Source organism: Nocardioides psychrotolerans (assembly GCF_900113685.1).
Classification (GTDB): domain Bacteria; phylum Actinomycetota; class Actinomycetes; order Propionibacteriales; family Nocardioidaceae; genus Nocardioides; species Nocardioides psychrotolerans.
This window is the reverse complement of record NZ_FOQG01000004.1, coordinates 224,401-279,782: the sequence shown is the minus strand read 5'-3', so window position 1 is coordinate 279,782 and position 55,382 is coordinate 224,401. Positions and strand designations below refer to the sequence as shown.

56 protein-coding genes and 1 tRNA gene (1 of these 57 running past the window's edge) are annotated in these 55,382 nt (G+C 71.0%); 18 read left to right on the top strand and 39 right to left on the bottom strand.

All coding sequences use genetic code 11. The features are described 5' to 3' along the window. Window positions 1–10: 10 nt before the first annotated feature. The 4 genes from BM204_RS07350 to BM204_RS07335 are packed head-to-tail and all read right to left on the bottom strand — an operon-like array spanning window position 11 to window position 3,195. Window positions 11–352, bottom strand: coding sequence for a cytidine deaminase-like protein (locus BM204_RS07350; protein WP_091111655.1), 342 nt, complete (start codon window positions 350–352; stop codon window positions 11–13). Further along, a complete protein-coding gene (locus tag BM204_RS07345; protein ID WP_091111653.1) occupies window positions 345–1,664 on the bottom strand; it encodes a hemolysin family protein in 1,320 nt (439 codons plus the stop codon). The genes BM204_RS07350 and BM204_RS07345 overlap by 8 nt, the downstream gene beginning before the upstream one ends. Further along, window positions 1,661–2,158: an rRNA maturation RNase YbeY gene (gene ybeY, locus BM204_RS07340; protein ID WP_091111652.1), complete on the bottom strand. Its 498-nt coding sequence runs from the start codon at window positions 2,156–2,158 to the stop codon at window positions 1,661–1,663. Before ybeY ends, BM204_RS07345 begins: the two co-directional genes overlap by 4 nt. Before the next feature lie 5 nt (window positions 2,159–2,163). Next, window positions 2,164–3,195: a PhoH family protein gene (locus BM204_RS07335; RefSeq protein ID WP_091111650.1), complete on the bottom strand. Its 1,032-nt coding sequence runs from the start codon at window positions 3,193–3,195 to the stop codon at window positions 2,164–2,166. 114 nt (window positions 3,196–3,309) lie between these two features. Here BM204_RS07335 and BM204_RS07330 point away from each other — a divergent pair, with 114 nt between their 5' ends. Next, window positions 3,310–3,588 (top strand): hypothetical protein, encoded by a 279-nt coding sequence (locus BM204_RS07330; protein ID WP_091111649.1) that lies wholly within the window; start codon window positions 3,310–3,312, stop codon window positions 3,586–3,588. Window positions 3,589–3,591: 3 nt separating this feature from the next. On the opposite strand, the gene BM204_RS07325 is transcribed toward BM204_RS07330, so the two are convergent. After that, complete coding sequence (locus BM204_RS07325; protein WP_091111647.1) at window positions 3,592–4,827, bottom strand: hypothetical protein; 1,236 nt, start codon at window positions 4,825–4,827, stop codon at window positions 3,592–3,594. Next, complete coding sequence (locus tag BM204_RS07320) at window positions 4,824–5,162, bottom strand: HIT domain-containing protein (protein WP_091111646.1); 339 nt, start codon at window positions 5,160–5,162, stop codon at window positions 4,824–4,826. Before BM204_RS07320 ends, BM204_RS07325 begins: the two co-directional genes overlap by 4 nt. 132 nt (window positions 5,163–5,294) lie before the next feature. Here BM204_RS07320 and BM204_RS07315 point away from each other — a divergent pair, with 132 nt between their 5' ends. The 3 genes from BM204_RS07315 to BM204_RS07305 are packed head-to-tail and all read left to right on the top strand — an operon-like array spanning window position 5,295 to window position 7,852. Then, entirely contained in the window at window positions 5,295–5,822 is a 528-nt protein-coding gene (locus BM204_RS07315; RefSeq protein WP_246166176.1) for a SigE family RNA polymerase sigma factor, read from the top strand. Continuing rightward, window positions 5,822–6,901 (top strand): Gmad2 immunoglobulin-like domain-containing protein, encoded by a 1,080-nt coding sequence (locus tag BM204_RS07310; RefSeq protein WP_091111643.1) that lies wholly within the window; start codon window positions 5,822–5,824, stop codon window positions 6,899–6,901. Before BM204_RS07315 ends, BM204_RS07310 begins: the two co-directional genes overlap by 1 nt. A gap of 27 nt (window positions 6,902–6,928) precedes the next feature. After that, window positions 6,929–7,852 (top strand): Gmad2 immunoglobulin-like domain-containing protein, encoded by a 924-nt coding sequence (locus BM204_RS07305; RefSeq protein WP_170259119.1) that lies wholly within the window; start codon window positions 6,929–6,931, stop codon window positions 7,850–7,852. A 145-nt stretch (window positions 7,853–7,997) separates the two neighbouring features. Here BM204_RS07305 and BM204_RS07300 read toward each other — a convergent pair whose 3' ends face one another. The 3 genes from BM204_RS07300 to hrcA all read right to left on the bottom strand — a co-directional run bounded on the left by BM204_RS07300 (window position 7,998) and on the right by hrcA (window position 11,036). Next, a complete protein-coding gene (locus BM204_RS07300; protein WP_091111640.1) occupies window positions 7,998–8,741 on the bottom strand; it encodes a 16S rRNA (uracil(1498)-N(3))-methyltransferase in 744 nt (247 codons plus the stop codon). Next, window positions 8,738–9,922, bottom strand: a complete 1,185-nt coding sequence (gene dnaJ / locus BM204_RS07295) for a molecular chaperone DnaJ (RefSeq protein WP_091111638.1) — start codon at window positions 9,920–9,922, stop codon at window positions 8,738–8,740. The genes BM204_RS07300 and dnaJ overlap by 4 nt, the downstream gene beginning before the upstream one ends. 88 nt (window positions 9,923–10,010) lie before the next feature. Beyond that, on the bottom strand, window positions 10,011–11,036 hold the full coding sequence (gene hrcA / locus BM204_RS07290) for a heat-inducible transcriptional repressor HrcA (protein ID WP_091111637.1): 1,026 nt from the start codon (window positions 11,034–11,036) through the stop codon (window positions 10,011–10,013). 146 nt (window positions 11,037–11,182) lie between these two features. Here hrcA and BM204_RS07285 point away from each other — a divergent pair, with 146 nt between their 5' ends. From BM204_RS07285 to BM204_RS07270, 4 genes are all read left to right on the top strand, one after another. After that, on the top strand, window positions 11,183–11,911 hold the full coding sequence (locus tag BM204_RS07285) for a hypothetical protein (RefSeq protein WP_091111635.1): 729 nt from the start codon (window positions 11,183–11,185) through the stop codon (window positions 11,909–11,911). 48 nt (window positions 11,912–11,959) lie between these two features. Then, window positions 11,960–12,820 carry an MBL fold metallo-hydrolase gene (locus tag BM204_RS07280; protein ID WP_091111634.1) on the top strand — a complete coding sequence of 287 codons (861 nt, stop codon included), beginning with the start codon at window positions 11,960–11,962 and terminating at the stop codon, window positions 12,818–12,820. A 68-nt stretch (window positions 12,821–12,888) separates the two neighbouring features. After that, window positions 12,889–13,110 (top strand): hypothetical protein, encoded by a 222-nt coding sequence (locus tag BM204_RS07275; RefSeq protein WP_091111632.1) that lies wholly within the window; start codon window positions 12,889–12,891, stop codon window positions 13,108–13,110. A gap of 51 nt (window positions 13,111–13,161) precedes the next feature. Beyond that, window positions 13,162–14,010 carry a DUF3097 domain-containing protein gene (locus tag BM204_RS07270; protein WP_091111631.1) on the top strand — a complete coding sequence of 283 codons (849 nt, stop codon included), beginning with the start codon at window positions 13,162–13,164 and terminating at the stop codon, window positions 14,008–14,010. 309 nt (window positions 14,011–14,319) lie between these two features. Here the strand turns inward: BM204_RS07270 and BM204_RS23420 are convergent, their stop codons facing one another. The 5 genes from BM204_RS23420 to BM204_RS07245 all read right to left on the bottom strand — a co-directional run bounded on the left by BM204_RS23420 (window position 14,320) and on the right by BM204_RS07245 (window position 20,146). Next, complete coding sequence (locus BM204_RS23420; protein WP_091111629.1) at window positions 14,320–14,865, bottom strand: TM2 domain-containing protein; 546 nt, start codon at window positions 14,863–14,865, stop codon at window positions 14,320–14,322. Between the two features lie 43 nt (window positions 14,866–14,908). Next, window positions 14,909–16,120, bottom strand: coding sequence for a radical SAM family heme chaperone HemW (gene hemW / locus BM204_RS07260; protein WP_091111627.1), 1,212 nt, complete (start codon window positions 16,118–16,120; stop codon window positions 14,909–14,911). Window positions 16,121–16,382: 262 nt separating this feature from the next. Continuing rightward, window positions 16,383–18,203, bottom strand: coding sequence for an AMP-dependent synthetase/ligase (locus BM204_RS07255; protein ID WP_091111626.1), 1,821 nt, complete (start codon window positions 18,201–18,203; stop codon window positions 16,383–16,385). Window positions 18,204–18,254: 51 nt separating this feature from the next. Further along, window positions 18,255–19,496, bottom strand: a complete 1,242-nt coding sequence (locus BM204_RS07250) for an MFS transporter (RefSeq protein WP_091111624.1) — start codon at window positions 19,494–19,496, stop codon at window positions 18,255–18,257. Further along, window positions 19,493–20,146 (bottom strand): MOSC domain-containing protein, encoded by a 654-nt coding sequence (locus tag BM204_RS07245; RefSeq protein WP_091111623.1) that lies wholly within the window; start codon window positions 20,144–20,146, stop codon window positions 19,493–19,495. The genes BM204_RS07250 and BM204_RS07245 overlap by 4 nt, the downstream gene beginning before the upstream one ends. A gap of 112 nt (window positions 20,147–20,258) precedes the next feature. Between BM204_RS07245 and BM204_RS07240 the strand changes: the two genes are divergently transcribed. Next, on the top strand, window positions 20,259–20,648 hold the full coding sequence (locus BM204_RS07240; protein ID WP_246166178.1) for a VOC family protein: 390 nt from the start codon (window positions 20,259–20,261) through the stop codon (window positions 20,646–20,648). 7 nt (window positions 20,649–20,655) lie between these two features. On the opposite strand, the gene BM204_RS07235 is transcribed toward BM204_RS07240, so the two are convergent. Together BM204_RS07235 and BM204_RS07230 are read right to left on the bottom strand one after the other, a co-directional pair. Continuing rightward, window positions 20,656–21,216, bottom strand: coding sequence for a ribonuclease FAU-1 family protein (locus BM204_RS07235; protein ID WP_091111620.1), 561 nt, complete (start codon window positions 21,214–21,216; stop codon window positions 20,656–20,658). 210 nt (window positions 21,217–21,426) lie between these two features. Further along, the gene (locus BM204_RS07230) at window positions 21,427–22,332 is read right to left on the bottom strand and encodes an aminoglycoside phosphotransferase family protein (protein ID WP_246166180.1); all 906 of its coding nucleotides are present in this window, start codon (window positions 22,330–22,332) and stop codon (window positions 21,427–21,429) included. 148 nt (window positions 22,333–22,480) lie between these two features. Here BM204_RS07230 and BM204_RS07225 point away from each other — a divergent pair, with 148 nt between their 5' ends. Next, entirely contained in the window at window positions 22,481–22,882 is a 402-nt protein-coding gene (locus tag BM204_RS07225; RefSeq protein ID WP_091111616.1) for a hypothetical protein, read from the top strand. 15 nt (window positions 22,883–22,897) lie between these two features. Here the strand turns inward: BM204_RS07225 and lepA are convergent, their stop codons facing one another. After that, window positions 22,898–24,805, bottom strand: a complete 1,908-nt coding sequence (gene lepA / locus BM204_RS07220) for a translation elongation factor 4 (RefSeq protein ID WP_091111615.1) — start codon at window positions 24,803–24,805, stop codon at window positions 22,898–22,900. Window positions 24,806–24,895: 90 nt separating this feature from the next. Between lepA and BM204_RS07215 the strand changes: the two genes are divergently transcribed. After that, entirely contained in the window at window positions 24,896–25,837 is a 942-nt protein-coding gene (locus BM204_RS07215) for a phosphotransferase family protein (RefSeq protein WP_246166181.1), read from the top strand. Window positions 25,838–25,978: 141 nt separating this feature from the next. After that, window positions 25,979–26,236 (top strand): 30S ribosomal protein S20, encoded by a 258-nt coding sequence (gene rpsT / locus BM204_RS07210; RefSeq protein WP_091111612.1) that lies wholly within the window; start codon window positions 25,979–25,981, stop codon window positions 26,234–26,236. 69 nt (window positions 26,237–26,305) lie between these two features. Here rpsT and holA read toward each other — a convergent pair whose 3' ends face one another. From holA to BM204_RS07180, 6 genes are all read right to left on the bottom strand, one after another. Further along, window positions 26,306–27,280, bottom strand: a complete 975-nt coding sequence (gene holA, locus BM204_RS07205) for a DNA polymerase III subunit delta (protein WP_091111610.1) — start codon at window positions 27,278–27,280, stop codon at window positions 26,306–26,308. Window positions 27,281–27,323: 43 nt separating this feature from the next. After that, complete coding sequence (locus BM204_RS07200) at window positions 27,324–29,642, bottom strand: ComEC/Rec2 family competence protein (protein ID WP_246166184.1); 2,319 nt, start codon at window positions 29,640–29,642, stop codon at window positions 27,324–27,326. Window positions 29,643–29,658: 16 nt separating this feature from the next. Further along, window positions 29,659–30,648: a ComEA family DNA-binding protein gene (locus tag BM204_RS22950; protein ID WP_218031181.1), complete on the bottom strand. Its 990-nt coding sequence runs from the start codon at window positions 30,646–30,648 to the stop codon at window positions 29,659–29,661. A gap of 261 nt (window positions 30,649–30,909) precedes the next feature. Further along, complete coding sequence (locus BM204_RS07190; RefSeq protein ID WP_091111607.1) at window positions 30,910–31,764, bottom strand: DegV family protein; 855 nt, start codon at window positions 31,762–31,764, stop codon at window positions 30,910–30,912. A gap of 38 nt (window positions 31,765–31,802) precedes the next feature. Continuing rightward, window positions 31,803–34,295, bottom strand: a complete 2,493-nt coding sequence (gene leuS, locus BM204_RS07185; RefSeq protein ID WP_091111605.1) for a leucine--tRNA ligase — start codon at window positions 34,293–34,295, stop codon at window positions 31,803–31,805. A 143-nt stretch (window positions 34,296–34,438) separates the two neighbouring features. Then, entirely contained in the window at window positions 34,439–35,065 is a 627-nt protein-coding gene (locus BM204_RS07180) for a TetR/AcrR family transcriptional regulator (protein WP_174813003.1), read from the bottom strand. 238 nt (window positions 35,066–35,303) lie between these two features. Here BM204_RS07180 and BM204_RS07175 point away from each other — a divergent pair, with 238 nt between their 5' ends. Continuing rightward, complete coding sequence (locus BM204_RS07175; RefSeq protein WP_091111604.1) at window positions 35,304–36,065, top strand: SDR family NAD(P)-dependent oxidoreductase; 762 nt, start codon at window positions 35,304–35,306, stop codon at window positions 36,063–36,065. Window positions 36,066–36,177: 112 nt separating this feature from the next. Here the strand turns inward: BM204_RS07175 and BM204_RS07170 are convergent, their stop codons facing one another. After that, the gene (locus tag BM204_RS07170) at window positions 36,178–38,247 is read right to left on the bottom strand and encodes a PhoX family protein (protein WP_091111602.1); all 2,070 of its coding nucleotides are present in this window, start codon (window positions 38,245–38,247) and stop codon (window positions 36,178–36,180) included. Window positions 38,248–38,316: 69 nt separating this feature from the next. Beyond that, on the bottom strand, window positions 38,317–39,297 hold the full coding sequence (locus BM204_RS07165; RefSeq protein ID WP_091111600.1) for a helix-turn-helix domain-containing protein: 981 nt from the start codon (window positions 39,295–39,297) through the stop codon (window positions 38,317–38,319). Between the two features lie 71 nt (window positions 39,298–39,368). Between BM204_RS07165 and BM204_RS07160 the strand changes: the two genes are divergently transcribed. Further along, window positions 39,369–40,826 (top strand): flavin-containing monooxygenase, encoded by a 1,458-nt coding sequence (locus BM204_RS07160; RefSeq protein WP_091111598.1) that lies wholly within the window; start codon window positions 39,369–39,371, stop codon window positions 40,824–40,826. Further along, window positions 40,823–41,422 (top strand): acetoacetate decarboxylase family protein, encoded by a 600-nt coding sequence (locus tag BM204_RS07155; protein WP_091111597.1) that lies wholly within the window; start codon window positions 40,823–40,825, stop codon window positions 41,420–41,422. Before BM204_RS07160 ends, BM204_RS07155 begins: the two co-directional genes overlap by 4 nt. Before the next feature lie 18 nt (window positions 41,423–41,440). On the opposite strand, the gene BM204_RS07150 is transcribed toward BM204_RS07155, so the two are convergent. Next, the gene (locus tag BM204_RS07150) at window positions 41,441–43,081 is read right to left on the bottom strand and encodes an acyl-CoA synthetase (RefSeq protein WP_091111595.1); all 1,641 of its coding nucleotides are present in this window, start codon (window positions 43,079–43,081) and stop codon (window positions 41,441–41,443) included. Window positions 43,082–43,183: 102 nt separating this feature from the next. Next, a complete protein-coding gene (locus BM204_RS07145; RefSeq protein WP_143099683.1) occupies window positions 43,184–43,549 on the bottom strand; it encodes a hypothetical protein in 366 nt (121 codons plus the stop codon). Between the two features lie 85 nt (window positions 43,550–43,634). Between BM204_RS07145 and BM204_RS07140 the strand changes: the two genes are divergently transcribed. Continuing rightward, window positions 43,635–44,480, top strand: a complete 846-nt coding sequence (locus BM204_RS07140; protein WP_246166186.1) for an acyl-CoA thioesterase domain-containing protein — start codon at window positions 43,635–43,637, stop codon at window positions 44,478–44,480. 53 nt (window positions 44,481–44,533) lie between these two features. Here BM204_RS07140 and BM204_RS07135 read toward each other — a convergent pair. The 8 genes from BM204_RS07135 to BM204_RS07105 form a co-directional block, all read right to left on the bottom strand. Continuing rightward, window positions 44,534–44,609, bottom strand: a tRNA-Ala gene (locus BM204_RS07135). A 44-nt stretch (window positions 44,610–44,653) separates the two neighbouring features. Beyond that, window positions 44,654–45,313 carry a histidine phosphatase family protein gene (locus BM204_RS07130; protein ID WP_170259120.1) on the bottom strand — a complete coding sequence of 220 codons (660 nt, stop codon included), beginning with the start codon at window positions 45,311–45,313 and terminating at the stop codon, window positions 44,654–44,656. Continuing rightward, window positions 45,306–45,689, bottom strand: coding sequence for a ribosome silencing factor (gene rsfS / locus BM204_RS07125; protein ID WP_091111588.1), 384 nt, complete (start codon window positions 45,687–45,689; stop codon window positions 45,306–45,308). The genes BM204_RS07130 and rsfS overlap by 8 nt, the downstream gene beginning before the upstream one ends. Continuing rightward, window positions 45,686–46,345 (bottom strand): nicotinate-nucleotide adenylyltransferase, encoded by a 660-nt coding sequence (gene nadD / locus BM204_RS07120; RefSeq protein ID WP_091111586.1) that lies wholly within the window; start codon window positions 46,343–46,345, stop codon window positions 45,686–45,688. Before nadD ends, rsfS begins: the two co-directional genes overlap by 4 nt. 10 nt (window positions 46,346–46,355) lie before the next feature. Further along, on the bottom strand, window positions 46,356–46,514 hold the full coding sequence (locus BM204_RS22575; protein WP_170259117.1) for a hypothetical protein: 159 nt from the start codon (window positions 46,512–46,514) through the stop codon (window positions 46,356–46,358). Window positions 46,515–46,541: 27 nt separating this feature from the next. Then, window positions 46,542–47,003, bottom strand: a complete 462-nt coding sequence (locus BM204_RS07115; protein WP_091111585.1) for a YqaA family protein — start codon at window positions 47,001–47,003, stop codon at window positions 46,542–46,544. Continuing rightward, window positions 47,000–47,623 carry a CDP-alcohol phosphatidyltransferase family protein gene (locus BM204_RS07110; protein WP_091111583.1) on the bottom strand — a complete coding sequence of 208 codons (624 nt, stop codon included), beginning with the start codon at window positions 47,621–47,623 and terminating at the stop codon, window positions 47,000–47,002. The genes BM204_RS07115 and BM204_RS07110 overlap by 4 nt, the downstream gene beginning before the upstream one ends. A 30-nt stretch (window positions 47,624–47,653) precedes the next feature. After that, entirely contained in the window at window positions 47,654–48,925 is a 1,272-nt protein-coding gene (locus BM204_RS07105) for a glutamate-5-semialdehyde dehydrogenase (RefSeq protein WP_091111582.1), read from the bottom strand. 132 nt (window positions 48,926–49,057) lie between these two features. On the opposite strand from BM204_RS07105, the gene BM204_RS07100 reads away from it, so the two are divergent. Further along, on the top strand, window positions 49,058–50,563 hold the full coding sequence (locus tag BM204_RS07100) for a lysyl oxidase family protein (RefSeq protein WP_091111580.1): 1,506 nt from the start codon (window positions 49,058–49,060) through the stop codon (window positions 50,561–50,563). A gap of 100 nt (window positions 50,564–50,663) precedes the next feature. On the opposite strand, the gene BM204_RS07095 is transcribed toward BM204_RS07100, so the two are convergent. From BM204_RS07095 to BM204_RS07080, 4 genes are all read right to left on the bottom strand, one after another. Further along, a complete protein-coding gene (locus BM204_RS07095; protein ID WP_091111579.1) occupies window positions 50,664–51,626 on the bottom strand; it encodes an electron transfer flavoprotein subunit alpha/FixB family protein in 963 nt (320 codons plus the stop codon). A 12-nt stretch (window positions 51,627–51,638) separates the two neighbouring features. Further along, window positions 51,639–52,427 carry an electron transfer flavoprotein subunit beta/FixA family protein gene (locus BM204_RS07090; RefSeq protein ID WP_246166188.1) on the bottom strand — a complete coding sequence of 263 codons (789 nt, stop codon included), beginning with the start codon at window positions 52,425–52,427 and terminating at the stop codon, window positions 51,639–51,641. Between the two features lie 188 nt (window positions 52,428–52,615). Continuing rightward, window positions 52,616–52,933: a hypothetical protein gene (locus BM204_RS07085; RefSeq protein ID WP_143099682.1), complete on the bottom strand. Its 318-nt coding sequence runs from the start codon at window positions 52,931–52,933 to the stop codon at window positions 52,616–52,618. A 5-nt stretch (window positions 52,934–52,938) separates the two neighbouring features. Continuing rightward, complete coding sequence (locus BM204_RS07080) at window positions 52,939–53,718, bottom strand: enoyl-CoA hydratase/isomerase family protein (protein ID WP_091111574.1); 780 nt, start codon at window positions 53,716–53,718, stop codon at window positions 52,939–52,941. 111 nt (window positions 53,719–53,829) lie between these two features. On the opposite strand from BM204_RS07080, the gene glgX reads away from it, so the two are divergent. Beyond that, window positions 53,830–55,382, top strand: the 5' portion of a protein-coding gene (glgX, locus tag BM204_RS07075; protein ID WP_091111715.1) for a glycogen debranching protein GlgX. It continues 604 nt past the right edge of the window; only the first 1,553 of its 2,157 coding nucleotides appear in the window; its start codon is at window positions 53,830–53,832; its stop codon lies beyond the right edge, outside the window.

Sequence of the window (55,382 nt, the reverse complement as noted above, 5' to 3'; positions counted from 1 at the left end):
ACTCTAGTGGTCAGGTCGTGGTGGTGTCGGCGACGGTGCCGCGGGCGTCGCCACGGTGGACGACGACGCCGGCTCCACCGAGGTCCCGCAACGCCGCAAGATCGGCGTCGGCGACCTCGTCGGCCTCGCCGAGGACGACGGCGGCCTCGAGCCCGCGGGAGCCTGAGGCGACCGCCATGGCGACGCAGACGTGCAGCGCCGACAGCGTCAGGGACGGCAGGGCCACGGACGCGGCGGCATAGGTGCGGCCGTCGGCGTCGCGGATCGCGGCACCCTCCGCGGCCCCCGTGCGGGCACGGGTGGCCCGCGCAAGGGTGACCAGCTTGGCGTCCTCGGTGCTCAGGTCACTCATGGGCGGGCTCCATCTCGACAGTGACGAGGGCGGGCTGGACGGTCGGGTCGAACTGCGTGATGAGCACGGTGCCGACCTTGTTGCGACGCCCTGAGGCGTCCTCGGCGAGGAAGCGCAGGCCGTGCGCCTCGACGGCGGATCCGGGGATCGGGACCCGACCGAGGTGCTTGGCCATGAGGCCGCCGACGCTGTCGACGTCCTCCTCCTCGACATCGAAGCCGAAGAGCTCGTCGAGGTCGTCGACCGGGTAGCGCGAGGAGACGCGCACGACGCCGTCGCTGACGATCTCGATCTCGATCTCGTCCTCGTCGTACTCGTCGGTGATCTCACCGACGATCTCCTCGAGCAGGTCCTCGATGGTGATCAGGCCGGCGGTGCCGCCATATTCATCGACGACGACGGCGATGTGCTGGCGTCGGGCCTGCATCTCACGCAGCAGGTCGTCGACAGGCTTGGACTCGGGCACCCAGTGCACGGGGCGCATGACCTCCTCGATGCGCTCGGTGAACTCCACGTCGGGAGCCTCGAAGTCGCGGCGGACGATGTCCTTGAGGTAGGCGAAACCGCGGATGTCGTCGAGGTTCTCGCCGATGACCGGGACGCGGGAGTAGCCGCTGCGCAGGAACAGTGACATCGTCTGGCGCAGGTTCTTGAAGTGCTCGATGTAGACCACGTCGTTGCGCGGGACCATCACCTCGCGCACGGAGGTGTCGCCGAGCTCGAAGACCGAGTGGATCATCTTGCGCTCGCCGGCCTCGATCAGCGCCGAGGCCTCGGCCATGTCGACCATCTCGCGCAGCTCGGTCTCGCTGGAGAACGGTCCCTCGCGGAACCCTCGCCCCGGGGTGATCGCGTTGCCGACCAGGATCAACACCCTCGGCAGTGGGCCGAGCACGGTCGTGAAGAGCGCCAACGGGCCGGCCGAGAGCAGCGCGACCGTCTCGGAGTGCTGGCGACCCAGCGTGCGCGGGGCGACCCCGATCACCACGAACGACACGACCAGCATCGACCCGATCGCCACCAGCACGGCGAGGATCCACGAGCCGTCGACGAGCTCGTCGATCTGGAGGGTGACCAGGACGATCGCGGAGATCTCGCACAACAGCCGCAGCAGCAGCGCGGTGTTGAGGTAGCGCGGGGCGTCCTCGAGCAGCGCCACGAGGCGCTGGGACCCGGCCCGCTCCTCGGCGACGAGCTCGAGGGCGCGCGCCTTGGAGAACGACGCGAGGGCAGCATCGGCGGCCGTGAACAGGCCGGCCAGGAAGACCAGTGCGGCTGCTGTGACCAGCAGCCCAATATCGCCGGAGGTCATGACTCGGGCGCCGGCGCGGGCTCGGCCTCGGGCGCGGACTCAGGCGCCGGCTCGCGCCAGGCAGCGAGCAGCTGGTCCTGGAGCCCGAACATCTCGGCGTGCTCCTCCGGCTCGGCGTGGTCGTAGCCGAGGAGGTGGAGGATGCCGTGCACCGTGAGGAGCTCGATCTCGGCGCCGGTGCCGTGACCGGCCTCGGCCCCCTGGCGCTCCGCGATCGCGGGACACAGCATCAGGTCACCCAGGACGCCCTCCTCGGGCTCCTCGTTGACCAGCCCGGGGCGGAGCTCGTCCATGGGGAAGGCCAGCACGTCGGTCGGGCCCTCCTTCTCCATCCACTGCTCGTTGAGCTGGGCGATGGTGTCCTCGTCGACGGCCTTGATGCACAGCTCGGCGAGGGGGTGGACGCGCATCTGGTCCATCACGAAGCGCGAGAGCTTGGCCAGGCCCGTCACGTCGAGCTCGTGACCGGACTCGTTGAGCACCTCGATGCTCATCTCACTCACTGCCGATCGCCGCGAGGCGCGGCCTGCAGGCCGCCACGGGCGTCGAACTCGTCGTAGGCCTGGACGATCTTGCCGACCAGGCGGTGACGGACCACGTCGCTCGAGGTGAGCCGGTTGAAGGAGATGTCCTCGACCCCGTCGAGGATGCCCTCGATCACGCGCAGCCCCGACCTGGTGCCGCTGGGCAGGTCGACCTGCGTCACGTCGCCGGTGACGACGATCCTGGAACCGAAGCCCAGGCGGGTGAGGAACATCTTCATCTGCTCGGGCGAGGTGTTCTGCGCCTCGTCGAGGATGATGAAGGCGTCGTTGAGAGAGCGGCCGCGCATGTAGGCGAGCGGCGCGACCTCGATGGTGCCCGAGGCGAGGAGCTTGGGGATCGTCTCGGGGTCGATCATGTCGTGCAGCGCGTCGTAGAGCGGGCGCAGGTAGGGGTCGATCTTCTCGCTGAGCGTGCCGGGCAGGAAGCCGAGGCGCTCCCCCGCCTCGACGGCCGGTCGGGTCAGGATGATCCGGTTGACGTTCTTGGACTGCAGCGCCTGCACGGCCTTGGCCATCGCGAGGTAGGTCTTGCCGGTGCCGGCCGGGCCGATCCCGAAGGTGATCGTGTTCTTGTCGATCGCGTCGACGTAGCGCTTCTGGTTGAGCGTCTTGGGGCGGATCGAGCGTCCGCGGTTGTTGAGGATGTTGAGGCTCAGCACATCGGCGGGACGCTCGGTGGTCTCGGCACGCAGCATCGTGTGCACCCGCTCGACGGTCTCGGACGTGATGCCTTGACCGGTGCGGATGATCGCCACGAGCTCCTCGAGGAGCCGCTCGGCGAGGGCGACCTCGCCGGGCTCGCCGCGCATGGCGATGCGGTTCCCGCGGACGTGGATCTCGGCGTCGAAGGCGCCCTCGATGATCCCGAGGTGCTCATCACCGGGCCCGAGCAGGCTGACCATGTTGATGTTGTTGGGCACTACGACGGTGTGCTTGGTCGTGTGCTTCTCCCGCGGCGGGGTGCGGTCGGTGGTGCTGTCAGTCATGGGTGCCCTGGCGGGCGGCCTTTCGGTCGGCGATGATGCGCGCTCTTCATGCTACGGGAGCGCCGCACGAGCGCCCAGCAGGTTTGGCCGTGGTCCAGGCCGTACCGTAGGGCCATGCAGGAGCGGGACGAGTACGACGAGGACTGGGACCCGGCCGACGGTGACGTCGACGATGCCCCTCCCTTCTGGTTCAACGGACAGCACCTGCCCCCGCACGCCCGCTCGATGGGGCTGACCCACCACGTGCCCGACGGGGCGCTGCTCGACTTCGCCGGCTCCCTGGACAGCAGCAAGCGCGGGCACAAGATCACCGCCTGGGCCATGCTCGTCGTGTTCGGGCTGCCCGTGGTCTTCGCGATCATGCGGCTCGTGTCCGTGATCGTCCCGGGCTGAGGCCTACTGCTCGTCGTCGAACGCGACCGAGAGCATGCCGAGGCACATCTCGTCGGTGGTGCCCTCGCCCCAGACGACGTACTTGTCCTCGCGCTGGGTCTCGAACGCCGGCAGCTTGTCGCGGAGCCACTGCGCGTGCTCGCAGGTGACCTTGATCGTGTCGAACGGGTCGAGGTGGACCGGCTCGACGGGCCGCGAGCCCTGGTCGTCGAAGTTCCAGGGCTTGATGTCCAGGACCGTGCGCGCCTGGGGGGTGCCGGGGTTGGTCTCGATCGTGATCCGGCGGCCGAGCAGGTGCATGTGGCCCGCGACCCCGTAGACGGTCATGGCGCGGCCCAGCGTGCGCACGCAGGAGCTCGTGTCGGACGGCTTCGGCTCGGTGCCGCAGAGCAGGTGGAGGACGTTGGCGGTGCTGCCCCCCGACGGCCCGATGCGGGCCCGCTCGTCGGCGATCGCCGCGTCGCGGTCGCACAGCGCGCCGTCGCTGCGCCCGGGACGGCACGGCATCTCGACCGGTGCGGGCATCAGGAACGTGTGGAGCCGGGTGATCCCCGGCTTCTTCGCCGTGATGCGCAGCTGCGTGGAGCTCATGTCGGGGCTGGCGCCCGCGAGCAGGTTGTAGTGGACCTGCATGACGATCCGCGAGCCCTGGGGCAGATCGGTGCCGAAGCCCTTGCGGGTCATCGTCTCCGTGCCACCAGGGGCCCACGCCCCGAGCCAGTTGGCGTCGTCGATGTTGCCGAAGTCGCCGGCCAGGCCTGTCCCGCCGAAGCAGGTCCAGCCCTGCTCGTCGCTCTGGGCGTCCATGTCCTCGGCCTCGGGCACCTGGTCGGGCGAGACCCGGAAGAGGATGACGTGGTGGACCACGTCGGGGTTGCCCGGGACCACGTTGGTGCCGGTGAGGTAGCTGTCGCGGGCGAGCTGGGGGTCGAGCAGGAAGCAGCGGTAGTCGTCGGTCCCGACACCCGTCGGTGAGGACGGGGTGTAGGTCGCCGGCATCGTCATCGTCACGCGGTCCTCGCCCCCACGCAGTGGCAGCAGCGGGCCGGGGTCAGGGGCGTCGTGGTGGGCGTCCTCACTCGTGGTCGCGCTCGGCGCGGTCGACGTCGGCGCCCCCGCCACGGCTGTCGTCGGCGCCTCGGGAGCCGCGGAGACGTCCCCGTCGTCGGTGCCCGAGCAGGCACTCACGACGAGCGCGAGCGCGGCGGCCGCGAGCCACGTCGTACGACGGCGGCTCATCCCGGCGGCCAGGTCATCGAGCGCCCGGCCAGGACGTGGAGGTGGGCGTGGAAGACGGTCTGGCCGACCCCGGCGCCGGTGTTGAACACCAGCCGGTAGTCGTCGTGGCCCTCGGCCGTGGCGACGGCGGCTGCCGTGCTCACCAGCTCGGCCGAGGCCACCGGGTCGCCCGCGGCCAGCTCGGCGGCGTTGGCGTAGTGGTCCTTGGGCACGACCAGCACGTGGGTGGGCGCCTGGGCATTGATGTCACGGAACGCGACGGTGCGCTCGGTGCTGTGCACGATCTCGGCGGGGATCTCCCCGGCCACGATCCTGCAGAAAAGACAGTCCTCCACGAAGGCTGTTCTCCCTCCCAGAAGTCAGTCCCTGATCCTCCCACGGAATCGGCGCCGAGCCGAAGTAAACCCCGAGCCCGACCTGGGCGTGCAACTAGCGTGATGACGCATGCGAGCACCCGGGACCAGACGGTGACCGACCGTCCGTCGTGGAGCGCCGACGAGGCGCTCGACGAGCTCTACGCGGCCCACTGGCGCAGCCTGGTGCGCCTCTCGGTCCTGCTCGTGCGCGACGCGGGCACCGCGGAGGAGGTCGTGCAGGATGCGTTCGTCGCGATGCACGGGCGCTGGTCGCGGCTGCGGGAACCCGACAAGGCGCTGGCCTACCTGCGCCAGTCGGTGGTCAACGGGTCGCGCTCGGTGCTGCGGCACCGCGGCGTCGTCGCCCGCCACGCGTCCTCCCAGCTGCAGGCCGGGTCCCGGGCGGGCGGTGACGAGGCCGCCGAGGCGCTCGCGCGACGCGACGCGGTGCTCGAGGCCTTGCGTGCCCTGCCCGAGCGGCAGCGCGAGGTGCTCACCCTGCGCTACTACCTCGACCTCCCGGAGTCGGAGATCGCCGAGGCCCTGGGCATCAGCCGCGGTGCGGTCAAGAGCCACGCCTCCCGCGGGTCAGCCACGCTGCGCGACCTGCTCGCCGACCACCTGACCGGAGACCTGTGATGACCGAGCCCCGTGACGAGCCCCGCGACGAGCAGCTCGCCCGTCTGATCACCGACGCCGCCGACGGCGTCGAGCCCACCGACCGCCTGGCCGAGATCAGGACCCGCACCGCGTCCACGCGCCGGCGCACCCGCTGGTACGCCGCCGGCGGGGCCTCGCTGCTCGCCGCGGCCGCGGTCGTGGCCGTCGCCCTGCTCGGCAACCCGGCGTCCCCGGGCGCGGACGGCGCCGGACCGGCCCAGGACCCGACCCCGACCGTGACGGACCCGACCCCGGCCCCCTCCGGCTCGGCGAGTCCGGCAGACCCGCCGACCGGCGCCGGCACGACGACGTCGTACACGGTCTTCTTCGTCGGCGACACCGCGCGCGGACCGCGCCTCTACAGCGAGGTGCGAGACGTGCGCGGCGGCCGCGACCTGTTCACCGCGCTGCAGCAGCTCGAGACGCCGCCGCTGGACCCCGACTACCGGGCGCTGTGGCCGGAGGGCAGCTTCGCGGACGCGGGCTTCGACGGCGTGGGCACCGACGGCCAGCTCAGCGTGGTGCTGGCCGACGCGTCCCTGCGCGAGCGACCGGCGGGGATGAGCGAGGCGGACGCGCGGCTGGCGGTGGAGTCGGTCATCTGGACGCTCCAGTCGGCCGCCTCCGAGGGTGACCCGCTGCAGGCGCCGGTGCAGTTCTACCTGGGCCGAAACCCCATCGACCAGGTCCTCGGCGTGCCGACGGCGGAGGGTCTCGCGGCCGGTCTGTCCGAGGACGTGCAGGCGCAGATGAACGTCGCCTTCCCGACCGAGGACCAGGTCGTCGCGGGCTCGTTCATCGCCCTGGGACGCAACAACGGCTTCGAGGCCACGATGACCTGGACCATCACCGACGAGGCCGGCTCGGTGGTGCTCGACGGCTTCGCCACGGCCGAGGGCTGGGGCGAGGGCGGGCTTTTCCCCTGGCGCACGGAGCCCATCGACGTCTCGGGTCTTGCCCCTGGTCGCTACATCTTCACCGCAGCCAACGACGACCCGTCGGGTGGCGCCGAGGGCGTCGGACCCGACACCGACACGCGCTCGATCATCGTCGAATAGCCGACCGACGCCGACAGGATGGGACCCATGAACGCCTTCCCCACCCGTTCCTTCTCCCTCGCCGTCGCCGGCCTGGTCGCCGCGGCGACCCTGGCCGGCTGCTCCACCGACACCGACCCGGTCGCCGACGACCCTGCTCCGAGCGGGTCGACGAGCGCCCCTCCGACGAGCGAGGCACCCACGACCGATCCCAGCGAGCCGGCCTCCTCCGAGCCGTCGGCGCCCTCGGAGACCGTGGTCGCGCCGGTCTACTTCACCGGTGACAGTCCGATGGGGGTGCGGCTCTACCGCGAGTTCCGCGCCGTCGAGGTCGACAACCCGCTCGCCGAGGCGGCCGCGCTGATGGCGGCGGGCGACGCGCTCGACCCTGACTACGGCACGCTCCTCAGCGGCGGCTTCACCTCCGTCGCCTACGACGAGACCGGTGGCCGGTTCGTCGTCGAGCTCGCCGACGACTCCCTCACCTCGGCGCCCTCCGGGATGAGCAAGGCCGACGCACGGATCGCCCTCCAGGCCTTGGTCTACACCCTGCAGGGCGTCCAACAGGTCCGCGCGCCCGTGGTCGTCACCCTCGACGGCTCCCCGGCGACGCTGCTCGGCATCGACACCTCGGCCGGCGTCAAGAACGCGCCCCAGCTCGACGTGCTCAGCCTGGTCAACGTCACCTCGCCGGCTGAAGGTGACACCGTGAGCGGCTCGTTCACCGCCAGCGGAGTCGCGAGCTCCTTCGAGGCGACCGTGCCGTGGGAGGTCCGCCAGGGCGACACCGTCGTGCTCGAGGGCTTCGCCACCGCCGAGGGCTTCATGGACCAGCTCTACCCGTGGGAGACCTCGGTCGACGTGTCGGGGCTGGCGCCCGGCGACTACACGTTCGTCGCGCTGACCGACGACCCGTCCGGCGGCGAGGGTCCCGGGCCGTTCGTCGACACGAAGACGATCACGGTCGAGTAGGCGGCGGCGCGGCGCCGCGGCCGTGGCCGAATGTCGGCAGTTCGCACCCGAGCCACGGGCGCCGAGCGTGCGCGCCACGTCGTACGCCGCGAACTGCCCGGCGGAAGTGACGGACAAGCGCAAGAGTCCCCGGACATCCGAGTAGTCATGCGCCCCAACGAGCCGTCCGCGCCAGCAACGCCGCACAGGCAGCGACCCCGGCGGTGGAGGTGCGGAGCACCTCGGCGCCGAGGCGCACGCTAACGGCGCCGGCGGCGACGAGGAGCGCGACCTCGTCGGGGCTCAGCCCGCCCTCGGGGCCGACGACCACGACGACCACACCCGCGGGCGGCACCGACAGACCGGCGAGCGGGATGCTGGCCTGCTCGTGGAGCACCACGGCCAGGTCGGCGGAGGCGACGAGCGCTGCGACGTCGGCGGTCGTGGCGAGCTCCGCGACCGCGGGGTGCCAGGAGCGGCGTGACTGCTTGGCGGCCTCGCGGGCCGTCGAGCGCCAGCGGGCCAGCGACTTCGTGGCGCGCTCGCCCTTCCAGACCGCGACACTGCGCGAGGCGGCCCAGGGCACGATCCGGTCGACGCCGACCTCGGTGAGGACCTCGACGGCGAGCTCTCCACGGTCGCCCTTGGGCAGCGCCTGGACGACCACGAACGACGGCTGGGGCCGCACGACCTCCTCGACCGAGGCGGCCTCGACCGTGAAGACCCGCTTGCCGGTCTCGGTGACCGCACCGGTCACCGAGCGGCCGGCGCCGTCGGTCAGCACCACCTGCTCGCCGACGCGCAGCCGTCGTACGGCGACGGCGTGGTGCGCCTCGTCGCCCTCGACGGTGACGCCGGCCCCGACCGACACACCTGCGAGGGTCGGGACGAGGTGGACCGGCAGGCTCATCCGTGCTGGTTGAACGCGTCGCGCAGACGGCCGAAGACCGACTTGGCCGAGGTGCTGCGGACCTGACCCGTGGGGGCCTCCTCACCGCGGATCGCGGCGAGCTCGCGCAGCAGCTCCTCCTGACGCGGGTCGAGCCGCAGCGGGGTCTCGACGACCACGCTGACGACCAGGTCGCCGCGGCCGCCGCGGAGGCCGGGGACGCCGCGTCCGCGCATCACCTGCTGGGTGCCGGACTGGGTGCCGGACCCGATCTCGAGCTCGAACTCGGTCTCGACGCCCGAGTCGGCACCCTGCTCCACGTCGGCCTCGAGGGTCGGCAGCGTCAGCGTGGTGCCGAGCGCCGCCGCCGTCATCGGCAGCGTGACCGTGCAGTGCAGGTCGTTGTCGTGGCGCGTGAAGGTCGGGTGCTCGCCGACGTGGATCTCGACGTAGAGGTCGCCGGCCGGGCCGCCCCCGGGACCCACCTCGCCCTGCTCGCTGAGCTGGACGCGGGTGCCGTTGTCGACGCCGGCGGGGATCTTGACCGTCAACGTACGACGGGAGCGGACGCGTCCGTCACCGGCGCAGTCGCGGCAGGGCTCGGGGATGATCGAGCCGAAGCCGCGGCACGCGGCGCAGGGGCGCAGCGTGCGGATCTCGCCCAGGAACGAGCGCTGCACGTGGGCGACCTCGCCGGCGCCCCGGCAGGTCTCGCACGGGATCGGGTGGCTGCCGGGTGCGGCACCCTCGCCGTCGCAGGTCGTGCAGAGCACGGCGGTGTCGACCTTGAGCTCCTTGGCCACGCCGAAGGCGGCCTCGGCCAGGGAGATCTCGAGCCGGATCAGGGCATCCTGCCCACGGCGTACGCGGGAGCGGGGGCCCCGGCCCTGACCGCCACCGCCCGCACCGGGCTGGCCGCCGAAGAAGGCGTCCATGATGTCGGTGAACGAGAAGCCGGCACCCTGGCCGAAGCCGGCCTGGCCGCCGCCGAAGGGGTCACCGCCGCGGTCGTAGGCGGCGCGCTTCTGGGGGTCGGAGAGCACCTCGTAGGCGCGCGAGACCTCCTTGAACTTCTCCTGCGTCTCCGGGTCCGGGTTGACGTCGGGGTGCAGCTGTCGCGCGAGGCGCCGGTAGGCCTTCTTGATGGCGTCGCCATCCGCGTCGCGGGCGACACCGAGGAGCTCGTACAGGTCCTGGCTCAACGTGGGTGTCCTTCTCTGGTCTCGGTGGGGCGGTGGGGCGGTGGGGCGGTGGGGCGGTGGGGGATGCGATGGGCGGCGACGAGCCGGCTCAGGCTTCGTCGAGGATGCGCGAGACGTAGCGCGCGACCGCACGGACGGCGGTCATGGTGCCGGGGTAGTCCATGCGGGTCGGCCCGACGACCCCGAGGGTCGCGAGGGCGTCGTCCTGGGGGCCGTAGCCCGTGGCGACCACGCTGGTCGCCGAGAGCTGCTCGTAGGGACCCTCCGCACCGATCCGGACGGTCACCATGCCCCCGCTGGTGGCCTCGCCGAGGAGCTTGAGCAGCACGACGTGCTCCTCGAGCGCCTCGAGCAGCGGCCGCACGGCCGAGTCGAAGCTGTCGCCGTAGCGGGCCAGGTTGGCGGCGCCGCCCACCGCGATGCGCTCGTCGGAGCGGTAGTCGCTCATGGCGTCGGCGAGCGCGTTGACGACCGGTGCCGCGTAGACCGCCAGCGGGCTGGTCGGCGGCTGCTCACCCAGGCCCCGCAGCGCCGTGACGGCGTCGGCGATGACCTGACCGGTGGCGGTCTGGTTGACCCGGAGCCTCAGGTCGGCCAGGACGTCGTCGTCGAGGTCGGCCTCGAGGTCGACGAGGCGCTGCTCGACGCGGCCCGTGCTCAGGATGAGGACGGCGAGCAGCCGTCGGGGCGCCAGCGCGACCAGCTCCACGTGGCGCACGGTGGAGCGCGAGAGCGTGGGGTACTGGACGACCGCGACCTGGCGGGTGAGCTGCGAGAGCACTCGCACGGAGCGCTGCACGACGTCGTCGAGGTCGACCGCCCCGTCGAGGAACGTCGAGACCGCACGCTTCTCCGCGACGCTCATCGGCTTGACCGTGGTGAGCCGGTCGACGAAGAGCCGGTAGCCCTTGTCGGTCGGCACGCGGCCGGCGCTGGTGTGGGGCTGGGTGATGTAGCCCTCGTCCTCGAGCACCGCCATGTCGTTGCGCACCGTGGCCGGCGAGACCCCGAGGCTGTGGCGCTCGACGAGCGCCTTGGAGCCGACCGGCTCCTCCGTGGCGACGTAGTCCTCGACGATCGCGCGGAGCACGGCCAGTCGTCGTTCCTCCTGCATGCCGCCTCCGCTGCTCGTCGTCCCTCTGGCACTCCGTCGTGGTGAGTGCCAATGCTACTAGGCAGGCGCGGGTGCGACCGACTCCTGTACCCCGCCAGGACTATGCAGGTTAGGCTTGCCTAACTCATCCACGAAGGAGCCCTGCGATGGCCACGCTCGATCTCACCCAGCTCGACGAACCCCTGCGCCTGGCCGCTGCGGCCCGCAGCATCCTGGCGTGTCCCTCCTCGGTCCACCTCGTGGTGGACGGCGTCGACGACGTGCTGGCCGGGACCGACGAGCTCGGGATGCAGGACCTCGGCGGCCACCCGACCTTCTCCTGCGCCCCCGGGACCGACCTGGCCCACGCCTCGGCGCGCGGAGCCCGGGCACTGCTGACCCTGCACAGCGGGCTCGGGTCGAGCGGCTCCCCCGACCGCGACGCGACCCTGACGCTCGCCGGGACGCTGCACACCACCGCACGGGAGGACTGCGCCTGCTGCGGGCAGGTCCGCGACGTCGTCACGATGCGCCTCACCTTCGCGTTGCTCGCGCGGTCCGGGGAGGGCCGCCGTGAGCAGCAGCGCCGGGTGCCGCTCGACGACTTCCGCTCCCCCACGCTGGAGCTGAACCGCGGCTACCTCCAGCGCTCGGTCGAGCACGCCAACCGCTGCCACCAGGAGGAGCTGCGGCAGGCGGTCGCCACCACCACCGGCACCCGGATCAGCCAGGTCGTGGGCGTCGCCCTGGTCGACCTGCGCCCGCACAGGGTCGAGGTGCAGTGGGTCGACCTCACCGGCTCGCACTCACGCACGCTCACCTTCGCCCGGTCCGCAGCCGGCGCCGACGAGCTCGGTGAGCTGCTGCGCCGCGAGCTGCATGCCGGCCTCTGCTGAGCGGGCTCTGCCGACGGGTCGGGCGACCGGCACGCCTACGCTGGGCGGATGGGGTTCCTCGAGGTCGCCGACCGGGTCTGGGTCGCGCGCCACGCGTGGTTCGACGTCAACGTCACGCTGGTGGGTGGCTCCCGCGGCCTGCTGCTCGTCGACACGCACGCCTCCAGCCTCGCGGCCCGCGGTGTCGTCGACGACATCCGCGCCCTGGGCGTCGGCGAGGTGACCGCGATCGTCAACACCCACGAGCACTTCGACCACACCTTCGGCAACCAGGTCCTGCGCGCCGCCTACGGCGCCGTGCCCATCCACGCGCACGAGACCGCCGCCGAGCAGACCCTGGCCGCGGGCGACCGCATCAAGGCGCTCTACACCGCCGACACGACCGACCCCCACCGCGACGAGGTCCTCGCGACCGAGGTCGTGCCGGCCGACCACACCTTCTCCTCCGCCGTGGCGCTCGACCTCGGCGACCGCCTCGTCGAGCTGGTCCACCCCGGACGCGGGCACACCGCCGGGGACCTCGTCGTGCGGGTGCCGGACGCGGACGTGCTCCTCGCCGGCGACCTGGTCGAGGAGTCCGAGGAGAGCGGCGGTGTGCCGGGCTTCGGCGAGGACTGCTACCCGCTCGAGTGGCCCCTGACCCTGGACATCGTGCTCGGACTGACCACCTCGTCGAGCGTCGTGGTTCCCGGCCACGGCGCGGTGGTCGACCGCGACTTCGTCGAGGACCAGCGCAACCAGATCGGGATCCTGGCCGAGACCGTGCGCGACCTCGCGTCCCGCGGCGTCCGGGTCGAGGACGCCGTGGCGGCCGGCGAGTGGCCGTTCCCGGCGCAGCGGCTGGGCTCCGCCGTACGACGCATCTACGAGCAGCTGCCCCGCAGCCAGAAGCGCCTACCGCTCATCTAGCTCCTCCTCATGTCGTCTCATCTCGTCGGGTGAGTCGCGACGTCGTGGCCGCGGGCTAGGTTCGGAGCATGAGCGAATCCGAGAACGAGCCCGAGATCGGCATCGGCGACGACCAGCTGCCCGAGGACCTCCAGCCCGGAGAGGACAACCCGCTGGCCGAGGGTCTCGACGACGGCGAGACGGTGGACGACCTGCTCACCGACGGCAAGAGCGCCGAGGAGAGCCCGGACGCGAGCCCGGACGCGAGTGCGGACGACGGCGAGGAGTCAGACGGGTCACAGCACAACTGAGCCCGGCGCGGCAGACCACCACTGTCGGCGGTGCCGCCTAGCGTGGTCGGTGTGAACGACCGTTACGGCAGCGACGTGCTCTCCGGTGACTGGAAGGTCCCCCAGCGGGGCCGGGCGGTCGAGACGCCCTCCGAGCTGGGCATGGTCGTCGAGGAGGTCACCACCGACTGGGTCGGGGAGATCGTCGCGATCGACCGCGACCTCGACACCCTGACATTGGAGGACCGCCGCAGCCGCCGGCGCACCTTCCCCCTCGGGCCCGGCTTCCTGCTCGCGGGCAAGCCGGTGATCCTCACCCGTCCGGTCCGCGCGGGTGCTCCGGCTGCGCCGACCCGCACGGCCTCCGGGTCGGTCGCCGTCCACGGCGCGAAGGCCCGCGTCGCCCGGGCCAGCCGGATCTTCGTCGAGGGCCGCCACGACGCGGAGCTGGTCGAGAAGGTCTGGGGTGACGACCTGCGACTCGAGGGTGTCGTCGTGGAATACCTCCAGGGCGTCGACGACCTCGTCGAGCACCTGCGCGACTTCGACCCCGGCCCGGAGCGCCGGGTCGGCGTGCTGGTCGACCACCTGGTCGCCGGCTCCAAGGAGAGCCGGATCGCCCAGCAGGTCGCCGCCTCCCCCGTCGGGCGCCACGTGCTGGTCGTGGGTCACCCCTTCATCGACGTGTGGGCCGCGGTCAAGCCCGACCGGATCGGGGTCGCGGCCTGGCCCGACGTCCCGCGCAGCATCGAGTGGAAGAAGGGGATCTGCCGCGCGTTCGGCTGGCCCCACGCCGACCAGGCCGACATCGCCCGGGCCTGGCAGCACATCCTGTCGCGCGTGCAGTCCTACGACGACCTCGAGCCGGCGCTGCTCGGCCGCGTCGAGGAGCTCATCGACTTCGTCACCGGCTCCGGCTGATCGTCGCGTCCTCGCTGGCGGGGGCGCTTGGCTGCGCACCGGGGTGCATGACTACCCGGATGTCCGGGGACTCTTGCGCTTGTCCGCCACTCCAGCCGGGCAGTTCGCGCCGTACGACGTGACACGCACGCTCAGCGCTGGTCGCTCGGGCTCGAACTTCCGACAATCGGCTTCGGCGCCGTCAGCCGGTCAAGCCCGAGACCGCAGCTCGCCTCAGCCTCTCGACGCCGCCTCGCTTGCACTCGGCGGGCTCGACCACCGGACGGAGCGGCTCGAACACCGAGCGGGGCTCGGCAGACGGACGACAGGTCAGCTGCGGAGCATCAACCCGTTGGCGTCCTTGGAGTCGCTGGCCAGCATGATGATCCCGTCGATGACCGGCCACAGCGCGCCGATGCCGCAGGTGAAGATCGTGACGAGCAGCTGGGCGATCCCGATGCCGCTGTCACCGATGTAGAAGCGCCCGATCCCGAAGGGCACCAGGATCTGGAGCAGTCCTGCGACGACCTTGGACTTGTCGGAGTAAGGGATGCCCGTCACCGGGTGCACCCCGTAGGGCGCTCCCGGACCCGCCGGGCCGGCGCCGTAGGTCTGGTAGGGCATCTGGGCGTAGGGCTGCTGCCCGTAGGGCGGCTGGCCGTAGGGCGCCTGGCCGTAGGGCGGCTGGGCCGGCTGGCCGTAGCCCTGCTGGTCAGGGCCCGGCTGGCCGTAGGACGGCTGCTCGTAGGACGGAGGCGGGGCCTGCGGGTCGCCGTAGGGCGGCGGGGGCGGAGGCGTCGCACCGTAGGGCGAGTCGCCGCTGGAGGGATCGTGCGGCTGGTTCGGCTCGTACGGGTTCTCGGGTCCCTGCGTCATGGACGAAGCCTATGCCCTGCGCGCCGCCCCATGGTCGAGTGCATCAGGGAAGCAGGTCGCGCACGACTGCATCGGCGAGCAGGCGACCACGACGGGTGAGGACCAGCCGGTCCGTCACCGGCTCGAGCAGCCCGTCGCCCACCAGGGCCGGCACCGCGGCGAGACCGACGGCGTCCAGCACGGCAGGTGGCAGGCCGTCGCGCAACCGCAGCTCGAGCAGCACCCGTTCGACGCGACGGCTCTCCGGGTCGAGCACCTCGCGGGCGTGGGCCGGGCTGAGGCCGCGGGCCAACCGGTCGGCGTAGGCCGCCGGGTGCTTGACGTTCCACCAGCGCACCCCGCCGACGTGGGAGTGCGCGCCGGGGCCGATGCCCCACCAGTCCCCGTCGGTCCAGTAGCCCAGGTTGTGCCGGCACCGGGCCTCGTCGTCGCGTGCCCAGTTGGAGACCTCGTACCAGCCCAGCCCCGCCGCGGTCAGCCGGTCGTCGGCCAGGTCGTACTTGTCGGCGAGGTCGTCCTCGTCGGGCATCGGCAGCTCGCCGCGGCGGACCCGGCGCGCCAGGGCGGTGCCGTCCTCGACGATCAAGGAGTACGCCGACACATGGTCGGGCGCGCACGCGAGCGCCTCGTCGAGGCTCCGGGCCCAGTCGTCGAGCGACTCCCCCGGCGTGCCGTAGATGAGGTCGAGGCTGACCTGCTCGAAGCCGGCCTCGCGGGCCCACCGCACCACGTCCGGCACACGACGCGGGTCGTGGGTGCGGTCGAGGACCGCGAGCACGTGCGGCACGGCCGACTGCATGCCGAACGAGATCCGGGTGAAGCCCGCTTCCCGCAGCGCCGCGAGGTCGGCCGGGCTCACGCTGTCGGGGTTGGCCTCGGTCGTGACCTCGGCCCCGGGAGCCAGGCCGAACTCCTCGGCGACCGCGCCGAGCATGGCACCGAGGTCGGCCGGGGCGAGCAGGGTAGGCGTGCCGCCGCCGAGGAAGACCGTGTCGACGCGGACCTCGACGTCGCCCAGGACCTGGCGTGCTCGTCGTACCTCGGCGACCGCGGAGGCAGCGTAGGTGACGCGTGAGGCACCCGGGCCGAGCTCCTCGGCGGTGTAGGTGTTGAAGTCGCAGTAGCCGCAGCGCACCGTGCAGAAGGGGACGTGCACGTAGAACCCGAACGGCCGATCCCCCAACCCGGCGAGCGCCTGCGCAGGAAGCGACCCGTCCTCTGGAGCCGGGTCACCGGGAGGCAGGGCGGACGGCACCGGACCATTCTCCCACCCTCCGGATCGACGATCAGACCGGGACGTTGAGGGAGATCGTGTAGCCCTGCCCGACCGAGCCGGTGACGGTGGCCATCTGCAGCGAGACCCCGTCGGAGAACACGTCGTCGCTCTCGAGGCTGGTGGCGTGGACCGGGCTGGAGCCGGTGCTTAAATGACGAACGGGTGCCGGCGGTCTCCCGCCGACACCCATTCGAACCGGGCGGCCTGTGCGTCCCCTGTGAGGAGACGGTGGCCAGCCTGATCAGCCGTAGAAAGCGGCGATCCGCTCCCCGTTGTTCTTCTCTACGACGTTGCGCTTGACCTTCATCGAGGGGGTCAGCTCACCGGACTCGATGGTCAGGTCGTGGTCGAGGATCTCCCACTTCTTGATCGTCTCCCAGCGGTTGAGGCGCGCGTTGAGCTCCTCCACGTAGCCGGCGACCATCTCGTGCGCCTTGTCGGACTTCACGATGTCGGTGTAGGAGGCGCTGGACATATCGTTCTCCTCGGCCCAACCGACCATCGCGTCGGGGTCGAGGGTGACCAGGGCGACGACGAAGTTGCGGTCGTTGCCGAAGACCATGAACTGGCTGGCGTAAGGGCAGATCGCCTTGAAGTTGGCCTCGATCGCGGACGGCGCGATGTATTTGCCGCCCGAGGTCTTGAACAGGTCCTTGATGCGGCCGGTGATGGTGAGGTAGCCCTCGGAGTCGAGGCTGCCCTTGTCGCCGGTGCGCAGCCAGCCGTCGTCGGTGAGCGTCTTGGCCGTCTCCTCGGGCAGGTTGTGGTAGCCGTTCATGACGTGGGGACCGCGCAGCAGGACCTCGTCGCCCTCGCCGATCTTGACCTCGGTGCCGGGCAGTGCGCGCCCGACGGTGCCGATCTTGTTGTCGTCGGGGTGGTTGACCGTGGCACCGGCGGAGTTCTCCGTCATGCCGTAGCCCTCGAGGATCACGATGCCGGCGGCGTTGAACCACTCGGCGATCTCGCGGTTGAGCGCGGCCGAGCCGGAGATGAAGAACCGGACCCGACCACCGAACCGCTCGCGCACCTTGCTGAAGACCAGCTTGTCGAAGAGCGCATGCTGGAGCTTGAGCATCAGCGGGACCGACTTGCCGTCACGCTTGCGACGGTCGACCTCGAGGCCGACGGCGAAGGCCTTCTTGAAGATCTTCTCCTTGGCGCCACCCTCCGCAGCCTGCATCGTCTGGATCCGGCCGTAGGCCTTCTCGAAGATGCGAGGAGCCGCACCCATGAAGGTCGGCTTCACGATCGAGCAGTTCTCGACGATCTTGTCGACGCGACCGTCGATGGCGGCAGCGAAGCCGCAGGCCATCTGCGCGGAGAGCAGCACCTTGCCGAAGGAGTGCGACATCGGCAGCCAGCGGAACTCCAGGTCGCTCTCGGAGAGGATCCCCTGGACCTGGATGGACATGCCCTCATAGACCCAGGACTTGTGCGTCAGGCGCACGCCCTTGGGCCGCCCGGTCGTGCCCGACGTGTAGATCAGGGTCGCGAGCTGGTCGGGCGCGATCGAGGCCGCGGTGGTCTCGATGATGTCGGGGTGCGCCGCGAGGTGGGCGTCGCCGAGTGCCGCCAGGTCGTCCATCGAGATGACCCAGTCGTCATCGGTGGTCCCCTCGAAGGTCACGACCTTCATCAGGTGCGGCAGCTCGGACTTGTGCTCCCTGAGCTTGGCGATCTGCTCGTCGTCCTCCGCGAAGACGATGCGCGACTCCGAGTCGCCCAGGATGTAGGCCGTGTCGACGGAGTTGGTGGTCGGGTAGACGGTGGTCGTGGCGCCACCGGCGCACACGATGGCGAGGTCGGCGAAGATCCACTCGTAACGGGTCGCGGAGGCGATGCCCACCCGCTCCTCCGGACCGATCCCGAGCGAGAGCAGGCCCGCTGCGAGGCTGCGGACGCGCTCGCCGGTCTGCTTCCACGTGATCGACGTCCAGTCGTCGCCGACGGGGTAGCGGAAAGCTTCAGAGTCGGGCGACGCGGCTACTCGGTCGAGGAACTGCACCGCCATGTTCTGCGTGAGATTGTCGACGAAGGTCGTGTCGTGATTGACAGGCATGCCACTCCTGGGTCAGGCCGAGACGGATGGTGTGGGAAGTAACCTAGATCACTACCCCTGCCGGCCGGTAGGCGCCTCGACGGCGAGCCGCGACTCCTTCGACCGCACCGCCCACCGAACCGTCGGACCGGTCAGGAGCGATGCCCCCAGCAGTATCGCTCCGAGCAGCAGCCAGCCCACCCCGCCGAGCGCCAGCGGCAGCAGGGCGATGACCATCGGGGCGAGGAACGAGCTGATCGAGAACGTCATCCCCCAGACGCCCTGGTACTGGCCCATCGCCTCCTCCGGCGGCAGCTCGAAACCCAGCACGAACGACGCCGACGCCTGGGCGAGCTCACCCGCGACGTGCAGCAGCGCGCCCGAGACGAGCAGCGTCGCGGCCAGCACCGCGGACACCCGGCCGCTCAGCCCGAAGACCGCGCACGCCGCGAAGAACAGCTCCCCCGCGACGAGGTTGGCGCGCACCGCCGCCTCGACGGTCGCGACCCGCTTGGCGACGGCGACCTGGGCGACCACGACAATGACGGTGTTGATGACCATCAGCACCGCGACCAGCCACCGCGGCGCCTCGGTCTCGTTGACCACCCACAGCGGGATCGCCAGCTCGAGGATCCAGTACTGCATCGTGACGACCGAGCTCACGACCACGACCGCGACGAACGGCAGGTCGCGCAGTGCGGTCAGCATTGCGAGCCCCTGGCCCGCTGGCCTGGGTGGCACGTGCGGCACCCGGGCCAGCAGCACCGCCGTGACGACGTACGACGCCACGTCGAGGTAGAGCACCGCCAGGTAGGCCTCGCGGGTGTCGAAGTGGAGCGCGATCGCGGCGATCCCGGTGCCGACCGTCATGCCGACGTTGGTGACCGACCTCAGGTAGGCCTTGGTGGTCGCCCGCCCGGCCCCCTGGACCAGTCCCGCGATCAGCGCCCCACGCACGGCACCGGCGCCACGGTCGAGCACCGCGATGACGCTCGTGACCAGCACGAACTGCCACCACTGCGTCACCAGCAGGAGCAGCCCGGTCAGCGCCGCGATCACCAGCACGAGCGCGACCTGCACCTCACGGGGGCCGCGCAGGTCGGCGAGGTGGCCGATCGGCACGCCGGCGAAGAGCGCGACACCGGCCGCGATGCTCAGCCCGGCCCCCACCTCCACGATCGAGAACCCGACGATCCGGGTGAAGTAGAGCGCGCTGAGGGTGAAGAAGATGCCGTTGCCCATCGTGTTGACGAGCGTTGCGACCGCCATCCGACGTACGGCGGGCTCCTCGGGCAGCAGGTCGTCGAGCCTCACAACGACATGTTGGCGACGTAGGCCGAGGCCTTGTCGTGTGCTTCGGCGACGAGGCCGTCGACCTCGAGGAGGCGCGGCAGCAGCGTCGGCTCCGTGTGCAGGGCGCGGAACATCATCGAGACGGTCACGCCGTGCCCCGGCTCGTGGATCACCGTGATCTGGTCGCCGGCCTGGATGACGCCGGGGACGAGGACGCGCAGGTAGGGGCCAGGGCGCCCCTCGGACGCGAAGCGCTTGACCCAGGCGGTGTTGTCGTAGCCGCCGCGGCCCATCCACATCTTGAAGTCGTTGCAGGGCGTGCGGATCGAGGCGACCTCGAGCACGACGTCGGCGCCGACGCGCCAACGCTCGCCCACCTCGGCCTCGTTGACGTCGATGCCGGAGGTCGTCAGGTTCTCCCCGAACTGGCCGTCGCGGATCGGCTGGCCCAGGACCTGGGTCCAGTGGTCGAGGTCCTCGCGCGCGAAGGCGTAGACGGCCTGGTCGATGCCGCCGTGGTGCCGGATGTCGGAGACCTGGTCGCCGGCTATGCCCAGCGGACCGACCTCGACGGGGCCGACGACTGCCGCCTTGTCGATCGACGTGCGGCCGATCGCGGCCCACGCGGCCTCGCGGGGACGACCGACGTTGACAGAGCGCAGGAGGGGCATGGCGCCCATCCTCTCCGACGCGCATGCCCCGCGGCGACCGGGTTTGTGCCGTCCCGTCACGATCCGGTCACGACCCGGGTGAGCGGCCCCCTCGCCAGGAGAGGGTGAGGGCATGCGATCACGGACACCCGGCATGTGGTGGGGCAACGCCATCGAGGCCCCGGACCCCAGCGCCCTCGCCCACTTCTACTCCGACCTCCTCGGCTGGCCCGTCGGCCACGAGGAGCCCGGCACCGCGATCGTCGCGCCTGCTCCCGAGGGGCCCTACCTGGTCTTCCAGCAGGTCCACGCCGCCGACTGGGTGCCGCCCGTGTGGCCACCGGTCGTCGGAGAGCAGCGGGCGATGATGCACCTCGACTTCCAGGTGGGCGACCTCGAGGAGGCCGTGGGTGAAGCGGTCGCGCTCGGCGCGACGCTGGCCGAGCAGCAGCCACAGGACCACGTGCGGGTCCTGCTCGACCCGGCCGGTCACCCGTTCTGCCTGTGCCGCGACGACGGCTGAGGCCGCCTCACCCAGGGAAGGCGGCGTCGTCCGTGGTCGGCGACCAGTCGGCCCACGAGGACCACCAGTGCTCGCCCCGGTCCAGCGCGGCTTCGACGTGCGCAGCGTCGGCAAGGACGTCGAGGACTGTCTGCGCCGAGATCCGCCCCTCCGTGCGCTGGTGGTGAAGGTCCGTGACGTCCTTCCAGTGTCGCTGCCCGTCGGCATCGATCACGAGGTCGAGCCCGTAGTCGTTCGTGTCGATGTGACCCGGACCGCGACTCAACGGCGCCTCGAAGTTGATGTACCAGTGGCGGAACGACCCCTCTGGCGTGAAGAATTTCCAGACGCTGTAGAGGTCGCCCGCTCGATGGAGCTGGAGGACGATGGAGCCACCCCACTGCGAGTGACGGGCCCAGGGGTGGACACCGAACGAGTGGCTCGGGAAGGTGAACGTCGAACCCGGGTCGAGCTGCACGGCCAGCCGGTCGCCGTCGTCGTGGACCACCGTCACCGGCGAGGTGAGCCAGAGCTCGCCATGGAGCACCTCCCGACGCTCGATGACCTGGCCGGTCTGGAACATATCCATGACCGGAGAGTAAGGGAGTGACGACGTCGACTGTCGACGCTCGTGAGAGGGGTCCACGTGGACCCCTCTCACGAGCGTGAGGGTGGTGCCCCGGGTTGGTCGCGCGACGTAAGCGCCTGGTGGTTCCACGTCCTGAGGTCGTGGGCAGCGGAACCTCCGGCTCTGCGATGAGTGCGCCTGATGTGTCAGCAACGTGATGGAGAAGGACACCTACTCCTGGACCGCCTTGGCGATCGCCACGCAGGTGGTCAGCCAGGTCGGGTCGGGGTCGCCGTCCTGGATCGCCCACAGGGCGTTGTGCAGCATCCGCACGACCACCCAGTCGCGGGCCCGGTCCTCGTCCAGGCCGGCCGCGTCGATGGTCGCGTGGAAGCGCCGGCGCACTCCCCCGCGGATGTCGCCCGCAAGCTCGTCGAAGCGGTTCCACAGCAGCGGCGCGACCTCGTAGTGCGGATCGCCGTTCATCGGCTTGGGGTCGATGGCCAGCCACGGCGCCCGGTCGGCCGCCAGCACGTTGGCGAAGTGCAGGTCGCCGTGGAGCACGCGATCGACGCCGGCGGGGTCGGCGACCAGGTCGCGGCCGAGCGACACCGCCTGCTCGACCAGTCGGCGAGGCAGCGGCGCGCTGCGCGGCAGCGAGCCGAGCGCGGCGCCCCACCGCTCGACGTACGACGTGAGGGTGCGCAGCTGCGGCAGTGCGGGTCGGTGGAGGTGGACGTAGAGACCGCCGACGATCTCGCACGCCTCGATGTCCCCGTGGTCGGAGAGGTCGGTGGGGTGCAGCCGCTCGAGCAGCAGCGCCCGCCGACGCGGGTCGGCCCGCAGCAGGGCGACCGCGCCGCGCCCGTGCCAGTGCTGCAGGGCCAGCGCCTCGTGCTCGGACTCGTCGTCGGGAAAGGCCACCTTGAGCACCGCCCGGTCCTGCTCGTGCCGCACCGGCACCACCACGGACGCGTAGCCGTGCATCGCCGGCCCGTCGGGCACCAGCTCCCACTCCTCCAGCAGCCCTGCGACCACGCCCGGCAGCGCGGCGACGTACGACGCCCAGTCGGGACCGCGGGTGGCGAACGCCCGCACGGCGTCGGGCAGGTCGACGTGCCGGCGCGGGGTGTTCACCCGACCATCCTGCCGGGCGCGCGGTGAGCCACAGGACTCCGCGTCGAGTGGATCGACCTGACCGACCGGCCGGCGGTGGCCGACCTGCCGGCCCGCGTCACACCCGCCGTCGTGGCGCACCCCGCGGCCGTGATCCCGCCGCACTGCCATGCCCGTCCCGGTCCTGGGTGAGGTGCTGGTGATCGGCAGCGACGACAGCCACCGGCTGCGCCAGGGCGACATCACCCCGGCGATGACCGCCGCCGTGGGGCTCGACGACGGGATCCCGGTGGGCCGGCCCGGGGACCCTGCGCGGGACGACGTCTGGTTCACCACCGACTGGCTGGACACCGCACGCGCCCAGGAGGCGTTGGGCTTCCAGCACCACTCCTGGCCGGCCATGCTGGCCGAGATCCGGGCCGGAGCCGGGTGGCAGCGCTACCTGCTGCGCCTGGCGGCGCCGATCATGCATGAGGTGCTGCGGCGCCGCGCGTCGCCGTACTCCTCGATGCCGGGGCCCACGCCGACCCGGCCGCCGCGATCGAGGCCCGGTGGGGCTGCGACGCGGTGACCGCAGACTGACGGGCTACTTCTTGCCGGACTTCTCGCCCGACGGGGCGTTGGAGAGCGCGGCGATGAACGCCTCCTGGGGGACCTCGACGCGGCCGACCATCTTCATCCGCTTCTTGCCCTCCTTCTGCTTCTCCAACAACTTGCGCTTGCGGGTGATGTCGCCGCCGTAGCACTTGGCGAGGACGTCCTTACGGATCGCGCGGATGTTCTCGCGGGCGATCACCCGCGCACCGATCGCGGCCTGGATCGGCACCTCGAACTGCTGGCGCGGGATGAGCTCCTTGAGCTTGCCGGCCAGCATGACGCCGTAGGCGTAGGCGGCGTCCTTGTGGACGATCGCGGAGAACGCGTCGACCGGCTCGCCCTGGAGCAGGATGTCGACCTTGACGAGGTCGGCCGCCTGGTCACCGGAGCGCTCGTAGTCGAGCGAGGCATAGCCCTTGGTGCGCGACTTCAGCTGGTCGAAGAAGTCGAAGACGATGTCACCCATGGGCAGGACGTAGCGCATCTCCACGCGGTCCTCGGAGAGGTAGTCCATGCCCTGCAGCTGGCCGCGCTTGTTCTGGCACAGCTCCATGATCGTGCCGATGTAGTCCGAGGGACTCAGGATCGTGGCGCGCACGACGGGCTCACGGACCTCGGCGATCTTGCCCTCGGGGTATTCGCTGGGGTTGGTGACCTCGATGACGCTGCCGTCCTCCATGACCACCTCGTAGACCACGTTGGGCGCGGTCGAGATGAGGTCGAGGTTGAACTCCCGCTCGAGGCGCTCACGCACGATCTCCATGTGCAGCAGGCCGAGGAAACCGCAGCGGAAGCCGAAGCCCAGGGCGCCGGACGTCTCGGGCTCGTAGGCCAGCGCGGCGTCGTTGAGCTGCAGACGCTCGAGGGCGTCGCGCAGCGTCGGGTAGTCGTCGCCGTCGATCGGGTAGAGCCCGGAGTAGACCATCGGGTTGGGGTGCTTGTAGCCGCCGAGCGCCTCGGTCGCGCCGTGGTGCTGGCTGGTGACGGTGTCACCCACGCGCGACTGACGCACGTCCTTCACGCCGGTGATCAGGTAGCCCACCTCGCCGACGCCGAGGTCGCGAGACTTCACGGGCTCGGGGCTGATCACGCCGACCTCGAGCATCTCGTGCACGACGCCGTTGGACATCATCTTGATCCGGTCGCGGTGGCTGAGCTTGCCGTCGACCACACGGACGTAGGTGACGACGCCGCGGTAGGTGTCGTAGACGGAGTCGAAGATCAGCGCGCGCGGCGGGGCATCGGCGTCACCGACGGGGGCCGGGGTCTGCTTGACGATCTCGTTGAGCAGCGCCTCGACGCCCAGACCGGTCTTGGCCGAGGTCTGCAGCACGTCAGCGGGGTCGCACCCGATGATCCCGGCGAGCTCCGCGGCGTATTTCTCGGGCTGCGCCGAAGGCAGGTCGATCTTGTTGAGCACCGGGATGACGTGGAGGTCAGCGCCGAGGGCGAGGTAGAGGTTGGCCAGCGTCTGGGCCTCGATGCCCTGGGCGGCGTCGACCAGCAGCACGGCTGCCTCGCAGGCCTCGAGGGAGCGCGAGACCTCGTAGGTGAAGTCGACGTGACCGGGGGTGTCGATCATGTTGAGCACGTAATCCCCGGGCTCGGCGCCCTGGTCGTTGCCGACCGGGACGTTCCACGGCATGCGGACCGCCTGGCTCTTGATCGTGATGCCCCGCTCGCGCTCGATGTCCATGCGGTCGAGGTATTGAGCACGGGCCGCGCGGGCGTCGACGACGCCCGTCAGCTGGAGCATCCGGTCGGCCAGCGTCGACTTGCCGTGGTCGATGTGCGCGATGATGCAGAAGTTGCGGATGATCGCCGGATCGGTCTGGCCGGGGGAAGGCAGGTTCTGGGGCACGGACGACTCTCGGTGGTGTTCGGGGGGACGCCTCATTCTCCCACACGGCCCCGGACATCCCTGCCTCAGCGAGCACCCCGCGAACCGGTTCGCGTGGCCCGGGGCCGGTGGCGGAGGATGGGCCGCGTGATCGAGTCACCCCTCCCCCACGGCAGGACCGCCCGCCGTCTCGAGTGGACCTTCCTCCCGCCCCACATCCGCGCCCTGGTCGAGCAGCACTGCGGCTCCCGGGTCGTCTCGGCCATCTCGCAGGGCGCGGGCTTCACCCCCGGCTTCGCATCGGTGCTGGTGTGCGAGGACGGTTCGCGGCACTTCGTGAAGGCGGCGTCGACCAAAGCGCAACGGATGTTCGCCGACTCCTACCGCGAGGAGGCCCGCAAGCTGAGCGCCCTGCCGGCGACGGCTCCCGCGGCTCCGTTGCGCTGGTTCCACGACGGCGAGGACTGGGTCGTCCTGGGGCTGGAGTACGTCGACGCGCGAGCGCCGCGACGTCCCTGGACGCAGGCGGACCTCGACGCCTCGATCGCGATGCTCGAGCGAGCGGCCCAGGCACTCACCCCGCCGCCCGAGGGGCTCACCCTGGACCCGTTCGCCGTCGAGTTCGCCGACTTCCCCGGCCACTGGGACCACGTCCGCGCCACTCGACCCGGCCTGGCCCACCAGGAGGAGGCCGCGGCGCTGGCCGCTCGCTTCGTGGAGGTCACCGCGGGCGACACCGTCGTCCACACCGATGTCCGCGACGACAACATCCTCATCGGCCCCGACGGGTCGGCCATCCTGTGCGACTGGAACTGGCCGGCGGTCGGCGCGGCCTGGCTCGACACCGTCTTCTTGATGATCGGTCCGCGCGGCGACGGGCTCGACGTCGAGAGCGCCCTGGCCAACGCCACCCTGACCCGGGACCTGCCGGCCGAGCACGTCGACATCGTGCTGGCCCTCCTGGCCGCCTTCTTCATGCGCCAGTCCGACGAGCCGGTGCCGCCGACCTCTCCTCACCTCCGCGACGCGCAGTGGTGGCAGGGCGAGGTGGTCTGGGACTGGCTGTGCGAGCGTCGGGGGTGGGAGTGAGCGTCCTGGGCAGCCATCGCGTCCGATTTGGGTAGCCGGACGGCCCGCTGCTAATCTTGCCCGTCGCGTGTCCGGCAGGAGCCTGCGCCGACCGCAACCTCCAGACCTGAGACAGCATTCCCCCAAGACGAAGGCGTAGCAGTGGCCAACATCAAGAGCCAGATCAAGCGCAACAAGCAGAACGAGAAGGCGCACGAGCGCAACAAGGCTGTGAAGAGCAACCTGAAGACCGCCGTCCGCAAGTTCCGCGAGGCCGCCGAGACCGGCTCCGCCGACGCCGTGGCCCTCGGCCATGACGCCGCGCGCAAGCTCGACAAGGCTGTTTCCAAGGGCGTCATCCACAAGAACCAGGCGGCCAACCGCAAGTCGGCCATCGCCAAGAAGTCGGCAACGCTCTAGTCAAGCAGCCGCGCACCGTGCGACCCGTCAGAGAATCTCTGACGGGTCGTCGTGCGTCGTGGGGCGTCCTCAGCGCTGGTCGCGCAGTGCGGTCACCGTGAGCACGAGGCGCTCCAGGGTGTAGGACGGGTCGCTGGCGGCGCCCTTGATGTCGGCGTCTGCCTTGGCGACGGCGCGGATCACCCGCGCCAGCCCGGCGTCGGACCACCCTCGGGACTGGTCGCGGATCGAGCGCAGCTTCCACGGGGGGACGCCCACCTCGCGGGCCAGGTCGGCCTCGCGTATCCCACGCAAGGCGCCCTTGTAGCGGGCCAGCCCGCGCGCGCTGCCGGCGAAGGCCGACGTCACCAGGACCGCGGGGGTGCCGCCGTCGAGGGCCCACCGCAGCTCCTCGAGGGCGGCCGTGCGGCGCCCGGAGAAGGCAGCGTCGGCAACCGCGAAGGACTTGGCCTCGGCCCGTCCGCCGAAGTACTGCTTGACCCGGTCGACCGTCAGCTGCTGATCCGGGAAGTCGTTGGTGAGCTGGTGGGCCGCGGCCGAGAGCGAGCGCAGGTCGTGTCCGACGGCCTGGACGAGGAACAGCGCGGCCTCCTGCTCGATGGTCGAGCCGTGGACACGCACCTCGGAGGCGACGAACGCGGGGAACTCCGAAGCCTTGAGCTCGCCCGACTTGGACTCGGTGACGGTGGCCAGCTTGCGGAGCTTTGTCAGCACTCCGGATCCCTTGGGGCCACCGCCGTGGACCAGCACCAGCGCGACGTCCTCGGCGGGCGAGGCGGCGTAGCCCAGCAGGCCGTCGACCGACTCGTCGGGCAGCTGCTCGAAGGAGCGCACCACCACGCACCGGATCGCGGAGAACAGCGACGGCGCGGAGAGCTCGCCCAAGGTGGCGAGCGTCAGCTCGGCCGCGCCGGTCTCGGAGAACTCCGACTCGGGGTCGTGGGAGCGGACCACCTCACGCACCACGGTGATCGTGCGCTCGTTGAGGAACTCCTCCTTGCCGGTCACCAGGGTGACCCGACCGAGGACGTCTCCCGCACGCATGGGGCAACCTTCCCACACCCCTCCGACAGCCCGACGTCCTCCCTCAGCGGCCCACGGCCGCCACCACGCCACCCTCGACGACGACCGCGAGATCGCCCGCGGTGTCGGTGCGGAGAACCTCGGTGCCGGTCCGCTCCAGCGCGTCGAGGACCTCCCCCGCCGGGTGCCCGTAGTCGTTGTCGGCACCCACCGACACCAGTCCCACCTCCGCCCGCAGGGACGTGAGGAAGTCGAGGTCCTGGTGGCGGCTGCCATGGTGGGGCACCTTGAGCACGTCGACGTCGAGCCCTGGGAGCATCCGGGCCAGGGCCGCCTGACCCGGCGGCTCGAGGTCGCCGGCGAGCAGGATCCGCACCCCCCGCACCTCGGCGAGCAGCACGACACTGGCATCGTTGGCGTGGCTCCCGTCGCCGGTGCCCTCGGTGGGCGAGCCCGGCAGCGGCCACAGGACCTGGAGGGCCACCTCACCCACGACGCGGGTCTCGGCGTAGGGCGCGACGAGGGGCGCGAGCCCCGCCGCCGCTGCGGTGCTGAGCACCGCCTCGACCCCGGAGGTCGGGTCGAGCATCCGCGACGTCTCCACCTCCCCGACCTCGCGACCGTCGAGGGCGCCACCCAGTCCGTCGACGTGGTCGGCGTGGAAGTGGGTCAGGACCACGAACGGGACGACGTCGATGCCGAGGTCGTCGAGGCACCCGTCGACGGCTGAGGGGTCCGGCCCCACGTCGACCACGACCGCGGTGCGGGGACCGGCTCGCAGCACCAGCGCGTCCCCCTGACCTACGTCGCACATAACGAGCACCCAGCCTGCGGGGGGCCAGCCTGGGCTGGGCAGCCGTGCCGTCACCCCCACCACCATCACGATCGCGAGACCGACGGCCGCCAGCGGTCGGCGCAGGAGCCAGGGCGCAGCCACGGCCAGGACGACGCAGAGCAGTCCGAGCCCGGCCACGGACCCGACGCCCGCCTCCCAGTCCAGCGCTGCGCCCGGGAGGTCGGCGCCGCGTCGCGCGACCGCGACGATCCAGCCGACGCACCAGGCGGCGCCGGTCCCCACGACGGAGCCGGCGGCCGGGATCGCGAGCCCGAGCAGCCCGCCGGCGAGCCCGAGGACGGTGGCCGGCCCGACCGCAGGCGCAACGGCAAGGTTGGCGACGACCGCGACCAGGCTGACCTGCCCCGAGATGGCGGCCACGACCGGGGTGCAGGCCAGCTGGGCCGCCGCCGGGACCGAGACCGCCTCTGCCACCCAGCGCGGGAGCCAGCGTGCCAGTGCGTCACGCCACCCGGGCGCGAGGACGACGATGCCGGCCGTGGCGAGCACCGAGAGGGCGAAGCCGACCGAGACCGCGAGACCCGGCTGCACGAGCAGGAGCACGACCACGGCGACACCGAGCGCCCGGAAGGCGCGCTGCTGGCCGTTGGAGCCCATTGCCAGCAGCCCGACCACGCCCATCACCGCGGCGCGGAGCACGCTCGGCTCGGTGCGGGCCAGCAGCACGAAGCCGAGGATGCCCAGCGCCCCAACGGCGTAGAGCCAGCGTCCGCGCACGCGACACCAGCGCGCCAGGATCAGCAGGAAGCCGACGACCAGGGTCAAGTTGGTGCCCGAGACGGCCGTCAGGTGGGTCAGCCCGGTGGTGCGGAAGTCGTCGGCGAGCGCCGGGTCGAGCCCCGCGTCGTCGCCGTCGACGAGCGCAGGCACGAGAGCCCGTTGGTCGTCGGGGCGGTGTGCGACCGAGGCCCGGATCGAGGCCCGGACGGCACCAGCTCCCCGCCACCACACGTCGGGGCGCTCCAGGACGACCGGATCGCGGGCCGATGTCAGCACGGCGGCGAGGTCACCACCGTCGGCCGGCGCCAGGAGACCGGACGTGCGCACCCGCGATCCCAGCGCCGCAGCTGCCCAGGCCTCACCACCGATCACCAGCACCGGGGTGGCCAACCGGTGGGTGACGCCCCGACCGGTGACCTCACGGACCTCGAGACGCAGCAGCACCTGCTCGGCGAAGCGTCCCGACACCGGCCTCGGGTCCGAGACCACGGTGCCGGTGAGCACCACCGCCGCCCGATCGCTGGCCAGCTCGGCCACCGGGTTGTCGCTGATGGCCTGCTGCCGCAGCACGGCAGAGCCCGCGACGGCCACGGCGACGAGCGCGAGGCCGACGACGGTGGCCCCGTGACGACGCCGCGAGGGGCCGGCCGCCGCTGCAGCCGCCACGGCGGCCACCGCGCCGAGAAGCACCCACACCCACGCGCCGAGCAGATGGGAGGCGAGAGCAGCGAGCCAGGCGACGACACCCAGCAGCGGCATCCGCAGGTCACGGGGCGCCCGTCCGGGGTCGTCATCATCGGGTCTCACCACCTGTCGCCCGACGTCAGATGGTCACGAACGGAGCGATCTGCTCCAACGTCGCGTCCCCGATGCCGTCGACCTCGAGCAGCTCCTCCACGGCCGAGAAGCCGCCGTGCTCGTCCCGCCAAGCGAGGATCGACTGGGCGGTCACGGGACCGACCTCCGGCAGGGTCTCGAGCTCGGCCTGGGTGGCCAGGTTGAGGTTGACGAGCGGGCCGGTCGCCCCAGGAACGGCTCCCGTGAGGCCGGGCACTGCCGGGGTCGTCACGGACGGGGGCCGCCCGACCAGGATCTGCTCGCCGTCGACGAGCAGACGCGCCAGGTTGATCCAGGACAGATCCACACCCGGGCGCGCGCCCCCGGCTGCCTCGAGCGCGTCGACCACCCGCGACCCGGTGTCGAGGACGGCGATCCCGGGTCGTCGTACTTTGCCGGCGACGTCCACCGTCACGGTCGTCGCTCCTGCCGTCCCGGCCCCCGTGGGGGGCGCGGACGCCGCGGGCAGCGCCACGAGCTCGGCGCCCGCGGGCGTGACGACCGGCGCAGTGGTGGGCGCCACCTCGGGGTCGCCTCGGACCACCCACCACGTGGTCAGGGCCAGCCCGATCGCCACCAGCACCGCGAGCACGGCGACCTGGGCGACCCCCAGACCGACACGTCCCCTCAGGGTGTCGGGCAGGGCGTCGGCCAGGCCGGGGCGTCGTCGACGGGCCGCATGCCTGCCGGGCACGGGCACCCACGGCGGCTCGGCGGCAGTCTCGGCCGTCTCGGAGCGGCGGGGCTCCTCATGAGGCGCCTTGAACGGCGGCACGACGACCAACGGTCGGCGCGCGCCTGCCACGCGTGTGTGCCCGTCCCACCACTCGCCTCCGGCGGCAGGCTCGACGACGGCCAGGGCCTCCGGCGACGCCCCCTCCTGCCCACCACGCGTGGCGGCCAGCTCCGCCCGCAGCTGCTCCAGCCGCCGCGCGACGGCAGCGTCGTGGTCCTGGCTCGAGCGTCGAGATCGCATGGAAGGACCGTAGGCAGGATCGGCGCCCGCGCCCTCGGGCCGGCTACGAGCCTGTGGACAACCCGCTCCATGGGCTGGATGTGGCCGACACCTGGCGCACCGGAGGCACGCGGACCAGCCGACTCCCGGGCGAGCGGTGATCTGTGGGCGATCGTCCCGCCGCCCCATCGCCCCGGGCTCACCCCCGACCGGCCGTCACCTTGCCCGTCACACCAGAACGGGTCAGGCCAACGCCCGCAGGCGCAGTCAGAACGGGTCAGGTCAGAGCCGCGGCGCGACGCAGACGGCGATCATGCCCGGGCCTACGTGCGCGCCGAGGACCGCGCCGAGCTCACCGCACCAGATCTCGCGGCCGTCGAGGTTGTCCTCGAGGCGGGACCGGAGCCTGTCGGCGAGGAGGTCGGCTCGCTCGGGGTTGGCGAGGTGGGCGACGCACAGGTCGATAGCGGCATCGCCGGCGGCGACCACGGCCAGCTCCTCGAGCCGAGCCAGCGCCTTCCCCGTCGTCCGGACCTTCTCCAGCGACGTCACGACGCCGTCCTCGATCGTGAGCAGGGGCTTGACCGCGAGAGCTCCCCCGAACAGCGCGGCGGCCGCACCGATGCGGCCGCCACGACGGAGGTACTCCAGCGTGTCGACGTAGAACAGCGACGAGCAGGCGTCGGCGCGGTCGCGGGCCGCGGCTGCGGCCGCCTCGACGGAGCCGCCCCGACCGATGACGTCGGCGGCCGCCAGGGCGGCGTAGCCGGTCGCGACCCCGACCTCGCGACTGTCGACGCACACGACCCGAACCGGGGCATCGCGCGCCGCGAGCTGGGCCGACTCGAAGGTGCCGCTCATGTCACCGGAGAGGTGCACCGAGAGGATCTGCTTGGCACCAGCGGCCGCCGCGCGCTCGTAGGCGTCCAGCATCGCCGCGGGCGCCGGGCGCGACGTGCTCACGGGGCGGAAGTCGCGCAGGGCCTCCGCGACTCGCGCCGGCGTGGCCTCCGCCGACCCCTCGTCGTGGGCGCGGGCACCGATCACGACCTGGAGCGGGACGACCAAGATCCCGCGCTCGGCCGCCACCTCCGGCGGGAGGCTGGCGGTCGAGTCAGTGACGACGACGACCGACATGTGGCAGAGAGTAGTGGCGAGCGCCGCACCGGTCGCGGTCAGACCACGATGTTGACGAGCTTGGGTGCGCGTACGACGACCTTGCGCACCTCGCGTCCGTCGATCGCCGCCACCACCGTGGGGTCGTCCATCGCCAGCGCCTCCAGGTCACCCTCGGTGATGTCGGGGGCCACCTCCAGGCGCGCCCTGACCTTGCCCTGGACCTGCACGACGGCCGTGACCGACTCCTCGACCAGCAGCGCGGGATCCACGACCGGCCAGCCCACCCGGGCGACGGTCGGCCGGTGGCCCAGCCGCTCCCACATCTCCTCCGCGGTGTACGGCGCCACCAGGGACAGCAGGATCGCCACCGTCTCCGCGGCCTCGCGGACCGCGGGGTCAGCCCCGCCGCTGCCCGAGTCGATGGCCTTGCGGGTGGCGTTCACCAGCTCCATCGTGCGAGCGACCATCACGTTGAACCGGTGCTTCTCGATCAGCACCTCGGCCTCGTGCACCGTCTTGTGGGTCAGCTTGCGCAAGCCGGTGTCACCGGTCGCCGGGTCGGCACCCGGCTCGCTGGTGACGTCACCACTCAGCCGCCAGGCCCGCTGCAGGAACCGCAACGAGCCGCCGGGCGACACGTCGGCCCAGTCGATGTTGTCCTCGGGCGGGCTCGCGAAGACCAGTGTCAGGCGCACCGCGTCGACCCCGAACTCCGCCAGCTGGTCGCCCAGGTTGATGCCGTTGCCCAGCGACTTGCTCATCTTGCGGCCGTTGTTGATGACCTTGCCCTGGGACAGGTAGGACGTGAACGGCTCGTCCCAGTCGACCAGGCCGATGTCACGCAGCGCCTTGGTGAAGAAGCGCGCGTAGAGCAGGTGCAGGACGGCGTGCTCGTCGCCGCCGACGTAGAGGTCGATCGGCCCCCACGCCCTGGCCTTCTCGGGGTCGAAGGCCTGGCTGTCGTCGTGCGGGGAGACGTAGCGGAAGAAGTACCACGACGAGTCCACGAAGGTGTCCATCGTGTCGGTGTCGCGAGTTGCCGGGCCGCCGCAGGTCGGGCACGCGACGTTGAGCCAGTCGGTGGCCGCCCCCAGCGGCGAGGTGCCCTTGGGCTTCAGGTCGGCGCCGCGCAGCTCGGGCAGCTCGACGGGCAGCTGGTCCTCGGGCACGGGGACCTCGCCGTCGACGGGGCAGTGGATGATCGGGATCGGGGCGCCCCAGTAGCGCTGGCGCGAGAGCAGCCAGTCACGCAGCCGGAAGTTGACCGTGCCGCGGCCCAGGCTCTTGGCCTCCAGGTAGGCGATCGTCGTCGACTTCGCCTCGACGACGCCCATCCCCGACAGGTCGATCTCGTCGTTGGCGGAGTTGATCGCCGGGCCGTCACCGGTGAAGGCCATGGTGTCGAGGCCCTCCCAGTCGGCGGGCGGCTGGACAGTGCGCACGATCGGCAGGTCGAAGGCCGTGGCGAAGTCCCAGTCACGCTGGTCCTGCGCCGGGACGGCCATGATCGCGCCGGTGCCGTAGTCGGCCAGGACGTAGTCGGCTGCGTAGACCGGGATCCGCGCGCCGGTCAGCGGGTTGACGGCGTGCACGCCCAGGAAGACACCGGTCTTGGGGCGGTCGGTCGACAGCCGGTTGATCTCGGTCTCCTTGCGGACCTCGACCAGGTAGTCGTCCAGCGCCCCACGGTGCTCGTCGGTCACCAGCTCGCCGGCCAGCGCTGCGTCGGCCGCCACCACCATGAACGTCGCACCGAACAGGGTGTCGGGGCGCGTGGTGTAGACCGTCAGCGGCTCAGGACGGCCTTCGACGACGAAGTCGACGTGGGCGCCCTCGGAGCGACCGATCCAGTTGCGCTGCGCGTTGATCACCTTCGCCGGCCAGGTCGGTTGCAGGTCGTCCAGGCAGTCCAGCAGCTCCTGGGCATAGGCCGTCGTGCGGAAGTACCACTGGGTCAGCTCGCGCTTGGTGACCTCGGCGCCGCAGCGCTCGCAGGCACCGTCGACGACCTGCTCGTTGGCCAGCACGGTCTGGTCGTGGGGGCACCAGTTGACCGGGGAGTTCTTGCGATAGGCCAACCCCTGCTCGCGCAGCTTCAGGAACAGCCACTGGGTCCAGCGGTAGTAGGAGGGGTCCGAGGTGTTGAACCGGCGCGACCAGTCGAAGCTCACGGCGTATTTCTGGAAGGACTCCAGCTGCGTCGCGATGTTGCCGTAGGTGTAGTCGGCCGGGTGCGCGTCGTTGCGGATCGCGGCGTTCTCGGCGGGCAGCCCGAACGAGTCCCAGCCCATCGGGTTGAGGACCTCGTAGCCCTTCTGCCACCAGTAGCGCGCGATCACGTCGTGCAGTGCGGTGACCTCGGCGTGACCCATGTGCAGGTCGCCGCTGGGGTAGGGGAACATCGTCAGCGCGTAGCGCTTCTCGCGCGGCGAGGAGTCGTCGGCGCGGAAGGGGTCGAGCTTCTCCCAGACCGGCTGCCACTTCTGCTCGGTGGCGGCGACGTCATAGGTGGCGGGCTCTTCTCGCGCATCCGTCGTTCGCTGGGTCATCGTCTTCTCTCTCGGCTCTGGTCGGACCTCATCGGAGCACAAAAAAGCCCCTCGAGCACGAGGGGCAGCCGCGGCGACGTGTGCGTGTCGACGCGGCTAGATAAGAAGAAGGGTCCAGCTCATGGGCCCAGGATAGCGGACCTTCAGGCCGGCGCAGGCGCCAGCATGAGGGGCATCAGCTCGTGGACCTGGGCCGCGATCACGTCCAGCGCGGCCGGGTCGTCGTTGAGGTGGCCGAGCAGCGCCTGCTGGAACAGCCCGTCCAGGACGCCGTACGCCGCACCCGACGGCATGGCGGTCGGGCGTCCGGCCAGCTCGGAATAGCGCGAGACCACGCGCCAGATCATCTCCTCGAGCGCGGCGTCGATCATCGTGACCGACTCGCGCAGCGACTCCTCGAACATGCTCTGCGTGCGCATGTCGTACCAGAGGCGGTGCATCGGAGCCTCCTCGCGCAACGTCTCGACGAGCTTGGCACCGAAGGAGTCGAGCAGCTCCTCGGCGGTGGTCGAGTCGGCCACCACGGCGTCGTAGCGGGTCACGCACTGGGCCTTGTAGTAGCGGACGCAGTAGATGATCAGCTCGAGCTTGTCGTGGAAGTAGTAGTGCACGACGCCGTGGCTGAACTGGGAGTTGGTCGCGATCTCGCGCAGGCTGGTGCGGGCGTAGCCGCGCTCCCCCAGCGTCCGCAACGCCGACTCAGCGAGCTGTCTGCGGCGCTCGTCGTGATTGTCTGCCGGGCTCCGGCGGGTCCGTGTCGTCGTTGCCACGCGGCCCTCCTCCAGTGCTCGGACCCCCAGTCTAGGCGGGCAGGGTGTCAGGGCGTGGAGTTCTGCACCGCCGAGCTGATGGTGTCGGTCAAGGACCCGGCTGGGCACCGTCAAGACGCCGAAGCAGGGCGAGGTCTGGCCCGACCTGCCGCGCTCAAAGCTCGGCAAGAGGCTCAACACCGACTTCAAGCAGACACTGCTCGCCGCGGACGATCTCCCTCCTGGCTAGGGTCGGCCCATGACTGTGACTGACATGTTCCGACTGGATGACAAGGTGGCCATCGTCACCGGCGCTTCGAGCGGGCTCGGCGTCGCCTTCGCCCAGGGCCTGGCCGAGGCCGGCGCGGACCTGGCGCTGGGCGCGCGCCGCGTGGAGAAGATGGCCGACACCGCCGCCCTCGTGGAAGCCGCCGGGCGCCGCGCGCTGACGGTCGGCACCGATGTCGCCGACCCCGCCTCGTGCGCCAACCTGGTCGCCCTGGCGATGGAGGAGTTCGGCAGGGTCGACATCCTGGTCAACAACGCCGGCATCGGCACCGCCGTGCCCGCCACGCGCGAGACGCCCGAGCAGTTCCGCGGAGTCATCGACGTCAACCTCAACGGTTGCTACTGGATGGCGCAGGAGTGCGGGCGCGTCATGCAGCCAGGCTCCTCCATCATCAACATCTCCTCGGTCCTCGGCATCACCACCGCCGGGCTGCCTCAGGCGGCGTACGCCGCGTCGAAGGCGGGCCTCATCGGCCTGACCCGTGACCTGGCCCAGCAGTGGACCGGGCGCAAGGGCATCCGGGTCAACGCGATCGCCCCAGGCTTCTTCACCTCGGAGATGACCGACAGCTACCCCGAGGGCTACCTGGAGTCCCAAGGCCCCCGCATCCCCGCAGGTCGCAAGGGCGACCCGGCCGAGCTCGCCGCCACCGTGGTCTTCCTCGCCTCCGACGCAGCCGGCTACATCACCGGCCAGACGCTGCCCGTCGACGGCGGCATGACGATCACCTGACGGAGGTCACCCCAGGTCCGTCACCGACCAGGTGCGCAGCCTGGTCGGTGACGTGGCCACGCACCCGGTCGGGCGGTTGCGCGAGGTGGTGTGAGCCGGCCGGCCCGCCGACTCAGCGCCGGCGGTAGGCCACCACGACCGACGGACGCGGGAAGTCGTCGGTGTGCGGCCACGTGCTGGCCTGGTTCTCGAAGGTCGCGCCGTCGATCTCACCGGGGTGCTGGACGGCGAAGAACAGCGAGCGGTTCTTGTCGTAGATGAGCGGGCCGCACGCCTCGGCTCCGCGGGGCATCGTGACAAACTGGCGGACCTGCCCACGCAGCGGGCCCTGGGTGGGCACGCGGAAGATGCCGTCGTTGGACCCGAGGACGTTGCCGTCGGTCGAGATCCACAGCTGGCCCTCGTTGTCGAAGGTGACGTTGTCGGGGCAGCTGATGGGGCTCACCGTCGCCTTGTCCACGCCGCCGAAGTAGGTCTCGGCCGCGGCCGGGTCCCCGCACACGAGCAGCAGGTCCCAGGTGAAGCGGCTGGCCGCGTGGCCACCGACCGGCGTCATCTCCAGCACGTAGCCGTTGCGGTTGCCGGATGCGGAGGTGAGCGGTGCACCGGGGGACGCGCGCACCATCGACGACGCGAGCGGGTTGGCCTCGTCGACCGGGAGCTCGGGCTTGCCGCGGTTGGAGTTGTTGGTCAGCGCGGCGTAGACCTTGCCGTTGACCAGGTTGGGCTCGACGTCCTCGGGGCGGTCCATCTTGGTGGGGCCGACCTTGTCCGCGGCCAGACGCGTGAAGATGAGGACGTCGGCGACCGACATGCCCTCGACGTACGAGGTGGTGTCGGTGCAGAGCGGGAGCCACTGGCCGGTGCCGTCGTACTCGCCGTCCTCGGAGCCGTCGCCGCTGAACTTCGCGACCGACAGCGTGCCCTTCGTGAGGAGTGTCAGGTTGTGGCGGCGCGCCTTGGCCGTGCGGGCCGGGTCGAACTTCTCGGCCGAGACGAAGCGGTAGATGTAGTCACCGCGCTCGTCGTCACCCATGTAGGCGACGGCCTTGCCGTTCTTGGCGATCACGATGTTGGCGCCCTCGTGCTTGAAGCGGCCGAGCATCGTGTGCTTGCGAGGCGTGGAGGTCGGCGACATCGGGTCGACCTCCACGATCCAGCCGAAGCGGTGCGGCTCGTGCGGGTCGAGGGTGAGGTCGAAGCGGGAGTCGACCTCGCTCCAGCCCTTGCCCGTGCCGGTGATGCCGTAGCGGGCGTACTGCGCGGTGTAGCGCGCGTCGAGGGCGCCGGACTTGTCGAAGTACTGGTTGAAGTTCTCCTCGCCCGAGAGCACCGTGCCCCAGGGGGTCGAGCCGCCGGCGCAGTTGTTGAGCGTGCCGCGCGCGCTGCGACCCGAGGGGTCGTCGATCGTCATGAGCCGCTCGTCGCCGGCGGCGGGGCCGACGATCTTGAACTCGGTCTCGATGTGCAGCCGACGGTTGAGCTTGGCCTTGCGCAGGTTGGTCTCCGCACGCCAGTCGCCGGGGACGACCCCGCGCCGGATCTCGACCACCGACATGCCGTGGTTGCTCATCGCGATCGCCTTGATCTGGGCCGGCGTGTAGGTGTCGGCGGGAAACATCAGGTTCTCGTCGGTGTACTCGTGGTTGACCACCATGACGGCCTCGTCGCGACCGGTCGGCAGCACGCCGACGTAGTCGCAGTTGTAGCCGAACTGCTGGCGCGCCGCCTCGGGGGTCTGCTTCGCGGCGTCGAACGCAGGAGCGCCGGCGACGACCCGGTCGCCCCAGCGCATCACGACCGAGGTCGTGAAGCCCTCGGCCACCGTCACCGCGTCGCGCTTGTTGGGCGCGACCGCCTTGAAAGGGGACGTCGCCAGGTCGCCGGACGTGGCCCGGGCGGGCTGCACGGCGGCGGCCGACAGGCCACCGGAGGCCGCGCCCGTCCCGACCACGAAGGCTCCGGTGCCGACAGCGGCACCCTTGAGCACCGAGCGGCGCTGGACCGCCTTCGTGATCTCGTCCTGGATGTGACCGTTGTCGGTGCGGTTGGGCTCGGCGTGGTCGCAGGCGTTGCCGCACCGGAAGAAGCAGGTCATGCGGCTGCGCGAGCCGTGACGGTTCGTGGTCGTGGGCGTCACCGGCGTCAGTGACAGCAGCGGGCGCGAGGGCGTCTGGGTCATGGCCGCAGCCGACCAGCGCCCGGTGAACCGGATGGACCAGAGAGGTGACGAGCAGGTGTCCTGCGGCGGTCAGGCACGCGACACCTCGGTCGGTGTCCGCCCCGTCCAGCGGTGAAAGGCCCGGATGAAGCTGGCAGACTCGGCATAGCCCAGCCGGCGAGCGACCTCCGCCACCGGCATCGTGACCCGACCGTCGAGCAGCGCCATCGCCAGCGAGGACCGGACCTCGTCGAGCAGCTCCTGGTAGCCGACGCCCTCCTCGAGCAACCGCCGCCTCAGCGTGCGCTCCCCCATGGCCAGCGCCGCGGCGACCTCGCGCATCGGCGCCCCGTCGGTCAACCGCTGGGTGATCAGCACCCGCACGTCCTGCGCCAACCCACGGCGGACCCGGCGCGCGTCGACGACCTCGGTACACATCCGCTCGGCGAGGGCGAGCCGCTCGGCGCTGCGCTGCGGCAGCGGACGCTCGAGCTGGTCGACACCGAACACGACGGTGGCCGCGTCCGGCATCCAGGTCAGCCGCGCCCCCACACCTCCTGGCACGAGCGCCTCCAGCACGGACACGATCGCGGTGGCGTCGCGCTCCACCAGCAGACGTCGTACGTCGGGGGGGAGCCCGCCGCCGTCGACGCTGACGTGGACCTCGTCCCCCACCAGCGACGCGCGAGGGATCGCGAAGGCGAAGCTGAGGTCGATCAGCCGGAGCGCCACGCTGATGGCGTCGAGCACGGTGCGGCTGGACAGCATGGCGTAGCCGAACGCGCCGAACGTCGAGGCGTCATAGCGCTGCCCCACCTCGGGCCCGACCTCGCCGAGGAGCCGATGGAGGGTGCGCACCACACGCAGCTCCTGGGCGGCGGTGACCTCGCCGCCGCTCCTCACCAGCGCCGTGAGCGACCCGGAGGTGAGGCCCGTGCCGACGAGTGCGCGGGCGGCGCCGACGCCGCGCGCCCCGGCGTACTCCACGAGCAGGGCGGTGCCCGCCGACGAGCGGGGGAAGCCCCAGTCCTCGGCTGCTGGTGCGGGCAGCGCTGACCCATCGGTCGTCATGTCCGGAATTATCAATCAGATCACTGCCCACGGGTCCCGCAACACCCTGCGCGAGCCCTAGTTTCAGAGCCATGAGCAAACGTGTCGTCATCATCGGAGCCGGCTTCGGCGGCCTCGGCGCCGCCCGCGCCCTCCTCCAGCAGGGCATCACCGACGTCACCGTCCTGGAGCGAGCGGGCAGCGTCGGTGGGGTGTGGCGCGACAACACCTACCCGGGCGCCGCCTGCGACGTGCCGTCGCCGCTCTACTCCTGGTCCTGGGCCACCAACCCCGGCTGGGGCCGGCGCTACTCCGAGCAGCCCGAGATCCTCGGCTACATCCAGGAGACCGCTGCCCGTGAGGGGCTCCTCGACCTGGTCCGCACCGGCGTCGAGGTCACGAGCGTGACCTACGACGAGCAGGCCCTCACCTGGCACGTCGCCGCCGCGGGCGGCGAGTCCTGGACCGCAGACCTCGTGGTCTCCGCCGTCGGTCAGCTCTCCAACCCGGTCATCCCGGACCTGCCCGGCACCGACACCTTCGACGGCCCGGCCTTCCACTCCGCCGAGTGGCGCCACGACGTCGACCTCACCGGCAAGCGCGTCGCCGTGGTCGGCACCGGTGCGAGCGCGATCCAGTTCGTCCCCGGCATCGTCGACCGGGTCAGCGCGATGACGGTCTTCCAGCGCTCGGCGCCCTACGTGATCCCCAAGCCGGACCAGGCCTACCGCCCCCGGCACCACCGCGCGTTCGAGCGCTTCCCGGCGCTGCTCGCCACCGAGCGACGCTCGTGGTTCTGGCTGACCGAGGTCTTCAACGGCGCTCTCGCCGGCGACTCCCCCGCCACCAAGCCGCTGATGGCCGCCCTCAGGTCGGTGTGGCGTCTCGGGCTGCGGGCTCAGGTCCGAGATGCCGGGCTGCGGGCCAGGCTGGTGCCCGACTACGAGCTCGGCTGCAAGCGACTGCTCTTCTCCAACCACTGGTACCCCGCGCTCGCCCGCGACCACGTCGACGTCGTCACCGAGAAGGTGACCGCGGTCGAGCCCACCGGCGTGCGCACCTCCGACGGCGTGCTCCACGAGGCCGACGTGCTGATCTGGGGCACCGGCTTCGCCGCCACCGACTTCCTCGCCCCCATGACCGTGACCGGCGTCGGCGGCGCGGATCTGCACGAGCGCTGGGCCGACGGCGCCCGCGCCCACCTCGGGCTCGCGGTCCCCGACTTCCCGAACCTGTTCTGCGTCTACGGGCCCAACACCAACCTCGGCGGCAGCTCGATCATCAACATGCTCGAGGCCCAGGCTGCCTACATCGCCCAGGTCGCTCGCCGGATCGCCGACGGCGACGCGCGGGCGGTCGTCGTACGACGGGAGGTGGCGCAGGCCTACGACACCGAGATGCAGTCGCGGCTCTCCACGAGCGCGTGGGCCGGCTGCTCGAGCTGGTACGTCGACGGACCGCGCATCACGACCAACTGGCCAGGCCAGGTCGCGGAGTACCAGCAGCGCACAGCGACGGTCGACTGGGACGAGCTCGAGGTGATCTCGTGAGCACGCCCTACCCCCCGGAGCCGTGGGACCTCGCGGGCACCGGCCACCTGACGACCTGGGCGGTCCCCACCTCGGCGCTCCCGGCGCTCCCGTTCAGTGCAACGCCGGTGACGGTGCGGGGTCGCGCCATCGTGTCGACCGCGTTCGTCGCCTACTCCGCGGCCGGGCTGATGTCCTACGACGAGCTTCTCGCCGCTGTCGTCGTGCGCCACGGGCGCCGGGTCGGCCTGTCGATCACCGACATCTGGGTCGACAGCGAGACCTCGATGCTCGGCGGCCGTGGCCTGTGGGGCATCCCCAAGGACCTGGCGAGCTTCGACGGTCTCGCCGCTGGGACCGAGGGCGGGCCGATCGCCAGCGCGTCGTTCACGCCACGGCGCGTGCCCGGCGTGCCGCTCCCGTTCCCGCTGCGCGGCAGCGTCGTGCAGACGCTGGGCGAGCGCACCGTCGCCAACCCGATCCGGGCCTCGGGACGGCTTCGGCCGGCCGCCGCCCACTGGGACCTGTCCCCCGACGGCCCCCTCGCCTGGCTCCGCGCCGGCCGCCCGCTGACCAGCGTGGTCGCCGAGGACTTCCGGATGCGCTTCGGCCGCTGAAGTCACTCCACGACGAAGTCACTCCGCGACCTGCTCCTTGGCCCAGCGGTAGTCGGCCTTGCCGGAGGGGGAACGCTCCATCTCGCCGACGCGCACGATGGCCTTGGGGACCTTGTAGCGGGCGACGTGGATGGCGGCCTCGGCGAGGATCTCCTCGTCGGTGACCTCGACACCGTCGGCGACCTGGACGACCGCGACGACCTCGCTGCCCCAACGCTCGGAGGGCCGACCGACGCACACGACGTCGCGGACGGCCGGGTGGGCGGCGACCGCGCGCTCGACCTCTTCGACGAAGATCTTCTCGCCGCCGGAGTTGACGGTGACGCCGTCACGGCCGAGCAGGTGCACGCGCCCGTCCTCGAGCAGGTTGGCGCGGTCACCGGGCACCGACCAGCGGATGCCCTCGATCTCGGGGAACGTGCGGGCCGTCTTGTCGGCATCGCCGAGGTAGCCCAGCGGGATCCGACCGCGGCGGGCCAGCCAGCCGCCCTTCTCGCCGGGCTCGGAGCGCCGCGTGAGGTCGGCGCTGACGACGGTCGTGTCGCTCTGTGGGTTGAAGATCGCGGTGTCGGCCTCCGCGCCCTTGGCGGAGTAGTGGTTCATCTGGATGCCGGTCTCCGAGGAGCCCACCGCGTCGAGCAGCATGATGTGCGGCAGCGCCTCGAGCAGGCGCGTGCGGATGGTCGGCGACATCGGCGCCCCGCCGTTGCTGAAGGCCGCCACCCCGGACATGTCGTAGTCGCCGCGCTCGAGCTCCTCCACCAGCGGCCGCGCGACCGCGTCACCGACGACCGGGATGCTCAGGCACTTCTCGCGGATCGCCGTCTCCAGCGCGTCGACCGGGTCCATGCGGTGCACGTTGTCGGGGATCACGATCTTGCCGCCGGTGGTGATCATGTGGAAGGCCGACCACTGCGCCGCCCCGTGCATGAACGGCGGCAGCATCAGCAGGGTGACGCCGCCATTGGCGTCGGTCGCGGCCTTGGCGATCTCGTCGTACGACGAGTAGGGCGTCGTCGTGCCGAAGGGCAGGCCACCCATGGCGGAGATGAACACGTCGTCCTGGCGCCATACGACGCCCTTGGGCATCCCCGTGGTGCCGCCGGTGTACATGACGAACAGGTCGTCGCCGTCGGGCACGGGCATGGCCTGCTCGGGGGCCGGGGTGGTCACGATCGACTCGTAGGCCACGGCACCGGGCAGCAGCTCGTTGCCGCTCTCGTCCTCGACCTGGATCAGCACCTTCAACCCGGGCAGGTGCTCGCGCAACGCAGCCACCTGGGGGGCGAACTCGGCGTGGTAGAGCAGCGCGTCGGTCGAGGCGTCCTCGAGGAGGTAGTGCAGCTCCTCCTCCACGTAGCGGTAGTTGATGTTGTACGGCGCCACGCGGGCGCGCCAGGCGCCCACCAGCGCCTCGAGGTACTCGTTGCCGTTGCGCAGGTAGATCCCGAGGTGGTGCTGGCCGGACTCGTGGCCGGCCAGCGCGCCACGCTCGGTGTGGCAGCCGAGGCCTTGCGAGACCAGGAAGTGGGCGACGCCGTCCATCCGCGCATTGATCCCGGCGTAGGTGAAGCGCCGGTCACGCCAGACCAGCACCTCCTGGTCCGGGACGGCACGGGCGACGGTGTCGAAGACGGTCGAGAGGTTGAAGCCGGGCATGCGAACTCCTGGGCGGGACGGCCAAAACTAGAACAAGTTGCAGAACTGTAGCGTCCGTCACACCCCGGGGGGTATGCCCTTCCCGATCTTCTTTGACTCGCGTCAAGAGCTGGGCATCACCCGGATCGTCGGGCTCACGTCGCCCCGACAACCGGGCTTGGCGCCGACCTTGGCGTAGTAGCGACCCGGCGTGCCCGTGTTGCCGGTCGACCAGACGTACTTCCCGCCCTGCTTCTCGGTCGTGTCGTTGGCCCAGAGGTGCGGCTCGCCATCGATGAGCTTGTAGAGCTTGACCGTCCGGTTGGCCGCGCACCTGAGCGGCTTGGCGCTGGAGACCGTCCCGGACAGGTCGGTCCCCTCGGCCCTGATCGTGACCGTCACCGGCGCTCGTGGCGCTGCTGCCTGCGCCGCGAGAGCGGTCGGGAGCATCACGGCCATGACCGCCGCTCCCACGAGTAGTGCTCGCATGTTCCCTGCCTCTCGTCGACCCCCACCTGTGTCGCAACCTAGACCTCCGGAGCCCTGCTGTCACCGGCCCACTAGCGTCACGTCCGTGGACCCCTCTCTCGCCTTCTTCGCCCCCGAGGGCGACACCCTCGTCCCGACCTCCATGGCCCAGAGCATGTGGAGCAGCGACCAGATGCACGGCGTGGCGGTCAGCGGCGCCCTGGGACGTGCCCTCGAGCGAGCCGTGACCGCACTCGGTCGCGACGACCTCCAACCGACCCGCTACACCGTCGACCTGTTCCGTGCCGCGCGGATGCAGCCCTGCGAGGTCAGCACCCAGGTGGTGCGCGAGGGCTCCCGGATCTGCCTGGTCGACGCGACGATGACGCAGTCGGGCGAGCGGGTGGCCCGGGCCAGCGCGGTCTTCCTGAAGCCGACGGCCTCGACCGGGGGCGAGGTGTGGGGCCCCGACGAGCGCCCCGCCCCGCCCCCGCACGACGTCGCTCCCCCGACCGACGAGCCCCACGTGCCCTACTTCCACTCCGAGGTCGGCTGGACGCAGGACTTCGGCCAGCACCAGAACGGGTCGCGCAAGCAGTCGTGGAACTCCGCGATCCCGGTCGTCGCCGGCGAGGCCATCACGCCCTTCCAGGCCGCCGCTGCGATCGCGGACGGCGCCAGCCTCGTCACCAACTGGGGCAGCCATGGGGTGGAATACATCAACACCGACATCACCCTCACGCTCGTCCGTCCGCCGGTCGGCGTCGAGATCGGCCTGTCCGCGGTCGACCGCGTGGAGCAGGACGGCATCTCCGTCGGCACCGCCGCGATGTTCGACCGCAGCGGCCCGCTCGGCACCTGCGTCGTCACGGCCCTGGCCAACGCGCGGCGCGTGGTCGACATGGGCGGCATCTCCTACGACGACGACGGGACCCGTCGTACGACGTCCTGAGGGAGGGCGCCGAAATGCACCCGAGGCGGCCCCAGCAGGAGACCGCCTCGTGATGGTGGAGGTGAGGGGACTCGAACCCCTGACCCTCTGCATGCCATGCAGATGCGCTACCAGCTGCGCCACACCCCCATCGGGGTGTCATCCGGGCCGAAGCCCTGACAACTCGCGAAATATTAGCCAACGCCGATCCGGGACGCGAATCCGGGTCCCCCTCGGGCCGGCGCGACCCGGTTGTAGGCACCCAGCCGGAAGCCACCGGTCGCAGGCACCTCGGTCAGGAGCGCCCACCCGCAGTTGTCGAGGGCGCCCAGCGTGCGCAGCTGGTCGACGTCCCAGGACAGCAGTGAGGCGACGACGACGCGCAGGGCCGCGCCGTGGGACACCGCGACCGACAGCCCACCCTGCGGGGTCACGTCGAGCAGGTCGAGCAGCGCGGCACGCATCCGCTTCTCGACCGCGATCGTGCCCTCACCGTCGGGCACCACGTCGAAATCGCCGGTCCGGAAGGCCGCGAACTCCTCCGGGTGCCGCGCGGCGTAGTCGTCGTGGGTCCACCCCTCGCGCGAGCCCAGGGCGTACTCCCGCAGGCGCGCGTCGGCGACCGCCTCCAGGCCGCACGCCCGAGCGACGTACGACGCCGTCGTGGCCGCCCGGGTCAGGTCGGAGGTCCACAGGTGCACCGGTCGCAGCGCGGCGACGTGCTGCGCGACGGCCTGCGCCTGCGCGTGGCCGGTCTCGTCGAGCTCGGCGTCGGCGTGGCCCTGGATGCGGCGCGCCTGGTTCCACGCGGTCCGGCCGTGGCGAAGCAGGACGAGGGTGCGTGCGTCAGGCACCCTGCGGCGGGCCCGTGATGTCGGCAGGCAGCTTGATCGTGGGGCAGTCGCGCCAGAGCCGCTCGAGCGCGTAGAACTGGCGCTCCTCCTCGTGCTGGACGTGCACGACGATCTCGCCGTAGTCGATGAGCACCCAGCGACCGTCACGCTCGCCCTCGCGGCGGATCGGCTTGGAGCCGATGGCGCGCAGCGAGTCCTCGACCGCGTCGACGATCGCCTTCACCTGCCGGTCGTTGGAGGCCGAGGCGAGGACGAAGGCGTCGGTGATCGCGAGCTGCTCGCTCACGTCGAAGGCGACGATCTGGGTGGCGAGCTTGTCGGACGCGGCGCGGGCGGCGGCGACGACGAGCTCGACGGCATGGTCGGTGGCAGTCATGAGGCTTCTCTGGTCGGGGACGGGGTGGGAGTGGGGTCGGGCTCGGAGGAGGGGTAGAGACGGTGCTTCTGGATGTACTGGACCACACCGTCGGGCACGAGGTACCAGACGGGCTGGCCACGGCGCTGACGCTCACGGCAGTCAGTCGAGGAGATCGCCAGCGCGGGGATCTCCACGATCGTGACCCGCGAGGACGGCAGCGCCGCGATAGTCTCGGGGTCCATGTCGTAGCCGGGGCGCGTGCAGCCGACGAACTGGGCGAGCTCGAAGAGCCCGTCGGCGTCGTGCCAGCTGAAGATGTCGGTCAGCGCGTCGGCGCCGGTGATGAAGTAGAGGTCGGCGTCGGGCATCGCGGCGCTGAGGTCGCGCAGCGTGTCGACGGTGTACGTCGGTCCCTCGCGGTCGATGTCGACGCGCGAGACCGTGAACCGCGGGTTGGCGGCAGTCGCGATGACCGTCATCAGGTAGCGGTGCTCGGGCGGAGAGACGTCGCGCTCGGACTTCTGCCACGGCCTGCCCGTGGGAGCGAAGACGACCTCGTCGAGGTCGAACCATGCCTGCACCTCGGAGGCCGCCACGAGGTGCCCGTGGTGGATGGGGTCGAACGTGCCACCCATGACGCCGACACGGCGGCGCACGGGGGTGGCGTCAGTCATGCGTCGACACTCAGCTGTGCTCGCGTCCTCCGCCGAAGGCGACCAGGGCGAAGAGCATCCCCAGGAGGATGCCGATGGCCATGAGCCCCACCCACCAGGGGTTGATGACCTGCTCGTGTTGCTCCTCGGCGGCCCGGCTCAGGGACAGCGTGATCTGGCTCAGCGACATGCCGCTGATCCTACCGGCCCCCTGCCGTCAACCGAGAAGTGACTCGACCCCGGCGAGCACCAGCCAGAAACGCAGGGTGCGTCCGACGAAGATCGTGGGCAGGAAGACGTACATCCGCATCTTCAGCGCCCCGGCCACGGCGGCCATGACCAGCAGCGGCGGGATGCCCCCGAAGGCCGAGACCAGCATGATCGCGCCGGCGAAGAACGGGCGCCCCTCCATGCGGGCCTGCCAGCGCGCATAGCTGGCCTTCACCTTGTCGCCGGACAGCTTCTTCTGCACCCAGTCGGTCTCGATGCTGCGTCGGGTCGCCTCGTACCAGACGATCTTGCCGACCGTCTGGCCCGCGCCGGCGATCATCGCCAACGTGAACGCGTGGCCACCGACGGTCGCCGCCATGCCGCCGAGGATGACCTCCATGTTGATCAGCGGGAACAACGCCGAGGCGATGCTGACGCCGAACGTCCAGAAGGCCAGGCTCAGGCTCATGCTGTCCTGGTGCGCTCAGCGCGCTCCGGAACGGGCAGCCCGAGCTGGAACAGCCACCGCAGCGAGATGCACTTGAGCACGACCAGGGCCAGGGCGATCACCAGTCCCACCTGCCACCAGCCCGTCACCAGCAGGAGCACCGCGAAGAGCGCGGAGTTGACCGCCTTGGCCGGCTTGGACCAGTTCCAGCGGTAGAGGCGGGCGTCGACGACGTAGAAGTAGTTGGGGCTGCGAATCGGCCAGGCCAGGAAGGCCAGCGACAGGAACATGTCGATGACCATGAAGTTGAAGAGGTAGACCGCCACCGGCAGCACCATCTCGGGCTGCAGCCAGGCCAGCCCGATGTAGAAGCCGGCGCAGTTGATGCGGTCGCACATGATGTCGAGCGTGCCGCCGATGCGGGTCTCGCAGTCGAAGAGGCGGGCATAGCCGCCGTCGGCCATGTCGCCGACCCAGTAGACGACCAGGCCGATGACCAGCAGGGTGAGGCTCTCGTCGACCGCGGCGTAGAGGCACAGCGCGAGCGAGACGACCGTGCGGACGAAGGTGATGACGGTCGCCCCCGTGAACAGCCTCTCGGCTGCCGGATCGGCGTAGACGGACGCGTCGGTCACGGGCATGGCCGAACGCTATCGCGGCGGGGCCCCAGGTCAGCGCACGTGACCGCTCCCGGTCACGACGTACTTCGTCGAGGTCATCTCCGGCAGGCCCATCGGACCGCGCGCGTGCAGCTTCTGCGTGCTGATGCCGATCTCGGCACCGAAGCCGAACTCGGCACCGTCGGTGAACCGCGTCGAGGCGTTCACGAGCACTGCTGCGGAGTCCACGCCTGCCACGAACCGGCGGGCCGCGGTCTGGTCCTCGGTCACGATCGCGTCACTGTGCTGGCTCGAGAAGCGCCGGATGTGGGCCAGCGCTGCGTCAAGGTCCGGTACGACGGCAGCGCTGATGTCGAGGGACAGGTACTCGGTCCCGAAGTCCTCGTCCGTGGCGGCCAGCACGCCCTCGTGGGCCTGGAAGGCGGGGTCGCCGTGGATCGTCACGTCGGCGTGCTGCAGGGCCGCGACGACCAGCGGCAGGAAGGCGTCCGCGACCTCGGCGTGCACCAGCAGCGACTCCGCAGCGTTGCAGACGCTGGTGCGGTGGGTCTTGGCGTTGAGCACGATCGCCAGCGCCTTGTCGAGGTCGGCGGCACGGTCGACGTAGACGTGGCAGTTGCCGATCCCGGTCTCGATGACCGGCACCGTCGACCCTTCGACCACCGAGCGGATCAGCCCGGCGCCGCCGCGCGGGATCAGCACGTCGACATAGCCTCGGGCCCGCATGAGGGCATCGACGCTGTCGTGGGAGTCCCCGGGCACGAGCTGGACGACGTCGGCGTCGAGCCCGACGGAGGCCGCCGCGTCCCGCAGCACCGCGACGATCACGGCGTTGCTGGACCGGGCGCTGGAGCTGCCCCGCAGGAGCACCGCGTTGCCGGACTTGAGGCAGATGCCGGCCGCGTCCGCGGTGACGTTGGGTCGAGCCTCATAGATCATCCCGACGACGCCGAACGGCACCCGCACCTGGCGCAGCTCGAGCCCGTTGGCCAGCGTGCTCCCCCGCACCACCTCGCCGACCGGGTCGGGCAGGCCTGCGACGTCGCGCAGCCCCTGGGCCATGGCCGCCACTCGCTCGTCGGTCAGGCGCAGCCGGTCGACGATGTTGGCGGGCGAGCCGCCGGCCTCGGCGCGCGTCACGTCCTCGGCGTTGGCCCTCAGAACCTCGTCGCTGCGATCGAGCAGCGCCGAGGCCATCGCGAGGAGCGCGCGGTCCTTCTCGGCCCGGGTCGACAGCGCCAGCCCGTGGCTGGCCTCGCGAGCGCGGCGGGCCACCTCGAGCACGTCGCGCGTGGTGTCGTCTCCGGTCGTGTCCTGCGTCATGGCCCTGAGCCTAGGAGAGGGGCGGATCCCAGGTGCCCCGCGGCCCCACGGCCCCGATCGCCGCAGCAGGCAACCAAAGCCGCCTGACGTGCGTCACAGTTCTCGAAATCGAACTTCCTCAGGAGGAACCCCATGCCTCGCACCTCACCTCGCTCCTCACCTGGCACCGCCCTGCGCACCGCCGGCCTCGCCGTGCTGGCACTCACCCTCCCGGCGCTCCCTGCGCTGACCTCCGGCGCCGCCGATGCTGCTCCGACCGCCCAGGCCGCCTCGCAGCGCACCGCGGGCGACGCCCCGGTGACCCTCTGGTCGCCCGACCGGATCGAGGCTCCCTCCTACGGCGGACGCGTCTACACCGACCTCGGGCTCCGCCTGGTCGCGCGCGACCAACCCTTCGAGCTGTGGTCGACCCGCACGGGCTACGACCAGGAGATCCGGACCGTGTGGCGCTCGGGCACCGGGGACGTGGCCCTGCCCGCCGGGTCGATGTCGACCTTCAGCGGCCTGCGTCACTTCCTCAAGCTGAGCTTCGACCCGGTCAAGACCGGGCCCACCACGACGATGGTCCAGGGCGGCTGCCTGTCGGGCTTCGCCGAGCGGGTCAGCCCCGACGCACCGGCCACGTCGGACTACCCCCGCTCCTGCTACTACAACCCCTACGCGATCGGCTCCGTGCAGGGCGTCCAGGCCGGCTGGGCGACCCCGGTGTTCAACACCTACAAGCCGCTGCGGCTCGTCCCGGGGCGCTACGACGTCACCGCCGCGATCGGCGCCCCCTACACGAAGGCGTTCGGGCTCTCGGCCGCCGAGGCATCGCGCACCTTCACCCTCGTGGTGACCAAGGAGGACTACAGCAACGAGCGCCGTCGTACGACGGAGCGCGGCGTCGCGGCGCCCGCAGGGCACGAGCCCACCCAGGCCGCCGACGGTGAGATCGCCGCGACCCGTCCCGACCTGCGCTCACTGCCGGCGTGGGGCATCCAGGTCTCCCCCAACGGCACGTTCCTGCAGTTCTCCGCCACCGTGTGGAACGGCGGCGACAGCCCCCTCGTCGTCGACGGCTTCCGCAAGGAGGGCGAGGACGAGATGGAGGGCTACCAGTACTTCTTCGACGCCGACGGCGCCCAGACCGGTTACCAACGCGTGGGCCGCTTCCACTGGGACGAGAAGCCGACCCATCAGCACTGGCACTTCAAGGACTTCGCCAGCTACACGCTCCTCAATTCGGACAAGACCGCCATCGTGAAGTCGCGCAAGGAGTCCTTCTGCCTGGCCAACACCGACGCGGTCGACACCACGGTCCCCTCCGCCGTGTGGAACCCGGAGAACACCGACCTGTCCACCGCGTGCGGTGACTACGGCTCGCTGTCGATCCGCGAGGTGCTCGCCTCCGGGTGGGGTGACACCTACGCGCAGTTCCGCGCCGGCCAGTCGTTCAACCTGGACGGTCTGCCCAACGGCACCTACTACATCGAGGTGAAGGCCAACCCGCGCGGCAAGCTCGTGGAGGCCTCGACGGACAACAACGTCGCGCTGCGCAGGATCGTCATCGCAGGCCTGCCCGACGCCCGCACCGTGAAGGTGCCCCAAATCGGCCTGGTCGTCGAGCCCCGGCAAGGCGGCCGCGGAGGGTTCTGAGGTGTCTCGGGACACCGGACGAGGAGATCCCAACGAGAACGATGAAGGACCCCCGGCACCACGTGCCGGGGGTCCTTCGGTGTCGCTGGGGCGGTGAGCCTCAGCCCTTGCGCTGGTTGATCGCCTCGGTGGCCGCGGGCAGGACCGCGTGCAGGTCCCCCACGACGCCGAAGTCGACCAGCTCGAAGATCGGAGCCTCGTCGTCTTTGTTGACGGCGATGATCGTCTTCGAGGTCTGCATGCCCGCGCGGTGCTGGATGGCACCGGAGATGCCGTTGGCGACGTAGAGCTGCGGCGAGACGGTCTTGCCGGTCTGTCCCACCTGGAAGGTGTGGGGCATCCAGCCGGAGTCGACCGCGGCACGCGACGCACCGACCGCCGCGCCGAGGGCGTCGGCGAGACCCTCGATGGGCTCGAAGTTGCCACCGGTGCCACGACCGCCGGAGACCACGATCGCGGCCTCGGTGAGCTCGGGGCGTCCGGTCGCCTTGCGCGGCTGCGAAGCCACGATCTGGGCGGTCTTGGCAGCATCGGAGATCGTCGCTGCGAATTCCTCGGCCGCTCCGGCGCCGGCCTCCTCCTCGGGGGCCGCGGCGTTGGGCTTGACCGTGATGATCGGCGTGCCCCGGGTGACCTTCGCCTGCACGGTGAAGTTGCCGGCGAACACGGACTGCGTCGTGACGACCGTGTCGCCGTCGGCCTGCACGTCGACGGCGTCGGTGATGATGCCGGAGCCGAGCTTGATCGCCAGGCGACCGGCGATCTCCTTGCCCTCGGCGGAGGAGGTGATCAGGATCGCGGCGGGCGAGACCTTCTCGGCGAGCTGCTGGAGCACCTCGGCCTTGGGGGCCACGAGGTAGCCCTTGATCTCGGTGTCCTCGACGGTGTAGACCTTCGCGGCGCCGTACTTGGTGACGGCCTCGACCGCACCCGCGGCCTGGTCGGCGCCACCGATGAAGACCGCGGAGGGCTCGCCGAGACGCTTGGCGATCGCGAGGAGCTCGTAGGTGGGCTTGCGGACCGCGCCGTCGACGTGGTCGATGAGAACCAGAACTTCAGACATCAGCGATGCTCCTCAGATGAACTTCTTGGACGCGAGGAAGTCGGTGAGCGCGCCAGCGCCCGAACCGTCCTCGTCCTTGACGATCTCGCCGGCCGTGCGCGGCGGGCGAGCGGTGGTGTCGACGACCTCGGACCAGGCGACCGACAGGCCGACCTCGCCGGCATCGACACCGATGTCGCTGAGCGACCAGGTCTGGAGGGGCTTCTTCTTCGCGGCCATGATGCCCTTGAAGGAGGGGTAGCGGGCCTCGCCCGTCTGGTCGGTGACCGAGAGGACCAGCGGCATCGTGCCGCCGATGACCTCGGTGGCGGTGTCGCCGTCGCGCTTGATGCGGACCTGGTCGCCCTGGGTCTCGACGACCGAGGCGAACGTGACCTGCGGCAGGTTGAGTCGCTCGGCCAGCATGGCCGGGACGACGCTGCCCGAGGCGTCGGTCGACGCCATGCCACACATCACCAGATCGGCCTGGCCCTTGTCGGCCACGATCTTCTCGACGGCCTTGGCCAGCACCAGGGAGGTCGCGGCGTAGTCGGAGCCGGCGATCGCCTCGTCGGAGACGTGGATGCCCTCGTCGGCACCCATCTGGAGTGCCTTGCGGACCGCGTCCAGGGCCTTCTCGGGGCCGACGCAGAGCGCGGTGATCGTGACGTCGGCGGGGTTCTCCGACTTCTCCTTGATCTGGAGCGCCTGCTCGACGGCGTACTCGTCGAGTTCGGAGAGAAGACCGTCGACGCCGACGCGGTCTACGGTGTTGTCCGACTCGAAACGCCGGTCGGCGGTCGCGTCGGGCACGTGCTTCACACAGACGACAATGTTCATGGTGGTGTGGCCTGGACGGCCCCTCCTGAGTGCTCGTGAAGGTCACGGACGTGACCTGAGAACTGATGGTCCTGGAAGGTTACCGCCGAGTCAGGAGCCGCGGAACACAAGTCCGCGGTGGACTAACTCACACGGTGCAGTGGGTCACCACCAGTGTGCCCCGCCCCTGGTCAGGGGCGGATCACGCGCTCCAGCACGCGTCCCACGACGAGGTAGGCCACCGCGCCGATCCCGTAGTTGAAGAGGGCCGTGGTGGTCTCGCCGTTCTTGCCGCCGAACTCCTTGATCGGGTTCTCCAGGCTGAAGATGCCCAGGTCGACCCCGTCTGCGACGTCCAGCACGAACTCGACGAACGGGTTCGTCGGCTCGGCGTCCAAGGCGATGAGGAGGGCCGCGACGGCGAGCGCCGAGGCGCACACGACGAAGACCGCCCACACGACTCGTGCCACGATCGCGCGCACCCGCGCACTGGGCTTGCGATCTGCCACCTGGGTCACCGTCCTTCGAACTGAGCCTTGCCCGGACCATTCTCGACGAAGGATTGCATACCGTTGGTCTGGTCGTCGGTCGCGAAGAGCGCGGCGAACTGGAGTCGCTCGATCTCGAGCCCGCTCGCGAGGTCGACCTCGAGCCCTCGGTCGATGCTCTCCTTGGCGGCGCGTACGGCGAGCGAGGCCGCGTCGCTGAACTGCCGGGCCCACGCAACGGCCTCGTCGTAGACCGACTCCGCGGGCACGAGCTTGTCGACGAGACCGATCGCGAGGGCCTCGTCGGCCTTCACGAAGCGACCGGTGAAGATGATGTCCTTGGCCTTGCTGGGCCCCACGAGGCGGCTCAGCCGCTGGGTGCCGCCGGCGCCGGGGATGATCCCGAGCAGCACCTCGGGCTGGCCGAGGGTCGCGTTGTCGGCGGCGATGCGGATGTCGGCAGCGAGGGCCAGCTCGCAGCCACCGCCGAGGGCATAGCCGGTGATCGCGGCGACGACCGGCTTCGGGATCGCCGCGACGGCGCTGACCGCCGACTGGACCGAGCCCGAGACGGTCACCATGTCGGCATAGCTCAGCGCGGCCATCTCCTTGACATCGTTGCCGGCGGCGAAGACCCGCTCGCCGCCGTAGATGACCACGGCCTTGACGTCGTCGCGCTCGCTGGCCTCGGCGGCCGCGGCTCGGAGCTCGGCCTGCACCTGGACGCTGATCGCGTTCATCTTCGGGCGGTCGAGACGGATCGTGCCCACGCCCTCGGTCACCTCGAGGGTCACGAACTCTGCCATCTGGGGTCTCCTTGATCGGTGGGGCCGCTTCGGGGTCGGCCGGGAGAGTGAGCCTGCCACCACCTGCGGGACACCCGGCACCCGGCACGTCGGATGGGCAAGAATGCGTCCGTGACTACCGGCCTGTGGCGCAACCTCGGCGATCGAGCGGCCGTGTGGCCGGGCAAGCACTACCCGCTCGGTGCGACCTGGTCGACCGAGGCCACCAACTTCGCGGTGCACGCCCCCCGCGCCCGCGTCGCATGGGTGTGCCTCTTCGACGACGCGGACGGCGAGAGCCGCCACCGGCTCACCGAGCAGTCCCTCGGCATCTGGCACGGCGCCGTCCCGGGCGTGCCGGAGGGCACGCTCTACGGCTTCCGCTTCGAGGGGCCCTGGGACCCCGACGCCGGGTTGCGGTTCAACCACGACAAGCTGCTGCTCGACCCCTTCGCCCGCGCCGTGAGCGGCGAGATGACCCTCGACCCGGCGATCTACGGCCACAGCCTCGACGAGCAGGGCGTGGAGTCCCCCGAGCCCACCGACTCCGCACGCTTCGTGCCCCGCAGCGTGGTCGTCGCCGACGACTTCGACTGGGGCGACGACACCGCGCCACGCCACCGCTGGCGCGACTCGGTCATCTATGAGGCCCACGTCAAGGGGATGACCGCGCTCCACGACCGCGTGCCCGAGCACCTGCGAGGGACGTACGCCGGGCTGGCGACGCCGGCTGTCGTCGACTACCTGCGCGACCTGGGCGTGACGGCGATCGAGCTGTTGCCCGTGCACCAGTTCGTCTCGGAGCCGGCCCTGGTCAAGCGCGGCCTCACCAACTACTGGGGCTACAACTCCATCGGCTACTTCGCCCCGCACAACGCCTACTCCTCCTCGGGCGACCGCGGCCAGCAGGTCACGGAGTTCAAGGCGATGGTGAAGACCTTCCACGAGGCGGGGCTCGAGGTCATCCTCGATGTCGTCTACAACCACACCGCCGAGGCCGGCTCCGACGGGCCGACGCTGTCCTTCCGCGGCCTCGACGACAGCATCTACACCCGCGTGCACCCGCCGGTGCCGGGTGCGCCGGTCGACGACACCTACTGGGACGTGACCGGCTGCGGCAACACCGTCGACGCCGCGAACCCCTTCGCGCTGCGGCTGATCCTCGACTCCCTGCGCTACTGGGTGACCGAGATGCACGTCGACGGCTTCCGCTTCGACCTCCTCTCGGCGCTGACCCGCGTCGACCACGAGATCGACATGGGGTGCCACCTGCTGACCGCCATCGGGCAGGACCCGGTCCTGCGCCACGTGAAGCTCGTCGCCGAGCCCTGGGACGCCTCGATGGACGGCTACCGCGTCGGCGACTGTCCCCCGCCGTGGGTCGAGTGGAACGACCAGTACCGCGACGGCATCCGCGACTTCTGGCGTGGGCACTCCTCGGGCATCCGCACCGTCGCCACCCGTCTCGCGGGCTCCTCGGACCTCTACGCCGACGACGGCCGCTCGGCGTACGCCTCGGTCAACTTCGTGACCGCTCACGACGGTTTCACCGTGCGCGACCTGGTGAGCTACGAGCACAAGCACAACGAGGCCAACGGCGAGCGCAACCGAGACGGAACCGACAGCAACCGCTCGTGGAACCACGGCGCCGAGGGCGAGAGCGACGATGCCGAGATCGTGGCGCT

Bases quoted from the DNA above. Each gene is read 5' to 3' on its own strand.
- BM204_RS07350 (WP_091111655.1), bottom strand. From the start codon at position 352: ATGAGTGACCTGAGCACCGAGGACGCCAAGCTGGTCACCCTTGCGCGG.
- BM204_RS07345 (WP_091111653.1), bottom strand. From the start codon at position 1,664: ATGACCTCCGGCGATATTGGGCTGCTGGTCACAGCAGCCGCACTGGTC.
- ybeY (WP_091111652.1), bottom strand. From the start codon at position 2,158: ATGAGCATCGAGGTGCTCAACGAGTCCGGTCACGAGCTCGACGTGACG.
- BM204_RS07335 (WP_091111650.1), bottom strand. From the start codon at position 3,195: ATGACTGACAGCACCACCGACCGCACCCCGCCGCGGGAGAAGCACACG.
- BM204_RS07330 (WP_091111649.1), top strand. From the start codon at position 3,310: ATGCAGGAGCGGGACGAGTACGACGAGGACTGGGACCCGGCCGACGGT.
- BM204_RS07325 (WP_091111647.1), bottom strand. From the start codon at position 4,827: ATGAGCCGCCGTCGTACGACGTGGCTCGCGGCCGCCGCGCTCGCGCTC.
- BM204_RS07310 (WP_091111643.1), top strand. From the start codon at position 5,822: ATGACCGAGCCCCGTGACGAGCCCCGCGACGAGCAGCTCGCCCGTCTG.
- BM204_RS07305 (WP_170259119.1), top strand. From the start codon at position 6,929: ATGAACGCCTTCCCCACCCGTTCCTTCTCCCTCGCCGTCGCCGGCCTG.
- BM204_RS07300 (WP_091111640.1), bottom strand. From the start codon at position 8,741: ATGAGCCTGCCGGTCCACCTCGTCCCGACCCTCGCAGGTGTGTCGGTC.
- hrcA (WP_091111637.1), bottom strand. From the start codon at position 11,036: ATGCAGGAGGAACGACGACTGGCCGTGCTCCGCGCGATCGTCGAGGAC.
- BM204_RS07285 (WP_091111635.1), top strand. From the start codon at position 11,183: ATGGCCACGCTCGATCTCACCCAGCTCGACGAACCCCTGCGCCTGGCC.
- BM204_RS07280 (WP_091111634.1), top strand. From the start codon at position 11,960: ATGGGGTTCCTCGAGGTCGCCGACCGGGTCTGGGTCGCGCGCCACGCG.
- BM204_RS07275 (WP_091111632.1), top strand. From the start codon at position 12,889: ATGAGCGAATCCGAGAACGAGCCCGAGATCGGCATCGGCGACGACCAG.
- BM204_RS23420 (WP_091111629.1), bottom strand. From the start codon at position 14,865: ATGACGCAGGGACCCGAGAACCCGTACGAGCCGAACCAGCCGCACGAT.
- BM204_RS07255 (WP_091111626.1), bottom strand. From the start codon at position 18,203: ATGCCTGTCAATCACGACACGACCTTCGTCGACAATCTCACGCAGAAC.
- BM204_RS07245 (WP_091111623.1), bottom strand. From the start codon at position 20,146: ATGCCCCTCCTGCGCTCTGTCAACGTCGGTCGTCCCCGCGAGGCCGCG.
- BM204_RS07240 (WP_246166178.1), top strand. From the start codon at position 20,259: ATGCGATCACGGACACCCGGCATGTGGTGGGGCAACGCCATCGAGGCC.
- BM204_RS07235 (WP_091111620.1), bottom strand. From the start codon at position 21,216: ATGGATATGTTCCAGACCGGCCAGGTCATCGAGCGTCGGGAGGTGCTC.
- BM204_RS07225 (WP_091111616.1), top strand. From the start codon at position 22,481: ATGCCCGTCCCGGTCCTGGGTGAGGTGCTGGTGATCGGCAGCGACGAC.
- lepA (WP_091111615.1), bottom strand. From the start codon at position 24,805: ATGAGGCGTCCCCCCGAACACCACCGAGAGTCGTCCGTGCCCCAGAAC.
- holA (WP_091111610.1), bottom strand. From the start codon at position 27,280: ATGCGTGCGGGAGACGTCCTCGGTCGGGTCACCCTGGTGACCGGCAAG.
- BM204_RS22950 (WP_218031181.1), bottom strand. From the start codon at position 30,648: ATGCGATCTCGACGCTCGAGCCAGGACCACGACGCTGCCGTCGCGCGG.
- BM204_RS07190 (WP_091111607.1), bottom strand. From the start codon at position 31,764: ATGTCGGTCGTCGTCGTCACTGACTCGACCGCCAGCCTCCCGCCGGAG.
- leuS (WP_091111605.1), bottom strand. From the start codon at position 34,295: ATGACCCAGCGAACGACGGATGCGCGAGAAGAGCCCGCCACCTATGAC.
- BM204_RS07175 (WP_091111604.1), top strand. From the start codon at position 35,304: ATGACTGTGACTGACATGTTCCGACTGGATGACAAGGTGGCCATCGTC.
- BM204_RS07170 (WP_091111602.1), bottom strand. From the start codon at position 38,247: ATGACCCAGACGCCCTCGCGCCCGCTGCTGTCACTGACGCCGGTGACG.
- BM204_RS07165 (WP_091111600.1), bottom strand. From the start codon at position 39,297: ATGACGACCGATGGGTCAGCGCTGCCCGCACCAGCAGCCGAGGACTGG.
- BM204_RS07160 (WP_091111598.1), top strand. From the start codon at position 39,369: ATGAGCAAACGTGTCGTCATCATCGGAGCCGGCTTCGGCGGCCTCGGC.
- BM204_RS07150 (WP_091111595.1), bottom strand. From the start codon at position 43,081: ATGCCCGGCTTCAACCTCTCGACCGTCTTCGACACCGTCGCCCGTGCC.
- BM204_RS07145 (WP_143099683.1), bottom strand. From the start codon at position 43,549: ATGCGAGCACTACTCGTGGGAGCGGCGGTCATGGCCGTGATGCTCCCG.
- rsfS (WP_091111588.1), bottom strand. From the start codon at position 45,689: ATGACTGCCACCGACCATGCCGTCGAGCTCGTCGTCGCCGCCGCCCGC.
- nadD (WP_091111586.1), bottom strand. From the start codon at position 46,345: ATGACTGACGCCACCCCCGTGCGCCGCCGTGTCGGCGTCATGGGTGGC.
- BM204_RS22575 (WP_170259117.1), bottom strand. From the start codon at position 46,514: ATGTCGCTGAGCCAGATCACGCTGTCCCTGAGCCGGGCCGCCGAGGAG.
- BM204_RS07115 (WP_091111585.1), bottom strand. From the start codon at position 47,003: ATGAGCCTGAGCCTGGCCTTCTGGACGTTCGGCGTCAGCATCGCCTCG.
- BM204_RS07110 (WP_091111583.1), bottom strand. From the start codon at position 47,623: ATGCCCGTGACCGACGCGTCCGTCTACGCCGATCCGGCAGCCGAGAGG.
- BM204_RS07105 (WP_091111582.1), bottom strand. From the start codon at position 48,925: ATGACGCAGGACACGACCGGAGACGACACCACGCGCGACGTGCTCGAG.
- BM204_RS07100 (WP_091111580.1), top strand. From the start codon at position 49,058: ATGCCTCGCACCTCACCTCGCTCCTCACCTGGCACCGCCCTGCGCACC.
- BM204_RS07095 (WP_091111579.1), bottom strand. From the start codon at position 51,626: ATGTCTGAAGTTCTGGTTCTCATCGACCACGTCGACGGCGCGGTCCGC.
- BM204_RS07080 (WP_091111574.1), bottom strand. From the start codon at position 53,718: ATGGCAGAGTTCGTGACCCTCGAGGTGACCGAGGGCGTGGGCACGATC.